Annotated in this window: 53 protein-coding genes (1 of these 53 running past the window's edge); 26 read left to right on the top strand and 27 right to left on the bottom strand. The window is 72.6% G+C overall.

All coding sequences use genetic code 11. The features are described from left to right. Positions 1–906: the 3' portion of a chorismate-binding protein gene (locus PT931_RS18190; RefSeq protein ID WP_456246921.1), read on the top strand. The gene continues 264 nt to the left of window position 1, outside the view; 906 of the gene's 1,170 nt are visible here — the last part of the coding sequence; its start codon lies off the left edge, out of view; the stop codon is at positions 904–906. Positions 907–948: 42 nt separating this feature from the next. On the opposite strand, the gene PT931_RS18185 is transcribed toward PT931_RS18190, so the two are convergent. After that, positions 949–2,742, bottom strand: coding sequence for a substrate-binding and VWA domain-containing protein (locus tag PT931_RS18185; RefSeq protein ID WP_363722561.1), 1,794 nt, complete (start codon positions 2,740–2,742; stop codon positions 949–951). Positions 2,743–3,030: 288 nt separating this feature from the next. Here PT931_RS18185 and PT931_RS18180 point away from each other — a divergent pair, with 288 nt between their 5' ends. Continuing rightward, positions 3,031–3,540 carry a peptide deformylase gene (locus tag PT931_RS18180; protein ID WP_456246920.1) on the top strand — a complete coding sequence of 170 codons (510 nt, stop codon included), beginning with the start codon at positions 3,031–3,033 and terminating at the stop codon, positions 3,538–3,540. Between the two features lie 9 nt (positions 3,541–3,549). Then, a complete protein-coding gene (locus PT931_RS18175; protein WP_456246919.1) occupies positions 3,550–4,599 on the top strand; it encodes a zinc-binding dehydrogenase in 1,050 nt (349 codons plus the stop codon). Here PT931_RS18175 and PT931_RS18170 read toward each other — a convergent pair. From PT931_RS18170 to PT931_RS18160, 3 genes are read right to left on the bottom strand one after another with little or no spacing between them, the layout of a single operon-like run. Beyond that, a complete protein-coding gene (locus PT931_RS18170) occupies positions 4,586–5,692 on the bottom strand; it encodes an alanine racemase (RefSeq protein ID WP_456246918.1) in 1,107 nt (368 codons plus the stop codon). The genes PT931_RS18175 and PT931_RS18170 overlap by 14 nt on opposite strands. Continuing rightward, a complete protein-coding gene (locus tag PT931_RS18165) occupies positions 5,689–7,383 on the bottom strand; it encodes an IucA/IucC family protein (RefSeq protein WP_456246917.1) in 1,695 nt (564 codons plus the stop codon). The genes PT931_RS18170 and PT931_RS18165 overlap by 4 nt, the downstream gene beginning before the upstream one ends. Further along, complete coding sequence (locus PT931_RS18160) at positions 7,380–8,990, bottom strand: IucA/IucC family protein (RefSeq protein WP_456246916.1); 1,611 nt, start codon at positions 8,988–8,990, stop codon at positions 7,380–7,382. The genes PT931_RS18165 and PT931_RS18160 overlap by 4 nt, the downstream gene beginning before the upstream one ends. 106 nt (positions 8,991–9,096) lie before the next feature. On the opposite strand from PT931_RS18160, the gene PT931_RS18155 reads away from it, so the two are divergent. Then, positions 9,097–9,933 (top strand): DUF3152 domain-containing protein, encoded by an 837-nt coding sequence (locus PT931_RS18155; RefSeq protein WP_456246915.1) that lies wholly within the window; start codon positions 9,097–9,099, stop codon positions 9,931–9,933. Between the two features lie 798 nt (positions 9,934–10,731). On the opposite strand, the gene PT931_RS18150 is transcribed toward PT931_RS18155, so the two are convergent. From PT931_RS18150 to PT931_RS18140, 3 genes are all read right to left on the bottom strand, one after another. Beyond that, positions 10,732–11,160, bottom strand: coding sequence for an NUDIX hydrolase (locus PT931_RS18150; protein WP_456246914.1), 429 nt, complete (start codon positions 11,158–11,160; stop codon positions 10,732–10,734). Between the two features lie 574 nt (positions 11,161–11,734). Beyond that, entirely contained in the window at positions 11,735–12,382 is a 648-nt protein-coding gene (locus PT931_RS18145; RefSeq protein ID WP_456247115.1) for a hypothetical protein, read from the bottom strand. Between the two features lie 76 nt (positions 12,383–12,458). Continuing rightward, a complete protein-coding gene (locus PT931_RS18140; protein ID WP_456246913.1) occupies positions 12,459–13,439 on the bottom strand; it encodes a tyrosine-type recombinase/integrase in 981 nt (326 codons plus the stop codon). A 1,011-nt stretch (positions 13,440–14,450) separates the two neighbouring features. Here PT931_RS18140 and PT931_RS18135 point away from each other — a divergent pair. Further along, positions 14,451–15,113, top strand: a complete 663-nt coding sequence (locus tag PT931_RS18135; RefSeq protein ID WP_456246912.1) for an AMIN-like domain-containing (lipo)protein — start codon at positions 14,451–14,453, stop codon at positions 15,111–15,113. Positions 15,114–15,138: 25 nt separating this feature from the next. Here the strand turns inward: PT931_RS18135 and crcB are convergent, their stop codons facing one another. The 8 genes from crcB to PT931_RS18095 form a co-directional block, all read right to left on the bottom strand. Continuing rightward, complete coding sequence (crcB, locus tag PT931_RS18130) at positions 15,139–15,519, bottom strand: fluoride efflux transporter CrcB (RefSeq protein WP_456246911.1); 381 nt, start codon at positions 15,517–15,519, stop codon at positions 15,139–15,141. Further along, complete coding sequence (locus PT931_RS18125) at positions 15,516–15,857, bottom strand: fluoride efflux transporter FluC (RefSeq protein ID WP_456246910.1); 342 nt, start codon at positions 15,855–15,857, stop codon at positions 15,516–15,518. Before PT931_RS18125 ends, crcB begins: the two co-directional genes overlap by 4 nt. Next, complete coding sequence (cydD, locus tag PT931_RS18120) at positions 15,838–19,080, bottom strand: thiol reductant ABC exporter subunit CydD (protein ID WP_456246909.1); 3,243 nt, start codon at positions 19,078–19,080, stop codon at positions 15,838–15,840. Before cydD ends, PT931_RS18125 begins: the two co-directional genes overlap by 20 nt. Further along, positions 19,077–20,072: a cytochrome d ubiquinol oxidase subunit II gene (gene cydB / locus PT931_RS18115; RefSeq protein WP_456246908.1), complete on the bottom strand. Its 996-nt coding sequence runs from the start codon at positions 20,070–20,072 to the stop codon at positions 19,077–19,079. Before cydB ends, cydD begins: the two co-directional genes overlap by 4 nt. Positions 20,073–20,084: 12 nt before the next feature. After that, positions 20,085–21,482 carry a cytochrome ubiquinol oxidase subunit I gene (locus PT931_RS18110; RefSeq protein WP_456246907.1) on the bottom strand — a complete coding sequence of 466 codons (1,398 nt, stop codon included), beginning with the start codon at positions 21,480–21,482 and terminating at the stop codon, positions 20,085–20,087. A gap of 441 nt (positions 21,483–21,923) precedes the next feature. Further along, the gene (locus PT931_RS18105; RefSeq protein ID WP_456246906.1) at positions 21,924–22,547 is read right to left on the bottom strand and encodes a hypothetical protein; all 624 of its coding nucleotides are present in this window, start codon (positions 22,545–22,547) and stop codon (positions 21,924–21,926) included. 181 nt (positions 22,548–22,728) lie between these two features. Beyond that, complete coding sequence (locus PT931_RS18100; RefSeq protein WP_456246905.1) at positions 22,729–23,238, bottom strand: LuxR family transcriptional regulator; 510 nt, start codon at positions 23,236–23,238, stop codon at positions 22,729–22,731. Beyond that, complete coding sequence (locus PT931_RS18095; protein WP_456246904.1) at positions 23,235–25,457, bottom strand: LuxR C-terminal-related transcriptional regulator; 2,223 nt, start codon at positions 25,455–25,457, stop codon at positions 23,235–23,237. Before PT931_RS18095 ends, PT931_RS18100 begins: the two co-directional genes overlap by 4 nt. Before the next feature lie 202 nt (positions 25,458–25,659). Between PT931_RS18095 and PT931_RS18090 the strand changes: the two genes are divergently transcribed. The 6 genes from PT931_RS18090 to PT931_RS18065 all read left to right on the top strand — a co-directional run bounded on the left by PT931_RS18090 (position 25,660) and on the right by PT931_RS18065 (position 31,874). Continuing rightward, on the top strand, positions 25,660–27,171 hold the full coding sequence (locus PT931_RS18090) for a dynamin family protein (protein WP_456246903.1): 1,512 nt from the start codon (positions 25,660–25,662) through the stop codon (positions 27,169–27,171). 32 nt (positions 27,172–27,203) lie between these two features. Then, positions 27,204–27,818 (top strand): nucleotide exchange factor GrpE, encoded by a 615-nt coding sequence (grpE, locus tag PT931_RS18085; RefSeq protein WP_456246902.1) that lies wholly within the window; start codon positions 27,204–27,206, stop codon positions 27,816–27,818. Then, complete coding sequence (locus PT931_RS18080; RefSeq protein ID WP_456246901.1) at positions 27,815–29,683, top strand: dynamin family protein; 1,869 nt, start codon at positions 27,815–27,817, stop codon at positions 29,681–29,683. Before grpE ends, PT931_RS18080 begins: the two co-directional genes overlap by 4 nt. A 4-nt stretch (positions 29,684–29,687) precedes the next feature. Further along, the gene (locus PT931_RS18075) at positions 29,688–30,125 is read left to right on the top strand and encodes a hypothetical protein (RefSeq protein WP_456246900.1); all 438 of its coding nucleotides are present in this window, start codon (positions 29,688–29,690) and stop codon (positions 30,123–30,125) included. A 408-nt stretch (positions 30,126–30,533) separates the two neighbouring features. Beyond that, a complete protein-coding gene (locus PT931_RS18070; protein ID WP_456246899.1) occupies positions 30,534–31,037 on the top strand; it encodes a cupin domain-containing protein in 504 nt (167 codons plus the stop codon). Between the two features lie 54 nt (positions 31,038–31,091). Beyond that, the gene (locus PT931_RS18065; protein ID WP_456246898.1) at positions 31,092–31,874 is read left to right on the top strand and encodes an SDR family NAD(P)-dependent oxidoreductase; all 783 of its coding nucleotides are present in this window, start codon (positions 31,092–31,094) and stop codon (positions 31,872–31,874) included. 349 nt (positions 31,875–32,223) lie between these two features. Here PT931_RS18065 and PT931_RS18060 read toward each other — a convergent pair whose 3' ends face one another. After that, positions 32,224–32,529, bottom strand: a complete 306-nt coding sequence (locus PT931_RS18060) for a hypothetical protein (RefSeq protein ID WP_456246897.1) — start codon at positions 32,527–32,529, stop codon at positions 32,224–32,226. Between the two features lie 10 nt (positions 32,530–32,539). Beyond that, the gene (locus tag PT931_RS18055) at positions 32,540–34,108 is read right to left on the bottom strand and encodes an Hsp70 family protein (protein WP_456246896.1); all 1,569 of its coding nucleotides are present in this window, start codon (positions 34,106–34,108) and stop codon (positions 32,540–32,542) included. Between the two features lie 76 nt (positions 34,109–34,184). Here PT931_RS18055 and PT931_RS18050 point away from each other — a divergent pair, with 76 nt between their 5' ends. The 4 genes from PT931_RS18050 (at position 34,185) to PT931_RS18035 (ending at position 38,085) form a co-directional block, all read left to right on the top strand. After that, the gene (locus PT931_RS18050) at positions 34,185–34,925 is read left to right on the top strand and encodes a glycerophosphodiester phosphodiesterase family protein (protein ID WP_456246895.1); all 741 of its coding nucleotides are present in this window, start codon (positions 34,185–34,187) and stop codon (positions 34,923–34,925) included. Continuing rightward, positions 34,925–36,253: an MFS transporter gene (locus PT931_RS18045; RefSeq protein ID WP_456246894.1), complete on the top strand. Its 1,329-nt coding sequence runs from the start codon at positions 34,925–34,927 to the stop codon at positions 36,251–36,253. Before PT931_RS18050 ends, PT931_RS18045 begins: the two co-directional genes overlap by 1 nt. 5 nt (positions 36,254–36,258) lie before the next feature. Continuing rightward, positions 36,259–37,398: an amidohydrolase gene (locus PT931_RS18040; protein ID WP_456246893.1), complete on the top strand. Its 1,140-nt coding sequence runs from the start codon at positions 36,259–36,261 to the stop codon at positions 37,396–37,398. Between the two features lie 108 nt (positions 37,399–37,506). Then, complete coding sequence (locus tag PT931_RS18035) at positions 37,507–38,085, top strand: hypothetical protein (RefSeq protein ID WP_456246892.1); 579 nt, start codon at positions 37,507–37,509, stop codon at positions 38,083–38,085. A 4-nt stretch (positions 38,086–38,089) separates the two neighbouring features. Here the strand turns inward: PT931_RS18035 and PT931_RS18030 are convergent, their stop codons facing one another. Next, positions 38,090–38,770 (bottom strand): thymidine kinase, encoded by a 681-nt coding sequence (locus PT931_RS18030; RefSeq protein WP_456246891.1) that lies wholly within the window; start codon positions 38,768–38,770, stop codon positions 38,090–38,092. A gap of 36 nt (positions 38,771–38,806) precedes the next feature. Further along, on the bottom strand, positions 38,807–39,415 hold the full coding sequence (gene rpsD, locus PT931_RS18025) for a 30S ribosomal protein S4 (RefSeq protein WP_363722505.1): 609 nt from the start codon (positions 39,413–39,415) through the stop codon (positions 38,807–38,809). A gap of 67 nt (positions 39,416–39,482) precedes the next feature. Between rpsD and PT931_RS18020 the strand changes: the two genes are divergently transcribed. Continuing rightward, positions 39,483–39,935 carry a hypothetical protein gene (locus PT931_RS18020; protein WP_363722503.1) on the top strand — a complete coding sequence of 151 codons (453 nt, stop codon included), beginning with the start codon at positions 39,483–39,485 and terminating at the stop codon, positions 39,933–39,935. A 27-nt stretch (positions 39,936–39,962) separates the two neighbouring features. On the opposite strand, the gene PT931_RS18015 is transcribed toward PT931_RS18020, so the two are convergent. From PT931_RS18015 to PT931_RS17995, 5 genes are all read right to left on the bottom strand, one after another. Then, positions 39,963–40,826 carry a GNAT family N-acetyltransferase gene (locus tag PT931_RS18015; RefSeq protein ID WP_456246890.1) on the bottom strand — a complete coding sequence of 288 codons (864 nt, stop codon included), beginning with the start codon at positions 40,824–40,826 and terminating at the stop codon, positions 39,963–39,965. 251 nt (positions 40,827–41,077) lie between these two features. Beyond that, on the bottom strand, positions 41,078–41,983 hold the full coding sequence (locus tag PT931_RS18010) for a tyrosine-type recombinase/integrase (RefSeq protein ID WP_456246889.1): 906 nt from the start codon (positions 41,981–41,983) through the stop codon (positions 41,078–41,080). Positions 41,984–42,032: 49 nt separating this feature from the next. Then, positions 42,033–42,440 carry a hypothetical protein gene (locus PT931_RS18005; protein WP_456246888.1) on the bottom strand — a complete coding sequence of 136 codons (408 nt, stop codon included), beginning with the start codon at positions 42,438–42,440 and terminating at the stop codon, positions 42,033–42,035. A gap of 90 nt (positions 42,441–42,530) precedes the next feature. Next, complete coding sequence (locus tag PT931_RS18000; RefSeq protein WP_456246887.1) at positions 42,531–42,866, bottom strand: hypothetical protein; 336 nt, start codon at positions 42,864–42,866, stop codon at positions 42,531–42,533. Between the two features lie 98 nt (positions 42,867–42,964). After that, complete coding sequence (locus PT931_RS17995) at positions 42,965–43,855, bottom strand: LysR family transcriptional regulator (protein WP_456246886.1); 891 nt, start codon at positions 43,853–43,855, stop codon at positions 42,965–42,967. 81 nt (positions 43,856–43,936) lie between these two features. Here PT931_RS17995 and PT931_RS17990 point away from each other — a divergent pair, with 81 nt between their 5' ends. From PT931_RS17990 to PT931_RS17975, 4 genes are all read left to right on the top strand, one after another. Then, positions 43,937–44,620: a succinate dehydrogenase cytochrome b subunit gene (locus PT931_RS17990; protein WP_456246885.1), complete on the top strand. Its 684-nt coding sequence runs from the start codon at positions 43,937–43,939 to the stop codon at positions 44,618–44,620. 1 nt (position 44,621) lies between these two features. Beyond that, the gene (locus tag PT931_RS17985; protein WP_456246884.1) at positions 44,622–46,550 is read left to right on the top strand and encodes a fumarate reductase/succinate dehydrogenase flavoprotein subunit; all 1,929 of its coding nucleotides are present in this window, start codon (positions 44,622–44,624) and stop codon (positions 46,548–46,550) included. Next, positions 46,550–47,290 carry a succinate dehydrogenase/fumarate reductase iron-sulfur subunit gene (locus PT931_RS17980; protein ID WP_456246883.1) on the top strand — a complete coding sequence of 247 codons (741 nt, stop codon included), beginning with the start codon at positions 46,550–46,552 and terminating at the stop codon, positions 47,288–47,290. Before PT931_RS17985 ends, PT931_RS17980 begins: the two co-directional genes overlap by 1 nt. Before the next feature lie 457 nt (positions 47,291–47,747). Beyond that, a complete protein-coding gene (locus tag PT931_RS17975; protein WP_456246882.1) occupies positions 47,748–48,851 on the top strand; it encodes a hypothetical protein in 1,104 nt (367 codons plus the stop codon). A 105-nt stretch (positions 48,852–48,956) separates the two neighbouring features. Here the strand turns inward: PT931_RS17975 and PT931_RS17970 are convergent, their stop codons facing one another. Beyond that, on the bottom strand, positions 48,957–49,556 hold the full coding sequence (locus PT931_RS17970; protein ID WP_456246881.1) for a TetR/AcrR family transcriptional regulator: 600 nt from the start codon (positions 49,554–49,556) through the stop codon (positions 48,957–48,959). A gap of 80 nt (positions 49,557–49,636) precedes the next feature. Here PT931_RS17970 and PT931_RS17965 point away from each other — a divergent pair, with 80 nt between their 5' ends. Beyond that, on the top strand, positions 49,637–50,476 hold the full coding sequence (locus PT931_RS17965) for an alpha/beta fold hydrolase (protein ID WP_456246880.1): 840 nt from the start codon (positions 49,637–49,639) through the stop codon (positions 50,474–50,476). A 232-nt stretch (positions 50,477–50,708) separates the two neighbouring features. Here PT931_RS17965 and PT931_RS17960 read toward each other — a convergent pair whose 3' ends face one another. Then, positions 50,709–50,918, bottom strand: a complete 210-nt coding sequence (locus tag PT931_RS17960) for a hypothetical protein (RefSeq protein WP_363722479.1) — start codon at positions 50,916–50,918, stop codon at positions 50,709–50,711. A 245-nt stretch (positions 50,919–51,163) separates the two neighbouring features. Here PT931_RS17960 and PT931_RS17955 point away from each other — a divergent pair, with 245 nt between their 5' ends. Next, the gene (locus PT931_RS17955; protein WP_456246879.1) at positions 51,164–51,571 is read left to right on the top strand and encodes a YciI family protein; all 408 of its coding nucleotides are present in this window, start codon (positions 51,164–51,166) and stop codon (positions 51,569–51,571) included. Positions 51,572–51,579: 8 nt separating this feature from the next. Then, on the top strand, positions 51,580–52,725 hold the full coding sequence (locus tag PT931_RS17950) for an RNA polymerase sigma factor (RefSeq protein ID WP_456247114.1): 1,146 nt from the start codon (positions 51,580–51,582) through the stop codon (positions 52,723–52,725). A 106-nt stretch (positions 52,726–52,831) separates the two neighbouring features. Here the strand turns inward: PT931_RS17950 and coaA are convergent, their stop codons facing one another. Further along, positions 52,832–53,800: a type I pantothenate kinase gene (gene coaA, locus PT931_RS17945; RefSeq protein WP_456246878.1), complete on the bottom strand. Its 969-nt coding sequence runs from the start codon at positions 53,798–53,800 to the stop codon at positions 52,832–52,834. 323 nt (positions 53,801–54,123) lie between these two features. Between coaA and PT931_RS17940 the strand changes: the two genes are divergently transcribed. The 3 genes from PT931_RS17940 (at position 54,124) to PT931_RS17930 (ending at position 56,761) form a co-directional block, all read left to right on the top strand. Further along, positions 54,124–54,468: a YciI family protein gene (locus PT931_RS17940; RefSeq protein ID WP_456246877.1), complete on the top strand. Its 345-nt coding sequence runs from the start codon at positions 54,124–54,126 to the stop codon at positions 54,466–54,468. A gap of 5 nt (positions 54,469–54,473) precedes the next feature. Beyond that, on the top strand, positions 54,474–55,745 hold the full coding sequence (locus PT931_RS17935) for an RNA polymerase sigma factor (RefSeq protein ID WP_456246876.1): 1,272 nt from the start codon (positions 54,474–54,476) through the stop codon (positions 55,743–55,745). A 149-nt stretch (positions 55,746–55,894) separates the two neighbouring features. Further along, complete coding sequence (locus PT931_RS17930) at positions 55,895–56,761, top strand: effector binding domain-containing protein (protein WP_456246875.1); 867 nt, start codon at positions 55,895–55,897, stop codon at positions 56,759–56,761. Positions 56,762–56,846: the final 85 nt, after the last annotated feature.

Genomic DNA, 56,846 nt, shown 5'->3' with positions numbered 1-56,846 from the left:
GCCCCGACGGGCGCGCCGTCCCCGTCGCCCGCGGTGCCGGATCTGGCCGTGGTGGTCTACGAACACTGCCCGCCGGTCGCGCCCGGGGAGCCGGGGAGTTGGCGGCTGGGGGCGTGGGCCCCGTCGTGGAGTACCCGTCAGCACGCTGAGGCGGTCGCCAGCGTCCGTGCGGCCATCGGGCGGGGTGACGTGTACCAGGTGAACGTGGTGGGCCACTGGTCGGCCTCGTACGTGGGGGACCCGTCGGCGGCCCTGGCGCGGGTGGCCGCGATCGAGGGCGCCGTGTACGGGGGTGTGCTGTCCGGTGACGGGTGGGCGGTGGCGTGCGCGTCGCCGGAGACCCTGGTGTCGGTGGCCGGCGGCCGGGTGGAGTCCCGGCCGATCAAGGGCACCCGGCCGGCGACGGAGCAGGGCCGGCGGGAGTTGCTGGCGTCGGCGAAGGAACGCGCCGAGCACATCATGATCGTGGACCTGGTCCGCAACGACCTGGCGCTGGTGGCCCGGACGGGTTCGGTGCGGGTGGAGGAGCTGTTCGCGTTGCGCCGCTGGGTGGGGCTGTGGCAGGCCGAGTCGGTCGTGGCCGCCGAACTGGCCCGGGGGGTGGGGCTGGCCGGGCTGCTGCGGGCCGTGGCGCCCGGGGGTTCGGTGACCGGCGCCCCGAAGCGGGCGGCCCTGGCGCAGGTCGCGCGCCTGGAGCGGGTGGGCCGGGGGCCGTCGATGGGGGCGGTGGGGTTCGTGTCGCCGTACCGGCTGGATCTGGGGTTGACGATCCGGACGGTGGCCGCCGACGCCGGGCGGGTGCACGTGTGGGCCGGCGGCGGGATCACGTGGGGCAGTGAGCCGGCGGCGGAGGTGGCGGAGGCGGCGGCGAAGGCGGGCCCGATCTTCGGAGCGCTACGGGGATAGCGAAAGGGGGGAGCCGGTCGGCTCCCCCCTTCTTCGCGTGGTCTAGCTGAACAGCGCGTCGAGCATGACGGGGCCGATGTCGCGGGCCGTCTTGGACTGCAGGGCCCGGCCGCCGGAGGCGAGCGCGACCTTCTGCAGGGCGCCGAAGTCGGGGTTGGGTCCGTAGCCGATGGTGACGACCTGGACCTTCTTCTTCCCGTCCTCCTTGCCGTTGGAGTCCTTGAGCTTGGTGACGAGCGCGTCGAGGCTCAGGCCACCGGCGACGGTCTCCTCGGAGCCGTCGGTGATGACGACGACCACGTTGGCGGCCCCGTCGAGGTAGTGGCCCTGGACCTCCTGGTGCGCGGCCCAGGTGGTGTTGAACAGGGCCGTGTTGCCGACGGCGGCCAGGCCGTTGATCTGGCCGACGAGGTTGTCGCGGTGTTCGGGGTCCAGGGTCTTGATGGGGGCGACGGGCCGGTAGTCGGGGCCGCCGGGCGTCGGGGTGGAGAACGCCCACAGGCCGACGTGGGCCTGGGTGCCGAACATGCCGACCGCGTTGGTGGCGGCCTCCTTGGCCAGGTCGAGCTTGGTGCGCCCGCCGGTGCCGGGGACGACCTCGTTCATGGAGCCGGTGACGTCCATGACGAGGAGCAGGTTCACGGGCCGGGCCAGGGCCTGCCAGGTCTTGCGGGTGACCTTGACCGAGTCGGGCAGGAGCACGGCGCGCGGCAGGGTCTGGACCTGGGGCTGGATGCCGGTGGCGGAGGCGAGGTTCGCGCCGCCGATGCGGTTGGGGTCGCGGTAGCCCTCGGCCTGGAACGCGGCGCGCCCGTGGTCGCCGCGCAGGTAGGTGAGGAAGTTCTTCGCGACGGCCTGGCGGTCCTTGGTGGTCCAGGACGCGTTGAGGACCAGGAGGGGGATGTCGGCGTCGGCGCTGCCGCCCTCGGGGTACACGGCGACGAGGGGCACCTTGGGCTTGGTGGCGTTGTAGTTGATGATGTCGCGTTCCAGCGCGGGGAAGCCGGACACGTACTTGAGGGCGGCCTCGGCGCTCTGGGCGTCGGCCTTGGCGAGGCCGGCGAACAGCTGCTCGGTGCTCTCCTTGTACATGTCGGACTTGGAGACGGCCTGCTTGAAGTTCCAGACGGTCTGGCGTTCCTTGCTGTCGACCTCGCCGTCGTCGTTGGCGTCGGTGACGGCCATGAGGGCGTGCAGGCCGGCGGTGGACTTCGCCGGGTCGGTCATGCCGACCTTCAGGGCGCCCCATTCGGGCTTGCCGTAGCTCTCCCAGCTGGCGCCGCTGCCCAGGGCCGCGATGAGCGTCTCCCAGGTGGGCTTGTGGTCCTTCCACACGGTGGCGGACAGGGCCTTGACCATGGGTTCGGGCATGGCGATGACGGTGGGGGTGCGGGCGAGGCTGGGTTGCAGCTCGGGGAGGATGCGCTCGGCGTCGGCGTCGGCGGAGGCCTCACGGACCCAGGCGGTGGACGCGGGGATCCACACGTCGGGGGCGGGGCCGGTCAGGCGCGCGTCCCACTCGTTGCCGAGGGCGAGGGCGACGTCGGCGGAGTCCTTGGCCAGGACCTCGACCTCGACGCAGCGTTCCTCGCCCTTGGCGTCGGTGATGGTGGGTTCGGTCTCCTGCCATTCCCGGGCGAGTTTGTCGAGGATCGACTTCACGGACGGGTCGGCGAGGATCTCGGCGCGGACCGGGTCGCCGGAGCAGCCGCTGTTGGCGAGGTAGACGTACCCGCCGGTCATGCCGGACAGGACCAGCGTGGAGACGCTGGCGATGACGATCCACGGCGCGACGGTGAGGCGGCGGCGGGGCCCGCCCCGTCGGTGGGACCGCACGTTGGCATGACGGCCATGCGGTGCCATGGGGGTTCCTCCGTACACGTAGATCAAGCCTGGGACCGGCATAGTGTAGGGCGTCTACGGGCCGGTGTTGAGGGGTGGAACACGAGGCGTGACCTGGCACTTCAAGCCGTATCGGGCTCATTACACTCGGCTACGATTTTCGTCCGAATTTAATAGGACGTGCCTTGTATGGATAGATAAAGTTTGACCGAACGGTGTAGTCGAGTTGTTAACTAACCTCCCCACAGAGGGGTACCGGGACCGGACGCTACGGTGTCAGACATGACCATGCGACCCATCCGGATCATCGGCGACCCCGTGCTGCGCACCCCCTGCGACGAGGTCACCACCTTCGACGCCGGCCTGCGCGCCCTCGTCACCGACCTGATGGACACCCTCCTCGGCGCGCCCGGCCGCGCCGGCGTCGCCGCCCCCCAGATCGGGGTCGGGGCCAGGGTGTTCGTCTACGACGCGGGCGGCGCGCGCGGCCACATGGTCAACCCGACCCTGGAACTGTCCGCCGAACTGCAGGGCGGCGACGAGGGCTGCCTGTCGGTGCCGGGCCTGTGGTACGAGACGCCGCGCGCCCAGCGGGCCGTGTGCCGGGGCTTCGACCAGCACGGCGAGCCCCTCGTGGTGGAGGGTTCGGGGTTCCTGGCCCGGGCGTTGCAGCACGAGACGGACCATCTGTCGGGCAGGCTGTACGTGGACACGTTGACCGGGGACACCCGCAGGCAGGCCCTGCGCGCCATCCGGGCCGCGAACTGGCCGCGGACGACCGCCAGCGCCTGAGGGGGAGTCATGCGCGCCACGACCATCCACGCCCCGTTCGACATCCGGGTCACGGAGGTGCCCGACGCGGCGCTGCGCGACCCAGGGGACGCGGTGGTGCGGGTGACGCACGCGTGCGTGTGCGGCAGTGACCTGTGGGCGTACCGGGGCGTGTCGAAACGGAAACCGGGGCAGCGCATCGGGCACGAGTTCGTGGGCGTGGTGGACTCCGTCGGCCCGGACGTGGTGACGGTGCGGCCGGGGGACACCGTCATCGCCCCGTTCGTGTGGTCGGACGGGGTGTGTGACTTCTGTACCGAGGGCCTGCACACGTCGTGTCCGCACGGCGGGTTCTGGGGCTCGCCCGGTTCCGACGGCGGGCAGGGCGAGGCCGTGCGCGTCCCCTACGCCGACGGGACGCTGGTGAAGGTCCCCGAGGGCACCGACCCGGCGCTGACCCCGGCCCTGCTGTCCCTGTCCGATGTCATGTCCACCGGCCACCATGCCGTGATCCGGGCCCTCGCCGGCCCCGGCCCGGGCCCCGACGGGTGGGTCGCGGTCGTCGGTGACGGCGCCGTCGGCCTGTGCGCGGTGCTGGCGTTCCGCCGCCTGGGGGCGCGCAACATCATCGCCCTGGGCCGCCACCCCGGCCGCACCGCCATCGCCGCCGCGTTCGGGGCCACCCACATCGTCGCCGAACGCGGCGAGGCCGCCGTCGCCGCCGTGCGTGAACTCACCGGCGGGCACGGCGCGCACCACGTCGTGGAGGCCGTCGGCACCGAGGAGTCGATGCGCACCGCCCTGGCCGCCACCCGCGACGGCTGCACCGTCGGCTACGTGGGTGTCCCGCACGGCGGCAGCGCCGGGGTCGACATCGCCGACATGTTCAACCGCAACGTGTCCCTGCGCGGCGGGGTCGCCCCCGCCCGGGCCTACATCCCCGAACTCCTCACCGACGTCCTCGCCGGCACCCTGGACCCGTCACCGGTGTTCGACATGACCGTGCCGTTGAAGGACACCCCCGACGGGTACGCGGCCATGCACGAACGGCGCGCCCTGAAGGTCCTCATCGAGATCTGAGCAGCACCTGCGGTTTCGGGTGTGACAGGAAGTCGTGGTGGGACACCTCGTAGCCGTAGGCGCCCGCCAGGTCGAACACGAGCACGTCCCCGACGCGCAGCACGTCCACCGGCTGCTCGCGGCACAGGATGTCGCGGGGCGTGCACAGCTCCCCGGCGGCGGTGACCGGCACCCCGCGCACCTCCGGCCGGGGCAGCCCGTACGGCCACCCGTCGACCGGGTGCACCGTGAACGGATGGTCGTAGCCCCACGCGGCCGGCAACCGGAAATGGTGCGTGCCGCCCCGCAGGAGCGCGAACCAGTGCCCGTGGCTGCGTTTGAGGTCCAGGACCTCCGCCGCGTACCGCCCGGCAGGGGCGGCCACGTACCGGCCCACCTCCACGACCAGGCGCGGATCGACCGGCACCCGGGCGGCGAACACCCCCAGGTCGAACGCGTCGTCGCCCGTGTAGTCCACGCCCAGGCCGCCGCCGATGTTGACGACCTCCGCGCCCGGCAGCACCGTGTCGGTGTAGGCCACACAGTCCGCGGCGAACCGGGCGTGCGCCGCCGCGTCCAGGTTGTTGGACACCGCGTGCAGGTGCAGACCCCGCAGCCGCAACCGCCGGGCCCGCCGCGCCGCCCCCAGCACCCCCGGCAGGGCCTCCTCGTCGATCCCGAACGCGGTCGGCGCGCCCGTCATCCGGTGCGACCCCGACAGGGGGGAGGTGGCCCGGTTGACGCGCAGGCAGATGTCCACCGGCCGGTCGGCGAGCCGGTCGAGGCGGGCCAGTTCCCACGCCGACTCCACGTTCACCATCGCCCCCGCAGCCACCGCGGCGAGGAGCTCCGCGTCGGTCTTCGCCGGGCCGCCGAACACGATCCGCCGCGCCCCCGCCGCCACCGCCTTCACCAGCTCACCGCCCGACGCCACCTCCAGGCCGTCGGCCACCGCCACGGCCGCCTCCAGCAGCGCCGGATGCGAGTTCGCCTTCACCGCGTAGAACAGGCCCGCACCCGCCGGCAAAGACGCCCGCACCGCCGACAACCGGTCGGCCAGCACACCCGGGTCGTACAGGTACGCGCACACCGGGCGCGCCGCGTCGCCGATCACGCCGCGAGGGGATTGTCGACCGGCACGTACACGTCACCGCCGTCTTCGATGCGCATCCGCACCAGGGCCTTGTGCGCCCACGGCTCCGTCGTGAACACCGCCAGGTCCCTGGCCGCCGCCGCACCCACCAGCGGATCGTCGACCAGCGGCCCGTACACCTCCCGCAGCACCCGGCCCACCGCCGCCCAGCCCACCGCCCCCAGCCCCAGGCCGTCGACCACCGCCCCCAGATGGTTACCCAACGCCGTGTACGCCACCTTCGCCCGCAACGAGTCCACATCATCGGTGCCCGTCACCGAACCCGGCCACAACGTCAACGGATGCCCCGCCGCCCGCAACCGCGGCCCGTGCAGCCGCACCCCACCCAGGTCCCGGAACACCATCCGCGCGCACTCCCCGCCCCGGAACAGGGGCACACAGTTCTGCAGATGCGCCTCCAGGCCCACCCCGTGCGCCAACAACCGCAGCACCGGCCCCAACAGGGCACCCGCGTACCCCGACAGCCACGCCACCGGACCGCCCGGATGCGCCGCGGCGAGGAGCTCCAGGACGGTGGAACCCGTCACCGGGCACACCGCCGGCAACGCGTTGGCCGGCACCGCCAACTCACCCCCGGCCACCACCCCGGCGAGGGGATGGCGCACCACCGCCGTCACATCCCGCTCCGACTCGGGCAGCAGCGCCCCCGCGCCCGCGAACTCGCCCAACAACACCCCGCCCGTACCCGCCAACAGGGTCTCCACCAACGCCGACACCGGCGGACCGTTACGGGCCGTGGCCACCGAGATCGACCGGCGCGTCGACGTGATCTGCACATCCAACGACACCTTCACCAACTGCCCCGAAGACGTCAGCACCGTGCGCAGGGACGCCGTCGGCGCCGCCGGCACCCGCACCCCCTCCACCAGCCGCCACAAACCCGCACGACCCGCCCCGGCGTGCCGCTTGCGGAGGACCTCCGTCAACTGCCACGGATGCACCGGCTGCGACACGTACCCCTCCGGCGCCGCCGGCAGGCCCAACGCCGCCCCCACATCGTCACCCACGTGCACATCCGACCGCAGCGCCACCACCGCCAGGTCCAGCCCCGGACCCTCCAGGTCATAGGCCAACACGTCCGCCACACTCATCCCCAGCCGCGTCCGGCCGCACGGATGCAGATTGTGCCCCTCCGTCGCCAGGCGCTCCAGGAACAACACCCCCTCATCCGGCCCCAGCCGCCCCGCCACCGACACCGCGTCCGGGCCGTCCACCACCGGACGGCGCGCCGTCCCGATCGCCAGGTTCACCACCGCGTCCACCAGCTCCGCCGGCAACGAACCCACCTCCCGACCCACCAGCAACGTCAACAACGCCGCCGGGTCCGTCACCGCGACCCGCGCACACCCCGCCTCATGCCACACCGGCCCCACCAGCGACAACGTCGACCCGGCCCCCACCTCGCCGGCGAACGTCACCACCCCACCCGACAACGCCGGCCACACCCACACATCACCCAGAGCCCGCAAACCACCCCGCAGACCCGCCACATCCTCCGTGTACAGGGCACCCGCCAGACGCGCGCACACATGCGCCGCCGCCCGCGGCAACGCCGCCCGGAACCCGCCCACCAACCCGTGCGGCAACTGCGGCACCGCCCGCGCCGCGGCCGCCGCCAACAACGCCGGCAACGTCGACGGAGCGACCGTCACAACGCCCCCACCGGACTCGGCACCCACGCCCACACATCCTCCAACGGATCAGCGGCCAACCGCATCGTCATCAACGCCTTCACCGGCCACGGCCCCCGCACCAGAGCCCCGTGCCCCGACAGCGCCTGCGCCACCGGCCACCACAACAACCGCGGCGACACCCCCGTACCCCGCGCCAGGACCGCCACCACCTCCCCGAACAACGTCGACAACGCCGAAGACGCGAACTTCGCCCGCAACACCGCCGGATCATCCGTCGCCACATCCCCGAACAACGGCGGACAGTCGATCCGGTGCCGCGCCAACAACGCGGGGGACACCCGCACCCCGCCGAAATCGCGGTACACCCCCCGCACCGGCAGACCATCACGCAACACCACCATCGTGTTCTGCCCGTGCGCCTCCAACGCCACCCCCACCGTCAACAACGCCAACAACGGCGGCAGGACCGCGTCCACCAACGCCGACACCCACCCCACCGGATCGGCCCCCGCCAACCCCACCACCAACGGCTCCGGCCCCGCACACAACGCCGACACCGCCGACACCCACTCACCCGCACCCAGCACCGGACCCGCCCGCAACACCGCCGCCCGCTCCCGGTCACCACCCACCGACCCCGCCGCCGGCTCGCCCAACACCTCCAGGCCCGTCAACGACGCCACCAACGCCGACAACGCCGGACCATTACGCACCGACGCCGCCGACACCGTCCGCACCGCCGACGTCATCTGCACACTCACCGCCGTCTTCACATGCCACCCGTCGGCCAGAACCAGAGTCCGCAACGACATCAACGGCCGCCCCCGCACCGTGCCCGCCACCACCGCGCCGCCCGCCCACACATGCTCCCGCTGCCACGGATGCACCGGCAACAGGAAGTCCGCACCATCCCGCCACGGCCAGTCACCCACCCCCACCCAGTCCGCCGCCCGCACCCGCACCAGATCCACATCCACCACCGGACGGAACTCCGGAGCGAAACGCACCTGCTCCGCCGCCGACATGCCCGTGCGCGTCCGGCACAACGGATGCAACGGATGACCGTCCACCACCCGGGCCTCCACATCCGCCAGATCCCACGGAACCCAGGAACCACCCGACGGGTACCGGGGGACAGGGGAGCCCCCGGACGTCCCCGTGAGGTGGGCAGACCCCGCGCCGCCGGGGGAGAGAGGCGCGCCCGGTGAGCCCGGGGCCCGCCCGCCAGCGCCCACCGCGCCCCGATCCGCCCCCGTCGCCGGCCCGGGGCCCGCCGCACCCGGGGCGTGTCCGGGGGCCGTCCGCGACAGGGCCAGGTTCGCCACACTGTCCGCCAACTCCGCCCGCACCCGCGCCGGCCAACCCAACCCCGCCGCCAGCCGCTCCGGATCGTTGTACCCGACCCCGCCCAACGTCACCGTCAACCCCGCCGGACACACCGCGAACGGCACCCCCGCCTCCGCCGGCCCCACCAACCGGCGCCCGTCAGCCAGCGTCACCACCGTCTCGCCCGCCACCGACTCCCGGGACACCACCCCCGGCAACGGCTCCCTGCACAACGCCCCCCACACCCTGCCCAGCACCGCGGCCCGGGCACCCGGAAGTTCCACCAACGGGGTCGACACGAACCCAAACACCCCAATCCGAAAAGTAAGGGCAACCTTACAGGCGGTTCACCTCAGCCGTTAGGCCAGTGGTCACCCACCCCGCACCGTGGCAGGCTACGCCCCGATGAGCACGCCCGAGCAGCACCGACACGACGCCGGCGAACCCCGCCACGCCCGGCGCCCCGGCCGGGCGGCCCCCATCACCGCCAGCATCGTCCTGGCCCTCGCAGCCCTCACCGCCGGCACCGCCCTCGCGTTCCGCACCCTCGAGGACACCCCCGCCCGGGCCACCACCACACCCCCCGCCGGCCCCGCGAACACCGCACCCGCCCCCAGCGCCGCACCCACCACCGGCCCGGCCCCCCTCACCTACCCCGCCGACGGCCCCGGCACCTACACCACCATCGGCGACACCGGACCCGTCCGCGGCACCACCGGCACCCTCCTGCGCTACCACATCGCCATCGAGAACGGCCTCACCCAACTCGACCCCACCACCGTGGCCACCCTCATCGACAACACCTACAACGACCCCCGCGGCTGGACCTCCGCCGGCGCCTGGCGCTTCCAACGCGTCGCCGCCGCCCAACCCGCCGACATGACCATCTACCTCGTCACCCCCGGCACCCGCGCCAAACTCTGCGGCGACCCCGCCGACCGGTACACCAACTGCCGCACCGGCGACAAGATCATCCTCAACGTCGCCCGCTGGGCCCGCTCCGTACCCGACTACGGCGCCCCCCTCGACGCCTACCGCCAATACGCCCTCAACCACGAGACCGGCCACCGCCTCGGCTACGACCACGAACTGTGCCCCGCCACCGGCAACGCCGCCCCCGTCATGCAACAACAGACCCTCGGCCTGCACGGCTGCGCCGCCAGCGCCTGGCCCTACCCCGTCAAGGGCATCCGCAACGCCGGCAACCCCGGCCAGTACCCCGACCCCATCCCCACCGACTAGAACCCCACCTGCGGAGATCCGCACACAGGGGGAGCGGGACATAGGGGGAATGGGACGTCGGCCGGGACATGAGCCGTCGGCTCCGCATCGGCGCGCCAGACGATGAATCCCTAGCGCATCCGGACTGGTAGCCGTGCGCGGAGCCGGTAGCCGTGCCCGGACACAGCCGGCGGCGCGCCCAGGCCCGGCCACAGACCCGAACATCCCCGGTCGCAGGGAACGAGACGCTGGCCGAGGCGCAGACCGGAACCAACCACGACCGGCGCCCGGAACGCCACCCGCTTCCCGCAGCATCGGGGGAGGAGGCGCGCCCCGACATGGCCGGTCACCACAGCCAGCGCCGGGGATACCCGGAGGTCACGGGGATGCGTAACCGAGCAGCCCCACCGCCCCGCCACTCTCCGATGGTCGCCTCGCAGGGGAGTGCGAGGGGGAACCCAGTTGGCCGAACGATCCGGCAAGCGGACCACGGCTACGCCCACCCCTCGGCACCGTCCACAGCCCTGACCAAACACTCGACGAAGACTGGAACATGTCCCCGACACATCACAGTCCGAGGTCAGCGAAGCTCACATGCGACAGCAGAGGGAAAGCCTCGGTCCGGTGACCGAAGCCCCCGCCGTCCGCCACGTACTCCGCACTGATGACCACGACATGTAGGGGACTCTCGCAGGCACTCACCGCCCGGCGAGGCCCGCCACCTGACCCGGCGGCGCGCCGCAGCCGCACAGGACGAGCCGAGACGGACACCCGGCGGTCGGGCACGCCACAGGTCGCCGGCCGCAGCCGGCAACCCGCCTAGCCGCCAGCCAGAACCCGGTCCAGCATCGTCCGACTCGTCGAATGCATCACCGGCAGATCCTCCAGGTCGAACCACGTGGGAGTACCCATCGTGCCGTCGAGCTCGGCACGGGGCTGCCCACCGGTCACCGCGACCAGGTACACCAGGTACACGCAGTGCCAGTCCACCGAGAGCCCGGGAAGCTCCAACCGGCGATGATCCGACCCCACATGCGAGAGCCCGTCCACCCGCACCGCGTACCCGGTCTCCTCGGCCAGCTCCCGGACCACCGCCTCCTCCGGATGCTCACCGTGTTCGACTCCACCACCGGGCAGCATCCACAGACCCACCTCGCCCGAAACCTCCGTCCGCGCGATCGGGACCAGCAACACCCGACCATCGCGAACCACGACCCCGTAGGCGGACACCCGCTGACGCTTCTCCATGCGCGCCATCATGGCCGAACAGCACGACGAACGTCAGCCCCGTCCCGCCACAGCCACCCGGCACGGCCCGGTCCACGTCACCCGGGCACGCCAGCGCCACCAGCTGACCCAAAGACCACCGACCAGGGCCGCCACACAGAGTTGAGCGCGGGCGCAGGGGGGACGAGGAGACGGTCACCTCGGCGAATTGTCGGACGGCGACGCACACGACGCACCAGGGGCCGTCGGACGTCCAGCCGCGAGGAAGCACCAAGAGTCATGGGAGGTCCAGCCGCAGGGAAGCCCAGGAACCACGGAAGTCCGGCGTCAGGAAAGCGCAAGGAGACGGCGAAGGTCCAACCGCACGGGATCGTCGGACAGGCCGCGGACCACAGAGTGCGGACACCGGGGGAGCCGCAGCTTCCAGAACACCGGAGGAACCCGCAACGCCCCGGACACCGGGGGAAACCCCGGCCGTGCGCGGGGCGCGGGCCGCCGGAGCTCGCAACGCCCCGAACACCGGAGGAGCCCCCCAACGCGAAGACCGCCGCCCGGGACACCCCGGCACGACGGCCACCACACCACAACAACCAACCTACGACTGTGGCAACTCCGCCAACCTGGCCTCCACCTCAGCCAACTGCCGCCGCAACCGGTCAGCCTCCTCCTCAGCAGCCGCGCGCGCCGCCGACACCAGATCCTCCACAGCCTCCCGCACCGCCGGAGCATCCAACAACGCCACCATCGCCAACGCGTCCGGAGCCCGCACTGGCGTCGGCTTCGCCACCACCTTCACACCCCGCGCCGCCTGCACCGACCACACACCCTCCTGACACGTCAACGTCACCGTCAACTCCGCCGGAGCCTTCACCTTCGCCGGCTTACGAGGCGCGACAACCTTCTCCACAGCACCAGTCTCCATAGTCGTAATTGTCGGCTTCGGAGCCGGCGGCAACAACGGCGGCCCCGCCAGAACAGGCTCCGCCACCACCTCAGGCTCCGGCTCCGGCGCGCGCGGAGCCGGCATCTTCTTCGGCGGCACCAGCAGATCAGCGGGGGAGAACCCCAACTCATCCTTACCGAACCGCACCGTCACGAACTCCGGACCATCCGACGGATCATCCAACCGGACCACCTGACCCAGCTGACCCGCCATCTGCCCAGCCGACGGCGCGAACATCACCCGCGGCCGCTTGCCGGACTCCAAGACAGCCCGCAGACCCTCCACTTCCTCAGTGGACAACACGATTGACCTCCCAGAGTCACAACGTCCCGGCAATTTTTAGCACACCGGTACGACAAAGCCGCACTCCGACGCCCTACGACTCCTGCAACCGCTCCAACAACCGGTACGACGGATTCGAGCGCGCCGCGTCCCGCAACTCCCGCGCCGTCGTCTTCAGATACCCCTGACTCGCCGACAACGACCGATGCCCCAACAACTCCATGATCTCCATCGCCGACGCCCCCGACTGCCCCAACCGCGTCGCGAACGTGTGCCGCAACGCGTGCACCAACGCCCCCCGCTCCACCCGGTCCGACACCCCCGAGTACCGGTAACACTGCCGCACCAGATACTGCAACTGGTTGCGCGTCAACCGCTCACCCCGCCCGTCCACGAACAACGCCGCCATCGTCGGCAACGGACGACGCTCCTGCGGCAACCGCGCCCGCCGCGACAACACGTACCCCTCGATCAGGTTCTCCAACGCCGGCTCCACCGGCAACGACCGGTCCGCGTCACCCTTACCCGCCCGCACCGACAACCGCCGCTCACCCACCGGCCCCGCCAGATCCCCGACCGTCAACGCCAACAACTCCGCACTGCGCAACCCCGTCAACAACAACGTCGCGATCACCGTCAGATCCCGCTCCGGCCACGGGTCGCGCGCCTTGCGGGCCCCACTGGCCAACGCCACCAGCAGGTCGTCGGGGGTGTCCTCGCCCCGCAACGGCTTCGGCTGGCGCGACGGCGGCTGCGGCCGGGCCACCCCGGCCATCGGATTGCCCTCCAGGACGCCCTCGGAGACGAGGAAACCGCAGAACGTGTTCCACGTCGACCAGCACCGGGCGATCGACGACTTCGCCCGGCCGTCCGCGAACGCCGCGAACGCCTTCCGCAAGGGGGACAGGGCCAGCGCCGAGCAGGGGAGGGCCTCCACCGGCACCCCGGCACGCTCGGCCAGGAGAGCGGACACGAACATCAGATCCCGCCGGTACGCCGCCACGGTGTGGGGGGAGTCCTTCCGCGGGGCGCGCGCGGTGAAAAAGCCGTCTATCGCGTCGATGATCCGGATCACGCGTTCAGTATGGCCTCCGGGTGTGACACTACCCGAATAGGTGTTTTGTCCGCATAACGCCACTTATGCTTAATTCATGGGAGGGGTACCGGGCGGGCGCGCGGCCGGGGGTGGGGCAACCGGGCGGGGTGGCGCGGACTTCCGCTCGCGCCCGCGGGGCTGACGGTCGACAGGGAGGTGCGATGGGGTGTGCCGGGAAGGTGGACGCGTGTTGGGGCCCGCCCGGCGCGTCGAGACGGCTCCAGGCTGGTCACGGACCGGCTCGCCGGCATCCTGGGCGCGGCCGGGTGGCGCGGCGGATCTGGTGTGTGCGGAGGCCCCGTTTCGCGTGCCAGGCCGTGGTGGGTGCGGCGGGTCGAATGTGTGTTCGGGATGTCCCCGCGCCCGGGCTGGGCGGCGGGGCGAACGCCCTGGGCAGTGCCTCCAGGGCCCGGGTCGGCTATCTCCGTAACCATAAAAAGGTCTTGGATCTTGATTTGGTGTTTCGGGCTCGACTCGGCTGAATCTTCCCGTAAGCACCTGCTTCCGTCACGGTGACGAAACAACGGGTCAGTGTCCGGGGCCGGAGTCGGGGAGGCTGGTGACTCGGGGCGTCGCCGAGGGCCTTCGTGGCAGACCGCCTCTGTCGGCGTCCATCGGCGGGCAATGTGGGGACCCGCCGCCGTCCGGAACTCGCTCCCGCCGGAACACTCCGCCCGCCCGGGCCCGCGCCTCAAGCCGAGCCATGCCGCTCACGCGCAGATCCAGACGGACGAACACGCGCGCGAACCTCGGGATGGACGCCAGGCCCGCACCGTGCCGGCCACGTCGGACAACCCCGTTCCAGCGCCTTCCCGCACCCACTCATCCTGTGGCGATAATCGACATTATGTTAAGTAAGCCGAATGGAGGCCCTCCCCGGGGCGACGAGAACCACTCGCTCCCGGTTGCGAACACTCCCCGAATCGTGCGGTACACAATCTGTCACATTGCGTGATGGTGCTGCCCGCGCCGCGAGCGCACCATGACGGTATGAACAGGCGTGCAACTGTGGGGGCCGTGTGCCTCGTGCTGTTGGTGGCCGCGCCGGGGTGCACCCGGTCCGAGCCGCGTCCCGCTCCCCCGTCGTCGTCGGCGACCCCGACCACGGCCCGGACGGGCACCCCGACTCCCCCGGTGAACACGCCGACCGCCGCCGGTCCGTCGGAGAACTACCGCACCTACACCACGAAGTGTGACTGGATGTGGCCCGGCGGTGGCGCGGCGTGCACGGTCACGCACCAGAACCCGGTGCCGCCGCTGTCGGGGGTCACGTCGATCGCGGCCGGGCAGCACTCCGGGTTCAACCGGTTGACGTTCGTGTTCACCCACGCCGTCCCGACGTACGACGTGCGCTTCGTCCGCGAGCTCCTCGACGGCGGTCGGGGTGTGCCCGTGCCGTTGGAGAACACCGGCGGGGTCGTCCAGATCCGCTTCGACGGGGCGCAGGCCAACGCGGTGACGTCGCAGCCGCCGCCGAAGGTGGCACTGAGCAGGATCGTGAGCTTCGCGAAGGGCGAGGACTTCGAGGGCGTCGTGCGGTACGGGATCGGGCTGGCCGGACCGGTCGGCGCGGACGAGCGGGTCCGGGTCCGGGTCGCCGAGGGGCAGCGGGCCGACGGGGCGTTCGTGGTGGTCGTCGACGTGGAGGGCTAGCAGCCCCCGGCCCCGGTCCCGGCCGCTAGCCGCTCCCCCACAGCAGCCAGGCAGCGCCGGCTCCCAGGTACGCGGCCGCGAGTCCGGCGCCGATGCTGGCGGTGGCGTAGCCGAGGGCGTGGTGGCCCCGTCGCTGTTCGATGAGGGCCATCATGTCGTAGCTGAACGTGGAGTACGTGGTCAGCGCCCCGCACAGTCCGGTGCCGAGGAGGTTCCACAGGCCGTCGCCGACGGCGCCGAGGAGGACGCCGGCGGCGAGGAAGCCCAGGAGCAGGGAGCCGGCGGTGTTGACGGCGAGGATGCCCCAGGGGAACGGGCGGCCGTGGCGGCGTTGGATCCACTGGTCGGTGACGTAGCGCAGGGGTGCTCCGACGGCGGCGCCCAGGGCGACGAGGAGCCAGGTCACGCGCGCCGCCCCAGCAGTGTCCCGAGCGTGACGGCGGCCAGTGCGGCGACGGGTGTCACGGTCAGGTACAGCAGTGCCATCCCCGGCCGGTGGGCGTCGAGGAGTTGCTGGGCTTCGAGGATGTAGGTGGAGAAGGTGGTGTACCCGCCGAGGTAGCCGACGCCGAGGAACAGGCGGTGCCGGGGCCAGCGGGCGAGGAGTACGCCGATGAGCAGGCAGCCGGTGATGTTGACGGCGAGGATGCCCCACAGGTCGGGCCAGGCGGTGGCCAGGGCGTGGCGGGTGAGGGCGCCGAGGGTGCCGCCCGCGGCGATGACGCTAAGCGTGCGCCAGTTCATGGCTGGTGATGGTAGTGGTGACGGGGATGCCGGCGGGTGGTGGCTGGTGGGTGATGAGCAGGACGGTGCGGCCGGTGGTGGCGGCGAGCAGGTCGTGTTGGAGCGCGGTGGCGGTGGCGGGGTCGAGGTGTTCGGTGGGTTCGTCGAAGACGAGGACGGGGAAGTCGGCGAGGAGGGCGCGGGCGAGGGTGAGGCGTTGGCGTTGGCCGCCGGAGAGGTGGGTGCCGTGTTCGCCGACGTGGGTGTGCAGGCCTTCGGGGAGGGTGCGGACCCAGTCGTCGAGGCGGGCGGCGGCGAGGGCGGTGTGCAGGTCGTCGTCGGTGGCGTCGGGGCGGGCGAGGCGCAGGTTGGCGGCGATGGTGCTGTCGAAGAGGTGGGCGTCCTGGGCGCACAGGCCGATGGTGCGGCGCAGGGTGTCGGGGTCGAGGGTGGCGATGTCGACGCCGCCGAGGAGTACCCGGCCGGCTGTGGGGTCGCAGAAGCGGGTGGTGACGGCGGCGAGGGTGGATTTTCCGCTGCCGGAGGGGCCGGTGAGGACGTGGGCGGTGCCGGCGGGGATGTGCAGGTCGGGGAGGGTGCGGCCGCGGGCGGTGAGTCCTTCGACGTGCAGGTCGTGGCGGCCGGAGGGGGTGGCGGTGGCGGGGCGGGTGGTTCCGGGGTCCAGGGCGGTGACGCGGTCCTGGGCGGCGCGGATCCGGGGCCAGGTGGCGGCGGCGGGGACGAGGGTGGCGAACAGTTCGTGCAGGGCGAGGGGTAGCAGGACGAGGACGGCGAGGTGGACGCGGTCGACGCCGGGGTCGGGGGCGGCGAGGGCGAGGGCGGCCAGCACCGCTCCCCCGGCGGCGGCCGCGGTGAGGGCGAGGGCGGTGCCGCGTCCGGTGGCGGCGCGGCGTTCGGCGGCGGTGAGGCGGGTGTCGGCGGTGGCGAGGTCGGCGAGGGCCCGGTCGGTCCGGTCGTGGGCGGTGAGTTCGGCGGCGGTGGTGAGGGTGGTGTGGATGTGGGTGGCGAGGTGGCCGTGCAGGGGTGCGAGGTGGGCTTCGGCGCGGCGGGCGTGCCGGCCGGCGAGCCAGGGTGCGGCGACGGCGACGGTGAGCAGGCTCAGGGCGAGGGCGGGGCCGGTGGCGGGCAGCAGGAGGGTGCTGAGGGTGATGCCGGCGGCGCCGACGGTGGCGGCGGTGGCGTAGGGCAGGGCGACGCGGAGCCAGCGGTCGGCGAGGGTGTCGATGTCGTCGACGAAGCGGGTGGCGAGGTCTCCGGAGCGGCGGGTGAGGTCGGCGTCGGAGCGTTCGAGGCGGTTCCAGGTGGTGACGCGGAGTTTCGCGAGGATGCGCAGGGCGGCGTCGTGGCCGGTGAGGCGTTCGACGTAGCGGAGGACGCCTCTGCCGATGCCGAAGGCGCGGACGGCGACGACGGCGACCATGAGGTAGAGGACGGGTGGGTGTTGGGCGGCGCGGGAGATGAGCCAGGCGGCGGTGGCGGTGAGGCCGACGGCGCAGGTGGCGGCGAGGGTGCCGGTCCCCCAGGCGAGAGCCAGACGACGACGGAGAACCTTTCGACGGGTACCGGCGGGGGCCGGCCGGTCGAGGGTCGGGGTCGCGGCGCGAGCGGTGACCGGTGCGCCCGGCCCGGCGGTGGGCTGCGGCTGTGCCGGTCGCGGTGCGGCGGGTTCGGGTGGTTCCGCCACGTCGAGGGTGATGACCCGGTCGGCGGCGGCGATGACGGCGGGCCGGTGGGTGGCGACGAGTACGGCGGCTCCCCGGGCGGCGTGTGCGCGCAGTACGTCGGTGATGAGGTGTTCGCGGTGCGGGTCGACTCCGGCGGTGGGTTCGTCGAGGAGCAGGAGGGCGGGTTGCCGGTCGAGGGCGCGGGCGAGGGCGAGTCGGCGTCGTTGGCCGGCGGACAGTCCGGTGCCGTGTTCGCCGATGGGTTGGGCGGGGTCGAGGTCGTCGAGGTAGGGGTGGGCGGTGGTGTCGACGAGGTCGGCGACGGTGCCGGGTGCGAGGTGGGGTTCCTGGGGTACCCAGCCGATGGTGCGTCGCCAGGCCCGCGGGTCGAGGTCGGACAGTGCGGTGCCGTCGACGGTGACGGCGTCGGTGGGTGTGAAGCCGAGGAGCGTGTTGAGGAGGGTGGTCTTGCCGGTGCCGGAGGGTCCGGTGACGGCGACGTACTCCCCCGGGTTGAGGGTGAACGTCAGGCCGGCGGGTGCGGGGGTGGGCCGGTCGGAGTGGCCGACGGTGAGGTCGGTGACCGTGAGGCGGGGCGGGGGCGCGGGCAGGGTGCCGGTGGGCGGGAGCGGGGTGTCGAGTACCTCGAAGGCGGTTTTCGCGGCCTCGAGTCCGTCGGCGCTGGCGTGGTAGTGGGTGCCGACGGCGCGCAGCGGCAGGTAGGCCTCGGGGGCGAGGAGGAGGACGAGGAGGGCGGTGGCGAGGGTGAGGTGGCCGTCGACGAGGCGCAGGCCGATGCCGACGGCGACGAGGGCGACCGAGAGGGTGGCGAGGAGTTCCAGGACGAGGGAGGACAGGAACGCCAGGCGCAGGGTGGCCAGCGTGGCGGTGCGGTAGTTGTCGGTGATCTTCGCGATCTGGGCGGCCTGGGCTTTGGCGCGGCCGAAGACCTTGAGGGTGGGCAGGCCGGTGACGACGTCGAGGAAGTGGTGGCTGAGGCGGTGCAGGGCGAGCCAGCGGCGGCGGGTGTGGGCGGCGGTGGCCATGCCGACGAGGGCCATGAAGATCGGGATGAGGGGCAGGGTGACGACGATGATGGCGGCGGAGGCCCAGTCGGCGGGTGCGAGGACGGCGAGGACGGCGGCGGGGACGAGGACGGCGAGGAAGAGCTGTGGGAGGTACCTGGCGAAGTAGCCGTCGAGGGCGTCGACGCCGCGGGTGGCGAGGCTGGTGAGGTCGGCGGTGCGTTGGCCGGTGAGCCAGGCGGGTCCGAGGCGCAGGGCGTGGGTGACGATGCGGGTGCGCAGGGCGGATTTGACGGCGGCGGAGGCGCGGTGGGCGGCGGCCTCGCTGGCCCATGCGACGGCGGCGCGGCCTCCTATGACGAGGGTGAGCAGGGCGAGGGCGCGGGGCAGGCCGGTGGTGTCTCCGGTGAACGCGGCGGCGAGGGCTGTGGACAGGATGAGGGCTTGGGCGATGACGAGGGCGGCGGTGGTGGCGCCGAGGGCGATGACGGCGGCGACGGCGGGGCCGGCGAGGCGCAGGAGGCGGGGGTTCACGCGGGAATGTCCTTGACGCTGATCCGCTTGCGGAACACCCAGTAGGTCCAGGCCTGGTAGCAGCCGACGATGGGGGTGAAGATGACGGCGACCCAGGTCATGATCTTCAGGGTGTACGGGGTGGACGCGGCGTTGGTGACGGTCAGGGAGTACGCGGCGTCGGTGGTGGAGGGCATGACGTTCGGGTAGAGGCCGAGGAACAGGGTGGCGACGGCGAGGGCGATGGTGGCGGCGGTGCCGGCGAACGCCCAGCCTTCGCGGCCGGCCCGGTGGGCGCCGAGGGCGGCCAGGAGCGCGACGGCGGCGAGGATCGCGGTGGCGAGGGCGGCGGGGTCGTAGCGCAGGCCGAGGGTCCAGGCGAGGAACGCGACGGCGAGCAGGGCGGTGACTCCCCCGGCGCGGGCGGCCAGGGCGTTGGCGCGGACCCGGATGTCGCCGCCGGTCTTGAGGGCGAGGAAGAAGGCCCCGTGGGTGACGAACAGGCCGACGAAGGTGAGGCCGCCGAGCAGGGCGTACGGGTTGAGCAGGCTCAGGACGGTGCCGGTGAACTCCTTGTCGGCGTCGATGGGTACGCCGCGGTAGATGTTGGCGAACGCGACTCCCCACAGGAGGGCGGGGACGGTCGAGCCGACGATGATGGCGAGGTCCCAGCGTTGTTTCCACTGCTTGTCGGGGCGCTGGTGGCGGTATTCGAAGGCGACGCCGCGGATGATGAGGGCGACGAGGATGGCCAGCAGCGGCAGGTAGAAGCCGGAGAAGAGGGTGGCGTACCAGTGCGGGAAGGCGGCGAAGGTGGCGCCGCCGGCGACGATGACCCAGACCTCGTTGCCGTCCCAGACGGGTCCGATGGTGTTGATGAGGACGCGGCGTTCGGTGTTGTCGCGGCCGAGGACCGGCAGGAGCATGCCGACGCCGAAGTCGAAGCCTTCGAGGACGAAGTAGCCGGTCCAGAGGACGGCGATGAGGATGAACCAGAGGGTGGTGAGTTCCACGGCCGTGCCTCTCTAGTACGCGAAGGCGAGTTGGTCGTCGTCGGTTTTGCGTTCGGGTGGGGTGACGTCGGGCAGGCCGGTGCGGGCGGCGCGGATCAGGAGGCGGGTCTCGATGACGGCGAGGATGCCGTAGAGGACGGTGAAGACGACGAGGGAGGTGACGACCTCGCCGGTGGAGACGGACGGTGAGACGGCGTCGGCGGTTTTGAGGAGTCCGAACACGGCCCAGGGTTGCCGGCCCATCTCGGTGAAGATCCAGCCGGCGGAGTTGGCGGCCAGGGGCAGCAGGGGCAGGAGGAGGCCGGCGCGCATCAGCCACTTCGAGGTGGGGGTGCGTCCTCTGCGCAGTGTCCACAGGGCCAGGAGGGCGATGCCGGTGCCGGCGGCCCCGAAGCCGATCATGAATCGGAAGCCCCAGTAGGTGACGGGGATGACGGGTGCGTAGTCGCCGGGGCCGTAGGTGCCGCGGTACTCGGCCTGGAGGTTGTTGATGCCCTTGACCTCGCCGTCGAAGCTGCCGGTGCCGAGGAAGGACAGCAGGTTGGGGACGGTGATGGCCCAGACCTCCTCGGTGCCGTCGAGGGTGCCGATGGTGACGATGGAGAAGCTGGCGGGTTTCTCGGTCTGGTAGAGGGCTTCGGCGGCGGCCATCTTCATGGGTTGGGTCTCGGTCATGACCTTGCCGAGCTGGTCGCCGGTGAGGGCGACGGCGGCGAAGGCGACGATCATGGTCCAGGCGCCCAGTTTCGCGGCGCTGCGGAACGCGGCCCGGTCGTCGTCGCGGCCGCGGACGAGGTGGAAGAGGGCGACGCCGAGGACGAGGGCCCCGCCGGTGAGCATGCAGGCGGCGAGGGTGTGCGGGACGGTGGCGAGGACGACCTTGTTGGTGAGGACGGCGCCGAAGTCGGTGAGTTCGGCGCGTTTCGTCTCGGGGTTGAAGGTGAATCCGACGGGCCACTGCATGAAGGAGTTGGCGGCGAGGATGAAGTAGGCCGACAGGGCGGTGCCGATGGCGGCGGCCCAGATGGCGGCGAGGTGCAGGCGGGCGGGGAGCCGGTCCCAGCCGAAGATCCACAGTCCGAGGAAGGTGGATTCGAGGAAGAAGGCGACGAGGCCCTCGATGGCCAGGGGCGCGCCGAACACGTCGCCGACGAAGCGGGAGTAGTCCGACCAGTTCATGCCGAACTGGAATTCCTGCACGATGCCGGTGACGATGCCCATCGCGAAGTTGATCAGGAAGAGTTTCCCGTAGAACTTGGTGAGTTTGAGCCATTTCTCGTTGCCGGTGCGGTGCCAGGCGGTCTGCAGGCCGGCGACGAGGAAGATCAGGCCGATCGTGATGGGTACGAACAGGAAGTGGTAGACGGTGGTGATGCCGAACTGCCACCGCGCGAGGTCGAGCGTGTCCATGTGGGTCCCCCATCCGCGAGGTCCCCCACGGAACCTCTACGCGTCGTAGAAGATTCTACGACGCGTAGAAGATGGGTCAGTCCCGCGGGGTCACCCACAGACGATCAAGCTCCCCCGCGGCGGCCTTGACCTGCTCCAACACTCCCCGTAGCTCCGCCGCCGACGCTGATTCACCGAGAACCACTGTCGCATCGGAAACGGCGCACCGCAGGGCGAACAGGCGATCCTGGAGATGATCGAGCTCCGCGCGGCTGACCACGACCGCGTCAGGCGGAAGCCCGGCCCTGGCCGCCAGCGTGCGTTGTTCATAGGCACGCTGGCGGCAGGACTGGGCGCAGTACAGGCGGGGGCGGCCGAGGCCGGCCCGGGACGGTAACGGGCTTCCGCACCACGTGCACCGGGCTCTACTGGCCATAGCGGTCACCACGACCACAGACCGTATCAGGCGCGCAGAGCGGTCACGATCTGGCGCGCGAGGTCCTCGTGCTTGGCGTACGCCTCGGGGAACGCCGAGATCTGCACGGCCTGGATGGCGTACGTCAGCGGCATGGCCCACCAGTTGGTGACCGTCATCAGGACCTTGTAGAAGGCCCGGGCGGCGTACTCGCGGTCCAGCAGCTGGGGCACGGTGCCCCAGTTGGGGCGCTGCTGGAACAGGCCGACGGAGTCGTGGTCCCAGCCGACGCCCTCGTTGGGCAGGGCGAGGGACTCCGGGAGCCGTCCGCTGGCGAGGTTGAGCAGCCGGGTCTCCTGCAGGGCGCACATGACGGCTGCGATCTTGGCCTGGGCCGGCAGGTACATCTTCCCGCCGACGGCCACGATCACCGCCGCGTTGTCCATCTGCGCCTGGCTGAGTCCGCCGACCGGCGGCACGTGCAGGAGGGGGCCCTCGGGTGCGGCGGCCGCGGGGGCGGGGTTCGACGCGCCCGGCTGGGGCCGGGCCTGTCCGCGGGAGGCTGCCTGGGGGATGTCGCGGGTGCCGTCCTCGGCGGCGGCCGCTGCCTGGGCGGACGGTACGGAAGTCTTCTGCAGGTTTCCCGTGGGGAGGAAGAGGCCACCGGCCACTGACAGAACACAGGCTCCCACGACAATGCGGGGGCCGAAGGTTTCGACGAGCCGACGGTGACGGCCCGACGACGCGGGGGGTTGTCTATGTCGCATCGGGCAACCATAGACAGCGATAGGTAACGGCTTCTACCTGCGGGAACGTGGGTTTGACAACAACTAGATAACTGAAAACAGGACACTATCTGCGTCTGCGGCGGATGTATGCCAAAACCGCTTCGCGGGTGGTGGCGACCCCGAGGGCGTCGCGGGCCTGGGCGATTCTCCTGTTGGCAGTGCGTAACGACAGGTACTCGGCGGCCGCCGCGGCGGCGATGGTTTCGCCGTTGGCCAACCTTTCGAGCAGTTGGCACTGCTCTTCGGACAGAGGTAGCGCGTCGGAAGTACCGTCCTCGACACCGCGGACGACAGGCCCCACCCGCGACAGATCGGCCAGGAGGGCACGACCCAGGTCGGACTCGCACTCGATGACCGCGACGACGCCCGCGCCCCGGGCGGCGGCCAGCACGGCCAGGCGGACGGTCTCCACGTCGACGATCCGGCCGAACAGCACCAGGCGCGCGTCGGAGACGTCCCAGGCGGCCTCCGGCAACGCGAAACTCTCCCGGGTGCGCCAGCCCTCCCGCGCGAGACGACGCAGGACCGTCGTCGCGTCCGCACCGGTGCCGACGACGTACCGAGGTCGGTTCACAGCACCTCCAGACAGCGTGCCGCGGCCTCGGTGCGAGTCCGGGCACCCAACTTACGCATCCCCGCACGGATGTGGGTCTCTACTGTCTCGCGTGAGACACCCAGAACGCTAGCTATCCGCCTGGTCGGTTCACCCTGGGCGACGAGCTCCAGCACCTGGCGTTCGCGCTGGGTGAGTGACCCGTCACTCTGCGGTCCCCGTCGGTCCCTGCGGACCGCGTGTTTGCGCAGTCCGACCCGGGCCCGCCCGGCCAGCAGCACCATGCCTGAGGAGGTCGCGAGCGCCTCGGCGGCCAGCAGCGGGGGTACCGCCACGGCGGGGTCGGTGCTGAGCAGCCCCAGGGCCAGCAGGCAGCGCACCTCCTCACGCACCGCCACCGCCCGCCAGGCCTCGGCGGCCCCGGCGAACCGGTCCGGGCGGCCGGCCCACGCCGCCAGGGTCTCGGCGACGGGGGCCGGCCCGGACTCGCCGCCCGCCTTCGGGCCGCCGGCCGCGCCGTCGAGGTGCGCCCAGTGCGCGGTGATCCGGCGCAGTCCCGGCAGGAGGGGCCCGAGGGTGTCCCCCGCCGCCAGGGCGAGTTCCGGTTGGCCGTCGAGCCAGGCGGCCTCGGCGGCGACCCAGTCCACAGGAGAGTCCGGTACGGACACGCCGTCCAGTCGCGACCGGGCCGAGCGGGTCAGGCCGGCGTCGGCCTCGGCGAGCGCGGCGGCGGACAGGGCGTAGCCGCGCGCCACGGCCGGCAGGGTGCGGTCGGCGAGTTCGACGGCGCGGCGGGCGACGTCGTCGAGGCCGGTGCCGGACAGGGCGGCGCACCACAGTTCGACGGCGACGAAGCGGGCCTGCCAGGAGTAGGCGACCTCGGCGGCGCAGGCGGCGGCGGCGGAGCGGGCGGCGTCGCGGGCCTCGGCGAGCCGGCCGTCGGCGACGAGGGTGCACACGAGTTGCCAGGCGCACCAGCGGGCGGACAGGGCGTCGTCGTCGGCTCCGGCGGCGGTGGCGGCCGACGCCAGCGCGTACTCCCAGCCGGGGTCGCGGCGGTGCGCGGCGACGGCGGCGACGGCGGCGCGCAGTCCGGTGTCGTCGGGGACGGCCGGCAGGGCGGTGACCAGCGCCGCGGCGTTGTCCGGGTCGGCGGCGAGGGTGGCCAGGATCCGGACCCGGAGGGCGTCGGGGTCGGCCGTGTCCTCCAGGGCCGCGAGGGCGGCGACGTGGTCCCCGGACTGCAGCAGGGCCTCGGCGCGCAGGGCGGCGGCGTCGTCGGGGGCCACGGCCAGGGCGGCGGCGGGGCGGCCCACGGTGAGGGCGGCGCGGGCGGCGTCCCGGCGCACGGTGTCGTCGTCGGTGAGGGACGCGGCCAGGAGCAGGGCCTCGGCGCGGGCGGCGGCGGAGTCGGCGAACTCGGCGGCCAGTTGCGCGCGTTCGCAGGCGGCGTCGCGGTCGCCGGCGGCGGCGAGGTGCCGGGCGGCCTCCAGGCCGGTGGTGAGCTCGGCGAGGCGCTGGTGCAGGGCGCGGCGTTCGGTCGGGTCGAGGGCGCCGGCGGCGATCTCCGCCACGTACGGGGAGGTGGGGGTGGCGGTGCCGTCGCGGACGGTGACGAGGTCGGCGGCGGCGAGTTCGGTCAGGCCGCCGCCGAGGAGGTCGGGTTCGGCGGGGCGGCCGAGCAGGCCCAGGGCGGCCAGGGCGGTGCGGGCGGGGCGGGTCAGGTCGGCGACGGCCTCGGCGACCAGGTAGGCCATGTCGTCGCGTTCCCCGCCGGTGCCGGCGCGCCGGGCGAGGGCCTTGACCGCGAGGGGTACGCCGCCGGAGCGGGTCACGACCTCGGCGACGGCCGCCGACGACAGGCCGGGGGTGGTGGCCAGGGCCAGGTCGGCGGCCTCGGCCCCCGTCAGGGTGGGCACGGTCAGCCAGGCTGTGGCTGCGGAGCGTAGTCGAGCCTCGGTGTCGGCGGGTAGCCGGTGCGGGGTGCGCAGCGCGACGAGGACCCGGACGTGCGCGGCGATCAGCGGCAACGCCTCCAGGGTCACGGCGTCCGCCCACTGCAGATCGTCGAGAACCAGCAGGCCACCGGCCACCCGGGAGCGCACCGCCTCGGCGAGCAGAGCCGGGTCGTCGGCGGGCAGGCGCGCGCGGACGGCACGGGTGAGGGGCAGCGCCGGCGTACCGCATAGGATCGCCAGGCCACCACCGGACAGCACGGGCCCGGCGAAACCAGCGCTCACGCGACCCAGCGTCGTGCTGCGACCACTGCCCGGAACGCCGGTGAGCACGACGAGGCCCGGCTCGACAAGATGGGTCAGGATGTCGGGCGGGGCGAGCACTGCGGGGTTACCTCCCGGGGTGGCACGAACATGTGATCCTGCCAAGGCAGAGTATTCGTAGTGTGGCCTGTGGTGTCCAGGCCAACGGAGGAAGGGGCGGTACATGACGTCGGGACCATTGAGCGCGAGAGTGGCGGGCATCTGCGTGGACGCCGCCGCACGCATCGGAGGTCCGACCCGCGCGCAGCTCCTCGACGTGCAGCGACGTCTCGGTGAACCCCTGCGGGTGGCCATCGCCGGCCGGCTCAAGGCGGGCAAGTCCACCCTGGTCAACTCCCTGATCGGCCGTCGGGTCGCCCAGACCGAGGTCGGCGAGTGCACGAGGGTCGTCACCCAGTTCCGCTACGGCACCTCCGACCGGGTGGACGTGGTGCGCCGCGACGGCAGCCGCGCGAGCCTGCCGCTGGACGACCTGGGCATGATCCCCCAGCGTCTCGGGGTGCCGTCGCACGACATCGCCTACGTCGACGTGACGCTGACCAGCGACCGGCTGCGGGACCTGACCGTCGTGGACACCCCCGGCCTGTCGTCGACGAACACGTCCGTGTCGGCCGGCACCCGGCGGTTCCTGTTCAACGAGGCCCCGATCGACGACGACATCGACCCCGACTCCGCGGGCGCCCTGTCGGGGGCCGAGGCGATCATCTACGTGTTCACCCAGAGTGTGCGCGAGGACGACGTGCAGGCGCTGGAGTCGTTCCGGTCCATGTCCTCGCGGTTGTCGAGCAACCCGATCAACTCCGTGGGCCTGTTCAACAAGGTCGACAAGCTCGCCGGCGCCGGCACGGACCCGTGGGGGGTGGCCGCCGCCCTGGCCACCGACCAGCGCCGGGTGCTGCGCCGGGTCGTCTCCGACGTCGTACCCGTCATCGGGTTGCTCGCCGAGACCACCGAGGCCGGCCGGCTCACCGCCGCCGACTGCGAGGCCCTGCGCGAACTGGCCCGGCTGCCGGAGTCCGAGCGGCTCGTGCTCCTGGCGTCGGTGGACCTGTTCGCCAACCGCGAGTGCTCCGTCGACGCCGAGCAGCGCCAACGGCTCCTGCGCCTGCTGGACCTCTACGGCATCGGGTACGCGATCGCGGCCCTGACCGCCCAGCCGCAGCTCGCCACCGGGGAACTGCTGCGCATGCTCCTGGCCGCCTCCGGCATCGCCCGGCTGCGTCAGACCCTGGAGGAGACGTTCCGCTGGCGCACCGACGCCATCAAGGCCGGCTGGGCCCTGTCGAGCCTGGAGAAGATCGCCAGCCACGCCCCCCAGCCGCGGGACCGCGAGATGCTCCGCGACGCCATCGAACGGGTCCTGCAGGAACCGGAGTACCACCGGCTGCGGTTGCTGGAGGTCGCCCAGCTCGTCACCACCGGCGCCGTGGACCTGCCCGACCAGATGGAGGGCGAGTTGACCCGCCTGGCGCTGTCGACCGACCCGGGTTGGATCCTCAACCTGCCCGGCGCCCCCCAGCAGCACCTCGCCGACGCCGCGTTGCAGGCCGCCAGCCGGTGGCGCGCCTTCGCCGTCGCCGGTGCCAGCCCCGCCCAGTCCCGCGTCGCGCTCGTCGCGCACCGCGGCTTCCACCTGCTGTCGCAGCGCGTGCGCGGCCAGGCCGCCTACAGCTAGTGAACCGACCCACCCCCTTTCCAGGAGAAGCGATGTCCCCCAGCAGTCTCCGCGCCATCGCCGCCGGCGTCGCCGCGTTCGTGGCCGTACTCACCGGCATCCTGGCCGGCCTCACCGGCGGTGGAGAGACGTGCACGACGATCATGTCGGCCGAGAAGCGCCCCGGTGAGATCGGCCCCCTCAAGCCCGAGGACACCAGCTGCGAGAAGGAGACGTTCAACGTCGTCCCCGCCGCCGCGGGGTTCGTGGGCGCGGCCGTCGCCGGCGGGGTCGTCCTCGTCGTCACCGCGTTCGTCCGCCCGCCCACCCCCGTGTCGGTGCCCACCGTGGCCGTCGACAACGGCCGGGTCGCGGCCCTGGAGGTCGAACGCGACACCCTCGTCAAGACCGCCGTGTACGTCCGCGACCGGGCCAACAGCAAGGCCATCGCCGACCGGCTCGGCTGGGCCCTGTCGGAGGTGGGCGTCGCCACCGTGTCGCCTGTCGGGGTGAAGTTCGACCCCGCCCAGCACGAGGCCGGCGGGTCCGCCGCCGCGCCCGACCCGGCCCAGGCCGGCCTGATCGCCGCCGTCGAGGTTCCCGGCTACACCGACCGCGGCACCGTCCTGCGCGCCCCGGTCGTCACCGTCTACCGGGACGGCAAGTGACCGCCCCCGCGGGGGCGCCCGCCAAGCCCGACATGGGCAAGATGCTCAAGACCACCATCGACGGCGGCCTGGCGTTCCTGCGCAAGGTCGACCCCGACGCCGCCGCCGACATGGACGCCGTCCGCCGCCGCGAACTCGGCCGGCCCACCATCGTCGTCGTCGGCGAGACCAAACGCGGCAAGAGTTCCCTGACCAACGCCCTCGTCGGGGTGCCGAACCTCTCGCCCGTCGACGCGGCCGTGGCCACCTCGTCGTACCTGGAGTTCTCGCACGCCGAACGCGCCGCCGTCCGCGCGCACGTCCCCGGCCACGAGATGCCCATCACCCTGTCCGTCGGGGACCTGCGCGACTGGGGCACCGTGCTGGGCAACCTGCCCGACGGCATGCGCCCGCCCCGGCGGATCGAGGTCACCCACCCGGCGCCGCTGCTGAAGTACCTGACGCTGGTCGACACCCCCGGCGTCGGCGGCCTGGACTCCCTGCACGCCGAGATCGCCCTCGACGCCGTCGAGCGGGCCACCGCCCTGCTGTTCGTCGTCGACGCGTCCTCGCCGTTCTCCAAGCCCGAACTCGACTTCCTCCTCGAGGCCAGCAAGCGGATCAACTTCGTGATCTTCGCGCTGACCAAGGTGGACGCCTACCCGGGCTGGCGCACCATCCTCGACGACAACCGCGCCCACCTGCAGGCCCACGCCCCCCGGTTCGGCAACGCCCCGTTCTACCCGGTGTCCGCGCGCCTGGCCGAGCTGGCCATGACGCTCAAGGGCGACGCCGGCAAGGAACTCGTCAAGGAGTCCCGGGTCGGCGAACTGCAGCACGCCCTCGTCGAGCTGGCCGGCAAGGGCCACCTGCTCCAGCAGACGAACATCCTGCGCACCCTGCGCAGCGAACTCGTCCGCCTCGACATCGGCATCGGCGACAAGCTCAAGTCCACCGACCCCGACCCGGCCGACGCGCAGCGCGCCAAGGAGGAACGCACCAAGATCGCGTCCCGGAAGCGCTCGGAGTCCAAGCAGTGGTCGCTGGCCCTGAACACCGAGACGTCCCGGGCCCGGGTCGACGCCACCGGCCTGCTGCGCACGTACGTGTCGAAGACGCAGGAGGAGTACCTCACCAAGATCGAGAAGGGGAACGCGGCCACGGTCAAGGCGCTGCCCGCCGACATCGACAAGGCCCTGCAGGCGCTGTCGATCCGGCTGTCGCAGGACCTGGAGTTCCGGTTCCGCAAGATCGGCGAGCGGATCCTCGCGCAGGTGTTCACCCCCCAGGAGCTCGGCCAGGTCCTGCGCCGCCTCAACGCCCGGCTGCGGCACGCCATCGCCAGCAAGCCCCGCCGCGAGGGCAACCAGGACAACCTGATGATGATCACGTCCACGGCGGGCATGGCCATGATGGCCGGCCGGGGCGCCATGGCCGGCGTCGGCGCGATGGGCATCGGCGGCGTCGTGGGTGGCGGGCTCATCATCCCCGGCGTCGGCATCGCCCTCGGTCTGGCGGCCGGCGCGTTCATGCTGTACCGCAAGAAGGTCGCCGGCGACAAGACCCAGGCCAAGGTGTGGCTGCGCGAGGTCCTCGGCGAGGCGCGCGCCGCCCTGTCCGACGAGATCATGCACCGGTTCACCGACCTGCAGTACGCGCTGACCCTGGCCCTGGACGACGCCATCGAACGCCGGCTCAAGCAGCTCGACGACCACATCGCCGACATCGACAAGTCCATGGCCGAGGACAAGGCCAGCCGCGCCAAGCGCCGCACCACCCTCACCGGCGAACGCGAGGCCCTGCGCGCCCGGCTCAAGCAGCTCGACGAGGTCCTCGTGCGGATGCGGTCCATCACGCCCGCGGGCCCCGCCGAGGTCAAGGAGTAGCACGATGGAACACGAGGAGTGGCCCGACGGGGGCGAACACGGCCCCGAGGGGTACGAGCCCGCCTACGAGCCCCACCTGGACGGCACCTGGGACGCCCACGACGACCCGCACGCCCACGACGAGGAACCCGACACCGCCGAGCTGCCGGTCGACGACCTCGGGTACCCCGACGACGTGGCGTCCGACGGCGGGCCCTCCGACGTGTTCCCGCCCGCCCTGGACTTCGACACCCCCGAACCGGTCGACGGCTTCCCGTGGACCGACCCGACGAGCCTGGGCACCACCGGCGACTACGAACCGGCCGTGGAGACCCCGCCCGTGTCCGAACTCCTCGCCTACGACGGCCTCGACGCCACCGACGCCGACCCGTGGACGACCCTGGAGAACTCCGAGGACCCGGCGACCAGCTCCCTGGCCCGCTTCTGGCGCCCGGAGAACTGACCCGACCGTGCGCGACGGGGCCGGTGTGGGGCCCGGGCCGCCGGATGGTGCCGTTCCACAGAGCCGACCACCCAGCCGGGTAGGGGGCGGCCGGGTCGTCGGAGGCGTTGGACCAGCTGGTCGGTGATGTGCGGCCGCCCTACCCTGGAGCGGTCGACGGGAGACGGTGAGGCCGGCCCGGCGGCCACAGTCCCGCGCCCGGTTCACGGCTCCGCACCGGGTGCCACGTGCCCGGGTGCGGCCCGACAGACCCACGGCGCCGACGTCGTCGCGGTCATCGGGTGCGGGCCGACCTGAGGTCCCCTGTGCCAGGGTCCGGAGTCGCCGGTTCTCCGACCGACCCGGGCGCGCCTACCCCGCCCGCCTGGCGCGCCCCCGCTATAGTCCTGCCGTCGACGGGAGGAACCCATGGACCCCGAAGCCCGCGCCGTCGCGGCCCGCCACGACCTGCGACCCCTGCCCGTCGAGGGCGGCCTGTACCGCAGAACCTGGTCCGGCCCGCCCGACCCCACCGGCCGGCCCGCCGGCTCGGCCATCCTGGTGCTGCTCGCCGGGGACGACTTCTCCGCCCTGCACCGGCTGCCCATCGACGAGATCTGGCACTTCCACGAGGGCGACCCGCTCGAACTGCTCCTGCTGCACCCCGACGGCACCGACGAGCTGCGGATCCTGGCCCCCGGCGGGGACGTGCAGGTCGTGGTGCCCGCGGGTACCTGGATGGGTGCCCGGGTCGCGCCCGGCGGACGCTGGTCGCTGTGCGGCACCACGATGGCCCCCGGGTTCGTGCCCGCCGACTACGAGGGCGGCGACCGTGCGGCCCTCACCGCCGCCCACCCGGCCCGCGCCGCACTCATCGGCGCCCTGACCCGCGCGGACGCCCCCACCAGAATGGAGTCGGACCCCGATGCGTGACCAGGCCGCACCCGCCCGATCCCGCCAGGGTTTTTGTGGCCCGGCGAGGTGCCGGTGACGGCCGGCGCGCGCGACCCGCTCCTGCCCGACCTCACCGGCGAGGTCGTCCTCGTCACCGGGGCCAGCGGCGGCATCGGGGCCGGGATCGCCAGCCAGTTCGCGTGGGCCGGCGCGCACGTCGTCGTGCACCACCACACGGGCGCGGACGCCGCCCGGGCCGTGGTCGACGAGATCACCGAGATGGGCGGGTCCTCCGTCGCGCTCCAGGCGGACCTGACCAGCGAGGGCGCCTGCCGCGACCTCGTCCGCCGCGCGTTCGCCTGGCGCGGCCGGCTCGACAACCTCGTCACCAGCGCCGGGATCCAACCCGTCCAGGACCTGGCCACGATGACGGCCGAGGACTGGCGGCGTGTCCACGAGGCGAACCTGACCAGCGCGTTCTCCTGCACCCAGGCCGCCGCCGAGGTGATGGCCGTCCACGGTGGGACGATCACCCACATCGCGTCCATCGAGGGCCGCCAGCCCGCGCCGGGGCACGCGCACTACAGCGCCGCGAAAGCCGCCCTGATCATGTTCGCCCGGGCGGCGGCGGTGGAGTACGGGCCGCTCGGCATCCGGGTCAACACCGTCTCCCCGGGACTCGTCGAACGCCCCGGGCTCGCCGAGGACTGGCCCGACGGGGTCCGCCGGTGGACCGGGGCCGTCCCGCTCGGCAGGCTCGGCCGGCCCGACGACATCGGCAGCGCCTGCGTGTTCCTGGCCAGCGCCGCCGCGTCCTGGATCACGGGCAACGACCTGGTCGTCGACGGCGGGATGAGCGCCCGCCCGACCTGGTGACCACACGCGGACAACCCCGCGAGACCTCGACGGGTACCGGCTGGCGCGCCGGCCGCGGCGGTGCGCCCGGGGTTGGCTGCCCGGTGGCGAACCTGGGGCCGTCCTCCGACGCGAACGCTCCACGGACCGGGGTGGTGGCCACCTCGGCACGCCGGTACTGACGAACGGGAACAGCGCCGTCCGCCCGGTTCGGGAGCTTCGACGGCGACAACTGGGGCACCTGCGGCCAGGGGCGTTCGGACCAACGTGTGACGCCACCCCGTCGGATGAGGTCCGAGCGTCCTGGCCACCCTGGGTCGCCGCCCACCGTGGGGAGCCCCGGCCGCGTACCCGTCGAGGGGGTGTCGATCTAGGGGAGGCGGTCCAGGGCCGCCGTCGCGAACCGGACGAACCGGTCGGCGTGCGCGGCGGGGACGACCACCCAGTCCTGCATCGCCCGCCCCGAGCCGCCCGGGTCGAACAGTTCCGCCCCGGCCAGCCCCAGCGCCTCCGCGTGCTCACGCGTGCCCGCGACCAGCCGGAACACGACCGCGTCGCCGAACAGGCTGGCCAGGGCCTTGCCGTTGGCGTTCTTCAGGGTCGGCTTGCCGAACAGCTGGCCGGCCACGACACCGCGGCCGGCCAGCTCGTCGACGAGCTCGTCGAAAGCGTCCACCCCACCGACCCTAGTCCAGGGTCAGGACCATGATCACGATAAAGCTGATCAGGACCAGCACCGCCACCACGATCATGACCATCGGCCCGGTCTGCTTGTACCAGCTGGTCTCCTCGACCTGCTGCGGCACCTGCATCGGCCGGGTCTGCGGCGCCATCATCGGCGGCCGGGGCGGGGACACCGGACGCGGCGGCTGGGGCATCGGCGCGGCCGGGCGGGCCTGCGGCATCGGCGGGCGCGGCGGCTGGGGCTGCGGGGCCATCATCGGCGGCCGGGGCTGCTGCTGCATCGGCTGCGGACGCGGGGCCATCACCGGCGGACGCGGCGGGGCCACGGGACGCTGCGGGGCCGGGGCCGGCATCGGCGGGCGCGGCCCCTGCTGGGGCTGCATCGGCCGCTGCTGCTGCGGGCCCTGCGGACCCGGGGGGCCCTGGTTCGGGCGCTGCGGGGCGATCCGCTGCGCCTGCGGGGCGACCTGACGCGGCGCGCCCGACTGCGGCCGGAACCCGGTGGTCGGCGCGCCGCCCACACACAGGGCACCCTCGACCACGACGGTCTCGGGCTGCTCCAGGGTCGTCGGGGCCACGGACAGCTCGCTGTGGATCAGGTGCGCGGCCAGCGGGATGCGGCTGGAACCGCCGACCAGGAAGATGCCGACCAGGTCCTTCGGGGCCAGCCGCGCGTTGGTGACCGTGCGCTCCAGACACGTGACGGTCCGCTCCAGGTACGGGCGGATCAGCGCCTCCAGCTCCTCACGGGTGAGGTGCGCGTCGACCTCCAGGGCCGGGAGGTGGATGTCGGCCGCGGAGGTACGCGACAGCATCTCCTTCGCGCCCCGCACGTCCTCGTAGAGCATCCGGCGGTGCCGGCGGTCCCCGGCGTCCTGCGGGTTGATCAGACGCTTCCACAGCTCGCTGTGGCTGGCCTCGTACGTGTTGCCGAGGTGCTCGATGATCGCGTGGTCGAAGTCGACACCGCCGATGTCGCCCAGGCCCTCCTCGGCGAGCACCTCGAACCCGGTCTGGGTCCGGCGCACCACCGTGGCGTCGAACGTGCCGCCACCGAGGTCGTAGATCGCCAGGGACCGGCCCACGGGCACCCCGGAACCGAGGACGGCGGTGAAGTACGACGCGGCGCCGACCGGCTCGGGGATCAGCTGCGGCTGCTTCATGCCGGCGATCCGCGCGGCCTCCAGCAGCAGCCGGCGGCGCTGCTCGCCCCACCGGGCCGGGTGCGTCATCCGGACCTGCTCCGGGTCCCCGCCGAGCTGGCGGCGGGTCTCGGCCATCACCTGCTCCAGGACGTAGGCCATCACCCGGGGCACCGGGATCTCCTGGTCGCCGAGGAAGATCGTGCCGTCGTCGATCCGGCGCTTCGGGTTCGGCTCGAACCGGCTCGGGTCCAGCCGCGCACTGCGCTCGGCGTCCTTGCCGATGGTGATCCGGCCGTCGGGCTGCAGATACACCGCCGAGGGCAGCAGGGGGGAACCGTCGAACAGCAGCGGTCGGACCCGCCCGTCGGGGGTCCGCAACATGGCGACGGTGTTGGAGGTGCCGAAGTCGATGGCAAGGGCGCGCATGGGAGCACCTTACTGCCTCGTCACCACCGGCCGGTCGGGTGCCACAACCACCGCAGGTGGACACCATAATGGCCCGGTGCATCCTTACCTGACGGGCCAGTCCGCCCCGATCGCGTTCGCCCACCGGGGCGGGGCGGCGGCGGGCGCCGAGAACACCATGGCGGCCTTCGAGCGGGCGGTGACGCTCGGCTACCGGTACCTGGAGACCGACGTGCACGCCACCTCCGACGGGGTGGCCGTCGTCTTCCACGACGCCGACACCCGCCGGCTCACCGGCCGGCCCGGCACCATCGCCGGCCGCACCTGGGAACAGGTCCGCGAGCTGCGGGTCGACGGCGAACCCGTGCCCAGCCTCGACGAGCTGCTGGCCGCGTGGCCGGACGCCCGGCTCAACATCGACGTGAAGTCCGAGGCCGCGATCAGCGCCACGGTGGCCGCGATCGACCGGGCGAAGGCGCGCGACCGGGTCCTGCTGGCCACGTTCAACGGGGCGCGCCTGCTGCGGATCCGGGCCGCCGCCCCCGGGGTCGCCACGTCCCTGACCCCGCGCGAGGTGGCCGGTCTGCGGTTCCGGGGAAAAAAGCCCGTCGCGGGGATCGCGGCCCAGGTTCCGGTGCGCTACGGTCCGGTGACCGTGGTCAACAGGCGGTTCGTCGAAGCGGCGCACGGGTGTGGGATCCGGGTGCACGTCTGGACGGTCGACGACGCCACCACGATCAACGCGCTTATCGATCTCGGTGTGGACGGGATCATGACCGACCGCGTCGACGTGCTGCGCGACGTGTACCGCAACCGTGGCCTCTGGACGGAGCACTGATGGAAAGCACGCGCCGCGAACGGGTCGGCTGGTACTTCTACGGCTGGGCGGACCACGCGTTCTACACGACCGTGACGGCCGTGGTCATCGCGCCGTACCTGACGGGCATCGCCAAGGCCGCCGCCGGGTGCGCCTCCGACGACAAGTGCGCCGACGGGTACGTGCACCCCCTCGGGCTCAACATCGCGGTCGGCTCGTTCTACCCGTACCTCGTCACGCTCGCCGTGATCCTGTCCGTGGTGACACTGCCCGTGGTGGGCGCGATCGCCGACCGGTCCCGGCGCAAGCGCACGCTGCTCGGCGCGTTCGCCGGGGTCGGGATCGCCGCGACGTCCGGGTTCTGGTTCGTCACCGGAGACCGGTACCTGCTGGGCGGGGTGCTGTTCATCATCGCCACCATGTCACTGTCGGCCGGGGCGGTGGTGTACAACTCGTTCCTGCCGCAGCTGGCCACGCCCGAGAAACGCGACATGGTCTCCAGCATCGGCTGGTCGCTCGGCTACATCGGCGGCGGCCTGCACCTGGCGCTGTGCCTGGTGGCGTTCGCGGTGTTCGGCACGGGCGAGTCCATCCGGTACGTGCTGGTGTCCGCCGGCGTGTGGTGGGGCGTGTTCACCATCGTGTCGCTGGTGCGGCTCCGCGACCGCGAACCCGTCGAGGTCAACGCGGTCGGGGGCAACCGGGTCACGGCAGGGTTCCGCCAGCTCGGGCACACGCTGCGCGACCTGCGCAAGTACCCTCTGACGCTCGCTTTCCTCGGTGCCTACCTGATCTACAACGACGGCATCCAGACGGTCATCTCCCAGGCCAGCCTGTACGCCACGGAGGAACTGGGCCTGGAGACCGGCACCCTGGCCACCACGATCCTGGTGATCCAGTTCGTCGCGTTCGGCGGGGCGCTGACCCTGGGCCGGCTCGCCAAGAGCATCGGTGCGTGGAAGACGGTGCTGCTGTCCCTGGTGCTGTGGATCGGCGTCGTGCTCACCGCGTTCTGGCTGCCGGCGCACAACCCGGGCGCGTTCATGCTGCTCGGCGCGGCGCTCGGCCTGGTGCTCGGCGGCAGCCAGGCGCTGAGCCGGTCGCTGTTCAGCCAGCTGATCCCGCGCGGCAAGGAGGGCGAGTACTTCGGCTTCTACGCCCTCGCCGACAAGGGCATGAGCTGGCTCGGCCCGCTGGTGTTCGGCCTGACGTACCAGGCCACGCACAGCTACCGCGCCGGCATCGTCATGCTGCTGGCGTTCTTCGTCGTCGGGTTCTTCGCCCTGCTCGCCGTGCCGATGCGCCGCGCGATCGTCGCCTCGGGCAACGTGCCCCCGCGGGTACTTTAGGCAGCATGGATCTCGAGGCGGTCTACCGCGACCTGCACGCCCACCCCGAACTGTCCTTCGCGGAGCACCGCACCGCCGCGGTCGCCGCCGCGCACCTGCGCGCCCTCGGCCTGGAGGTCACCGAGGGGGTCGCCGGCACCGGGGTCGTGGGGCTGCTGCGCAACGGCGACGGGCCGACGGTGCTGCTGCGCGCCGACATGGACGCGCTGCCGGTCACCGAGGACACCGGGCTGGAGTACGCGAGCACGGAGCCCGGGGTCATGCACGCCTGCGGGCACGACGTGCACGTCACCTGCCTGATGGGCGCGGTCGAGGAACTCGTCCGGGACCGCGACGCGTGGCGGGGCACCCTGATGGCCGTGTTCCAGCCGGCCGAGGAGGGCGCGGGCGGCGCGGCGGCCATGCTCGCCGACGGCCTGTTCGAACGGTTCGGCACCCCGGACGTGTGCCTCGGGCAGCATGTCGCGCCCCTGCCGGCCGGCGTGCTGGCCTACTGCCCCGGGATCGCGTTCGCCGCCTCCGACAGCATCCGGATCGTCCTGCACGGCCGGGGCGGGCACGGCTCGCGCCCGGAGACCACGGTGGACCCGGTGCTGATGGCCGCGTCCCTCGTGCTGCGGCTCCAGACGATCGTGTCCCGCGAGGTGGCCGCCACCGAGTCGGCGGTCGTCACCGTCGGCGCCCTGCACGCCGGCACCCGGGGCAACATCATCCCGGACGACGCCGAGCTGCTGCTGAGCGTGCGCAGCTTCGACGCGGGGGTCCGCGACCGGGTGCACGCCGCCATCGACCGGCTGGCCCGGGGCGAGGCCGCGGCGGCCGGGGCGGACCGCGCGCCGGAACTCACGGTGCAGCACGCGTTCCCGCTGACGGTGAACGAGCCGGAGGCCACCGAGCGGGTCGCCGAGGGGTTCCGGGCCGCAGGGCTGACCGTGGTGCCGATCGGCCCGGCGTCGGGCAGCGAGGACTTCGGCCTGTTCGGCGCCGCGGCCGGCGTGCCGTCGGTGTTCTGGCTGCTCGGTGGCGGCGAAGGCGACTCGAACCACTCGCCCAGATTCGCGCCGGACATCCACCCTACGCTGGAAATCGGGGTCGCCGCGTTGGCCAACGCCGCGAAAACGTACTTTTTTCAGATAACGAGATAATTCCGAATCGCCCTCTTTTTTCCGAGCGCATCAACTACGGTGCGTAACTATCGGTTGCTGCCCGTATGCGGTCGCCGACAGGATTCTCCCAGTTGGGACGGAGGAAAGATGATCGGCACCAGGAAGATCAAGATTCTCGGGGTGTCACTCGCCGCGTTGGCCGCCCTCGCCGTGTTACCGGCGTCGGGGGTCTCGGCGGCCACCGACAAACCCGAGGGGGCGGCCGCGTGCGCCGACCTCACCAGCGATCTGACCAAGGCGTTGACCGATGTCACCGGCGCGCTCGGGGCCCTGCCGCCCGACCTGGGCAAGGTGACCGGGATCGTCGGCAAGCTCACCAGCACCGCGACCAACCTGGTCACCCTGAACTGCCTGCCGAACCCGGCGACGGCCGTGCCGCTGCCCGTACCCGTGCCCGCGGCCGACGAGGCCGAGGCGCTGCCGATCCCGCCGCTGCCGGGCACCCCGGCCGTACCCGCGTGCGCCGCACCCGCCGCCGGCCTGCTCAGCCAGGTCTTCGCCCTGCTGCAGAACCTGCTCAAGGCGCTCGGCGGCGGCCTACCCGACGTGACCGGGCTGCTCGGCCAGGTCACCGGGCTGACCACCACCGTCACCGGACTCACGTCGAGTGTGGGCGGCGCGGCCTCCTGCCTGCCGGTGCCCGTACCGGTGCCGGCGAACCGGTAGCCGCTCAGGCCAGACGCAACTGGCCGGCGTTCGGCGCTACCGGACCGAGGTCACCGGTCCGGTAGTGTCGCCGGCACATCACCTGGTAGCGCACACAGTCCCCGGCGGTGTCACCGATCACCACCTGCGCGCCGTGCCGGATCACCGCGTCGCCGACGATCCGGGCGTTGAAGTTGCCCTCCCGGCCGCACCAGCACAGCACCTCCACCTGCAACCGCGACACCGAGTCGGCCAGCTCCAGCAGCCGGCGCGCGGCCGGGAACAGCTCGGAGCGGAAGTCGGTGGCCAGCCCGAAGGCGTAGACGTCCACGTCGGAGCAGTCCACCAGGTCCGCGAGCTGCTCGATCTGCTCCACGGTGTAGAACTGGGCCTCGTCGCAGATCAGGTAGTCCACCCGCTCGCCGCCCGCCCAGTGCGCGCGGACCAGGTCGCGCAGGTCCACATCGTCGCGGAGTTCCAGGGCGTCGCTGCCCAGGCCGATCCGGCTGGTGATCTGCGCGCTGCCGGACCGGTCCAGCTTCGTGAGCAGCAGCCCGCGGCGGCCCTGCCGGGCGTGGTTGTGGTTCATCTGCAGCGCCAGGGTGGACTTGCCGCAGTCCATCGGGCCGTAGAAGAACTTGAGGGAGGCCCCGTGGCGGAGCCTCCCGTCACCGGCGGCCGGCACCGCGAGAGCGTCAGAGGTCACGGGGAGCCACCATACCGGCACGGCTCCCCGCGCCGGCTATCGGCTGTAGAACTCCACGATCATCTGCACGTCACAGATCACCGGGATGACCGCGCGCGGCGGCACGGCCAGCAGCGTCACCCGCAGCGCGCTGATCGTCACGTCCAGGTACGGCGCGGGCTGTCCCCCGACGTGCGCGCCGGCGGCGGAGACCAGGAACGGGTCCATGGCCTTGCTCTTCTCGGCCACCTCGACGGTGTCGCCGGGCCGCAGCCGGTAGGACGGCTTGTCGACGCGGCGGCCGTTCACCAGGATGTGACGGTGCGTGACGAACTGGCGGGCCTGGTAGATGGTGCGGGCGATGCCGGAGCGCAGGACCACCGCGTCGAGCCGCTGCTCGAGGAGGGCGATCAGATTGTCGCCGGTCTTGCCCGTCATCCGCACCGCCTCGTCGAAGGCGCGCCGCAACTGCTTCTCGCTCACGTTGTACTGGTGACGCAGCCGCTGCTTCTCCAGCAGCCGGGTGCCGTAGTCGGTGACCTTCTTGCGGCTGCGACCGTGCACACCAGGCGGGTACGGCCGCCGCTCGAAGTACTTCACGCACTTGGGCGTCAGCGGGATGCCGAGCGCGCGGGAGAGCCGCACCTTGGGTCGGGCCTGGTTCACACCGTCTCCTTTATAGGTTAGCCTGCACTAAGTTAGGTAAGGCTAACATGCATCGGAGGACGGTCATATGTACCCCAGCCCAGCAGCGGTCGCCCGGACCCTGGCCACCGGCCGCCTCCTCGGCACCGCCCACGTCCGCGGCTACCGGTGCCCGCTGCGGGTCCGCCACGCCACCGGGGCCGACGGCCAGCCCCTGCTCCTCGTCCACGACCACAGCCACCTCGCCACCGCGCTGCGCCCCGAACCGGGCGACACCGACACCGGGGTGATCCTGTCCGTCGACCACTGCGAGCACGGCCGGCTGTGGCTGTCGGGCTGGGCCACCCGCCTCGACGGGGACGAGGCCCGGTCGGCGGCGTGCGAGTTCGCCGACGTCAACCCGCTGCCCGACCTGCTCGGGATCGGCGAGGAGCACACCCTCTACCGTCTCGACGTCGCCGAGGTCCGTCTCGCGCACGGCGACAGCCTCGTCGACGTGGACGTGGACGAGTACCTGGCGGCGGCGCCGATCCTGACGTAGGGACCGGGCCGCCGCCCCCATGGGCCGCTACCGCGTGTAGGTCACGGTGCGGGCGTAACCCTCGAAGCCCAGGTCCGTGTACAGGGCCAGGGCCTGCGGATAGTCGTCGTCGCCCCGGCAGTGCACGATCGCCGTCTCCGCGCCCGCCGCCCGGAACGCGTGCAGCACCGACGCGCACACCGCCCGGGCCAGCCCCCGACGGCGGAAATCCGGATGGGTACCGACCGGCTCGAACTCCCCCACCCGGTTCGCCTCGTCGTACCAGCCCAGGCAGTACGCGGCGAACCGGCCGTCCGGGGCCACCACCACGTGGTCGAACCCGGCCCGGTACGGCCACGCGGCCGTCACGTTCAGGTAGCTCTCGGCGGTCACCCGCGACGGATGGAACGCGGCCTGGTGCACCTCGGCCCACCGGGCGGCGTCGGCGGCGCCGCGCACCGGGCGGACCGTGAAGCCCTCCGGCAGCACCGGAGTCGGCAGGTCGAGCAGGTCACGGCCCGTGTGCAGGAAGAACGGTCCGTCCGTGGCGGCCGTGAACCCGGCCCGCAGCAGCCCGGCGGCCAGGTGCTCCTCCGCGTCGAGGATCTGCGCCTCGTACCGGGCGAGGTCGAGCGCGGCCAGGCCCCAGGCGAGCACCTCGTCCACGAGGTCGGCGTGCGCCGGGTCCACGCACAGGTCCAGGTCGCCGCCCTCGCGGACCCAGCACCAGGCGACCACCTCGCCGTCGTGCTCCCACAGCGAGGTGGCCCACTCGGACTCGCGGCCCACGTGCAGGTAACGGTTCCAGGCCAGGTCACCGACGGTCCACTGGGACCGGCGGGACCACAGGCGGGCGGTCAGGGCCTGCATCGCGCGCAGGTCGGCCGGACCGGAGTAGTCGAGGCGTGTCATGCGACAGAGCGTCGCAGCGACACGCCCGGGGGGCCACCGGATTTCCGGGCGGGTCCGGGGAGGCGGCGGCCCCGATCGCGGGCCGTGCCCGGTGGCGTTCGCGCCGGGAGCCGGGCGACCGGTCCGGGGGCCACCGTGGCGGCCGCGGGGCCCGGCCGCCGGAAGTCGGCGCGAGCGCGCGAGTAGGGCCGGAGGCACCGCGCGGACCAGCCCGGGAGCGGAGCCGCCCACCCGGTGGCACGGCCCCGGGGTCAGCCCAGCAGCACGGCCAACTGGTGGCTCGGCGAGCGGTCCAGGCTGAACCGGGCCCGGTCGTACCGCCGGGTGGTGCGCGGGTCGGCGTGCCCCAGGAGGTCCTGCACGTCGCGGAGCGCCGCCCCGGCGTCCAGGGCCAGCGTGGCGCACGTGTGCCGCAGGTCGTGCGGGTGCAGCCGGTCGGCGAGGTGCGGGACGGCCACGGCGGCGAGCCTGCGGATCAGGCGCCACAGGGCGTGCCGGTCGAGGGGCTTGCCGGTCGCCGTACACAGGATGGGGCCTTCGCGGCGGTCGCCCAGGTAGTCGTCGATCGCGGCGGCGGCCCGGGGCGGCACAGCCATGGTCTGGCGTTTGCCGCCCTTGCGGGTCACGGTGAGCACCCGGTGGCCGCGCTGGTAGCTGAGGTCGGCGACGGTGGCCGTGCACAGCTCGCTGACCCGCAGGCCCAGGAGCAGGGACAACAGGACGATGACGGCGGCGCGGGGCGAGTGCGCCTCGGCGGCGGCGATCAGCTCGCCGGCCTCGGCGACCGTCAGGCCGGTGGACTGCACGTTGTCCCCGGCGGCGGGCCGACGGACCCGGGTCGCGGGGCTGCGGGTGATCAGGCCCTCGTCGACGGCGTAGGCGTAGAAGCCGGCGACGGCCGACATCCGGCGGCGGATCGTGGTCGCGGCGGCGCCGTCGCGGGTCTGCTGCTCGACGTAGGCGTCGAGGTGGGCGCGGGAACAGGCCAGCACGTCCACGTCGAGGGTCGCGCACCACCGGCCGAAGTGGGTCAGGTCCGCCGCGTACGCGGCGCGGGTGTTGCCCCGGTAGGCCAGCAGGAACGCGGCGGCGATCCGGGCGGCGGACGGGGTCTGGAAACCTACGGGCAGTGCTGCGGCGGCGGGGGCCAGCTCCATGGTGTCAAGACAACCACACCGCTGGGCCGGCCTCCCACCGCCCGCGCCGTCAGGAGCCGTCGACCGCGCTCAGGATCGCACTGCCACAGCAGCACAGCACGATGAGCGCCAGCGGGACGACCATCAGCAGGATGCCGGCGAGCTTGCCGGGCACCTCGACGGGCTGGGTGCCGATGGCGCCCTTCATGAACGTGATCGCCGGAGCGGCGTAGAACACGGGGACGCTGCCACCCGGGTGGACGGTCACCTGGATGACGGCCTGGCCGATCTTCCAGAGGTAGGGGACCCAGACCTCGATGGTGTGCGTGCCCGGCGGGACCGGGATGGGGTTGTCACCCCAGACGAGGTTGACCTGGTGGCCGTTGATCAAGGCCTTCGGCTTGAACATGGCCAACATGAAGGCCATCCACGTGTACTTGGTGTTGATCGTGATGCCCTGAGGCTGTTGAGGATGCACGAGGGTGGATGGTAGTGGATCCGCGCCACCCCGCTGGGCCGGGTGAGGTTGCCTCCCTTCGGCCTGCTTTGTCCACTCGGTCCGGACGGGTCAGCCGGTCGGCAGGGCCGCGGCGAGGTCCCGCAGGTCGGCGAGGGTCTGGTCCAGCCAGCCCTCCCCGAGTGACTCCGTGCCGCGCCACCGGGGCTTGGTGACCAGGTGGAACCGCAGGCCCGCGAGGACCTCCACGGCGTCGAGCCACGGTTCGGCCCCCAGGTCCTCCGGCGCGAGCGGCCGGACCTCGGCGTACCCGGAGAGGAAGTGTTCCCAGTGGGGAGAGCCGAAGGGGAAGTCCGCGACCGCGTACCCGTCGCCGGCCAGGTCGAAGTCGAACACGACGAGCTCGGGCTCGGCGTCGGTGCCGCCCACGATCGCGACGTTGTCCATCGTCGCGTCGCGGCCAGTATCCGGAGGCGGGCAACGGGATAAACCCTCAACCTCACGTTGAGCTTGACGTCAAGTACACGTTGAGGGTTGGGGTCTTTTCAGCGCGGCCGGCCTTCCAGGTATCCGACGAGGATGTCCTGGAAGGCCTTCGCCGCGTGCGAGGGTTCGACGTCGCGGCGGCGGGCGAGCGCGACGGTGCGGGGCACGCCGGGTGCGGCCAGGGGCGTGGCGTGCAGCCGGGGCCGGCCCGCGAGGACCATCCGGGGCACCAGGGCCACCCCGAGGCCGACCTCCACGAAGCCGAGTACCGCGTCCATCTCGCCGCCCTCGACCGCGAACGTCGGGGTGAAGCCGGCCTTCGCGCACGCCTCCAGGGTCGCGTCGCGCAGGTCGTAGCCGGGGCGGAACATCACCAGGTCCTGGTGCCGCAGGTCGGTGATCTCCAGTTCGCGGTGGTGCAGCGGCGACGCCGAGGCGACCACCAGGCTCTCGGTGAGCAGCGGCTCGGTGTGCAGGGTCGGGTCCGTGCCCGACTCCGGCAGGATGATCAGGGCGAGATCCAGGTCGCCGCCGGTCAGCGCGCGGACCAGATCCTGGGAGCCGCCCTCCTCGACCTGGAGCCGGATGTCCGGGTGGCGGTCCCGGAACAGCTTGAGGGTCTCGGCGGCCAGGGACGTGCACAGGCTCGGGGTGGCCCCCAGCCGCAGCCGGCCGGTCCGCAGGCCGATCAGGTCGCCGATCTCGTGCCGGGCGGTCTCGGCGTCGGCGACGATCCGCTGGGCCAGGGGCAGCAGCGCCTCGCCGGCCTCGGTGAGCGTGATCGCGCCCCGGTTGCGGTGGAACAGCGCCGCCCCGAGATCCTCCTCCAGAGTGTGAATCTGCTTACTCAGCGTGGGTTGAGTCACACCCACCGCCTCGGCCGCCTGGGTGAAATGCCGGGAATCTGCGACCGCGAGGAAGTACCGGAGCTGTTGGAGCTGCATGTCCATAGCCTAGAGGAATGGACCATGGACCCGCGATGCATTAGACGACTGACCGTTACGGCCCTAGCGTCAGACGATGTGGCAGTTATGACGAGGTCCAGGTCGTTGACGAGGTCGACGGTCGGCAAAAAAGCCGTGATGGCGGTGACGGGCGTACTGCTCGTCGGGTTCCTGTTCTTCCATGCGCTCGGGAACATGAAGGTGTTCCTCGGCGAGGAGTCCTTCGACCACTACTCGCACTGGCTGCGCACCCTCCTGACGCCGATCCTGCCGCACGAGGGCTTCCTGTGGCTGGCCAGGATCGGCCTGCTCGCCGCCGTCGGGCTGCACATCTGGTCGGCCACCTCCCTGGCGATCCGGGCGAGGAAGGCCCGGCCGGTGAAGTACGCGCACCGCAAGCCCGTGCAGGGCTCCTACGCCGCGCGCACCATGCGCTGGGGCGGCGTGATCGTCGTGCTGTTCGTGATCTACCACATCCTCGACCTCACCACCGGGCACCTGAACCCGGTCGGGGCGGCCGGCAAGCCCTACGGCAACGTGACCGCCGACTTCGCCCCGTCGCGCTGGTACGTGACCGCGTTCTACGTCCTGTCGATCGTCACGATCGGCTTCCACCTGCGCCACGGCCTCTGGAGCGCCCTCCAGACGCTCGGACGCAGCAACGCGCGGCGGGAGAAGTTCCTCAAGGGCGTCGCCCTCGGGTTCTCCGTCCTGCTGTGCGCGATGTTCCTGTCCGTGCCGTTCGCGGTCCTCACCGGATTGGTGAAATGACATGAACTTCTCTCTGGGTGAGCCGATCAAGGACACCAAGGCCCCCGAGGGGCCCGTCGAGACCCGCTGGGACAAGCGCCGGTTCGGCGCCAAGCTGGTCAACCCGGCCAACAAGCGCAAGCTGAAGGTCATCGTCGTCGGTACCGGCCTGGCCGGCGGGGCGGCGGCGGCGACCCTGGGCGAGCTCGGCTACCAGGTCGAGTCGTTCTGCTACCAGGACTCCCCCCGCCGGGCGCACTCCATCGCCGCGCAGGGCGGGATCAACGCCGCGAAGAACTACCGCAACGACGGCGACTCGATCCACCGGCTGTTCTACGACACGGTCAAGGGCGGCGACTTCCGGTCCCGCGAGTCGAACGTGCACCGCCTCGCGCAGATCTCCGTGGAGATCATCGACCAGTGCGTGGCGCAGGGCGTGCCGTTCGCGCGCGAGTACGGCGGCCTGCTCGACACCCGCTCCTTCGGCGGCGCGCAGGTGTCGCGCACGTTCTACGCCCGGGGGCAGACGGGCCAGCAGCTGCTGCTCGGCGCGTACCAGGCCCTCGAACGCCAGATCGCGGCCGGCACGGTGAAGATGCACTCCCGGCACGAGATGCTCGACCTGATCGTCATCGACGGCCGGGCCCGGGGCATCGTGGTCCGTGACCTGGTCACCGGCGAGGTCGGCACCCACTACGCCGACGCCGTGGTGCTGGCCTCCGGCGGGTACGGCAACGTGTTCTTCCTGTCCACCAACGCCAAGGGCTGCAACGTCACGGCCACCTGGCGGGCGCACCGGCGCGGCGCGTACTTCGCCAACCCGTGCTACACCCAGATCCACCCGACCTGCATCCCGGTGAGCGGCGAGCACCAGTCGAAGCTGACCCTGATGAGCGAGTCGCTCCGCAACGACGGCCGGGTCTGGGTGCCGCTGAAGGGCGGCGACCCCCGGCCCGCGAAGGACATCCCCGAGGCCGAGCGCGACTACTACCTCGAGCGGATCTACCCGGCGTTCGGCAACCTCGTGCCCCGCGACATCGCCTCGCGCGCCGCGAAGAACGTGTGCGACGAGGGCCGCGGCGTCGGCCCCGGCGGGCTCGGCGTCTACCTGGACTTCGCCTCCGCCATCGAGCGGCTCGGCCAGCCGGCCGTGGAGGCCAAGTACGGCAACCTGTTCGAGATGTACGCGCAGATCACCGGCGAGGACCCGTACAGCACGCCGATGCGGATCTACCCGGCCGTGCACTACACGATGGGCGGCCTGTGGGTCGACTACGACCTGCAGTCCACGATCCCGGGCCTGTTCGTCGCCGGTGAGGCCAACTTCTCCGACCACGGGGCCAACCGGCTCGGCGCGTCGGCGCTGATGCAGGGCCTGGCCGACGGGTACTTCGTCCTGCCGAACACGATCGGCGACTACCTGGCGGCGGGGCCGTTCGCTCCCGTCTCGGACGAGGCCCCGGAGGCGGCCGAGGCCCTGGCCAGGGTGCACGGCCAGATCGAGCGCCTGGTGAACAACGACGGCGACCGCACCGCCGACTCCTTCCACCGCGAGCTGGGCCAGCTCATGTGGGAGTACTGCGGCATGGAGCGCTCCGAGGCCGGCCTGCGCAAGGCGCTGGAACGCATCCCCGAGCTGCGCGCGGAGTTTTGGAAGCGCGTCAAGGTCTCCGGCACCGGCGAGGGCCTCAACCAGGCCCTGGAGCGCGCCGGGCGGGTCGTGGACTTCTTCGACCTGGCCGAGCTGATGTGCCTCGACGCGCTGGTGCGCACCGAGAGCTGCGGCGGGCACTTCCGCGCCGAGAGCCAGACCCCCGACGGGGAGGCCCAGCGCGACGACGAGAACTTCAGCTACGTCGCCGCCTGGGAGCACACCGGTACCGCGCCGGTGCTGCACAAGGAGGAGCTCGTGTTCGAGTACGTCAAGCCGTCGCAGAGGAGCTACAAGTAATGAACCTGACTCTGCGCATCTGGCGGCAGGCGGACTCCGACGCCAAGGGGAAGATGGTCAGCTACCAGGTGGCCGACGTGTCCCCGGACATGTCCTTCCTGGAGATGCTCGACGTCCTCAACGAGCAGCTGATCCTGGCCGGTGACGAGCCGGTCGCCTTCGACCACGACTGCCGCGAGGGCATCTGCGGCGCGTGCAGCCTGGTGATCAACGGGACGCCGCACGGCCCGAAGAAGGCCACGACGACCTGCCAGCTGCACATGCGGTCGTACAAGGACGGCGACACGATCGACATCGAGCCGTGGCGCGCCAAGCCGTTCCCGGTGATCAAGGACCTGGTCGTCGACCGCTCCGCCTTCGACAAGATCATCCAGGCGGGTGGCTTCATCTCGGCCCCCACCGGGTCGGCCCCCGACGCGCACGCCGCGCCGGTCGCCAAGCCCGACGCCGACGCCGCGTTCGAGGCCGCGACCTGCATCGGCTGCGGCGCGTGCGTGGCCGCGTGCCCGAACGGCTCCGGCATGCTGTTCACCGCCGCGAAGATCACCCACCTGGGGCTGCTCCCCCAGGGCCAGCCCGAGCGCGACGCCCGGGTGCTCGGCATGGTCGCCGCGCACGACGACCTGGACTTCGGCGGCTGCACCAACACCGGCGAGTGCACGGCCGTGTGCCCCAAGGGCATCCCGCTGGAGACGATCTCCCGACTGAACCGGGACTTCCTGAAGGCCAGCAAGGCATAACACCCTTCGACGGGTACTGACGTGGCGGGGGCCTCCGGGTCCCCGCCACGCGTGTGTCCGGCCCTGGCTGGCACTCCACCACGGTCGCGTTCCGCATCGGTCGGATGGGTGTCCGGTCAACCTGGTCCCTGCCATCCGCCTGCCCCGACCCAGGCGGGTGCCTGCCACCAGGGCGTTCGGTCTGGGTCGACTCCGCGCCACGCGGAATACCCGGCGTTGACTCACCACCACCCGGATACTTCGCCCTGGCACGACGGGGCCGAAGGCGTTGCCGGATCGCCGTCAAGCCCGTCGCCTGGGTGTGACCTGGCTGATCCGGGACACGCCCCCGGGCAGGTCCTGCCGATCATGGCGGCCGCGCAGGCCCCGGACCATGACCGGCAGGACCTGCCCGGGTTGAAGATCGACAGCGCGCTATAGCCTGGAGCCTCGGTTCGCGCGGTGGGAGGTTCGGGTAATGCGTGGAGGTCGGGCCGCCCTGAGTCTGGGCGCGGTGGTCGCGACCACCGCGATCGGCGCCGTCACCAATCTGCTCACCGGCCTGGCCGAGCAGGAGTGGGTCGGCCGCTTCGCGGTGCCGCTGGCGATCGGCGGGGTGATCGCTGTCGTGCTCGCCGTGGTGACCGGCCTGCGCCCGGGCGGTGCGCGGCGCGGTACCCGGTCCGGGTTCCAGGCGGTCGCGACCGCCTGCCCGGGCAGCGGCGTGATGCACCTCCTGGCCGTCACCCAGGCGGGCGGCCTCCTGGCCGCCACCTATCAGGAACCCGGGCGGTGGTCCGCCTGGCAGGACCTGCGGCCGCCGACCCCGGTGAAGGACGTCGCCGCCTCGGTGCCAGCCGCAGACCAGCTCGAAGTGGCGTGCGCGGACGTCGACGGGCAGGTCTGGACGGCGGTCCTGCAACTGTCGGGCGGCGCGCCGAGCTGGTCCAGGCTGCCCGGCAGCACGCGGAACGGCCGAATCGCGCGCCTCGCCGCGCTCAGCATGAGCCCGGGACACGGCGAGATCTTCGCGGTCGACGAGTACGGCGGCGTCGTGCACAACTGGCACCACCGGGACGGGGCCTGGCAGGCCGAGTGGACGAGAATGCGGCCGACCAGCGAATGCCGGGATATCGCGGCGTCGGTCCCGACGTCTAGCCTGATGGAGATCTTCGCGGTCGGCACGGGGCAGCGGATCCTGAACCACTGGTATGTGGCGGGCAGCGGCTGGCAGGAGTGGGCAGAGGGCTTCGAAGCCGGGCTCGGTCGGGCCTGCGTGGCCATGGACGTGCTGAACGGCTGGGACGAGCACCAGGAGGTGTTCGTCGTGCGCGCGGACGGCGGGATCAGCCATCGCGACCACTGGCAGGGGCACCCGAAGCCGGGTTGGCGGGACCTGGACGCCCCGGCGGAAATGCGGGACGTCGCCTGCGGCACTACCAGCACCGGCCACCTCGAGGTGATCGGCGTGAGCCGGGCCGGCGAACTGTGGCAGAAGTCCTACCCGAACGGGGCCGACTGGAGCGGGTGGCGCCCGGTGGGAATCAGGCGCGCCCCGGGCGAGCTGGCCTCAGCCGAGTAGCCGTGCCGGCCGCCGACGTGGACCGTCGGCGGGCGGGTCGGGTCCGCCCTCGGCCCGGAGGATCTACCGGTCCACCGGCGCCGGGTCGCCCGGGCCACGCTGGGCTCAGGGCGCGAAGATCCGGTCGAGGGCCCCGTCGAGGAGCCCCACGGCCTCCTCCGGCGTGAACGTCCCGATCAGCAGCGGTCCGACGAGCCCCTGGGTCAGCACGTACAGCGAGGTGGCCTCGGTCGCGGCGTCGATCCCGGCCCGCAGTTCACCGGCGGCCTCCGCCTCGGTGAACCAGCCGCGCAGGACGGCGAGGATCCGGGTGTAGCTGTCGTGCAGCAGCCGGGCGTAGGCCGGGTCGACGGTCGCGTAGGAGAAGAAGGCGATGGTGACCACGGCCTCGTGGCGGCTCGGGCCGTCGATCGGCATGGTGGCGCGCAGCGTGTGTCGGACCGTGGCGCGCCGCGTCGCGGGCTGCGGCAACAGGGCCATCTCGGCGGCGAGCCGGCGGCCGATCCGGTCGCGCAGGTGGCCGAGCGCGAACAGCAGCATCTCGTGCTTGGTGGCGAAGTAGTGCTGGACCGTCCCCAGCGACACGTCGGCCTGCCGGGCGACGTCGCGCAGGCTGACGGCCTCGATGCCCCGGTCGCCGATCACGGCGAAGACGGCCTCGGCGAGCGCTCGGCGCCGTTCCTCGTGGTCGACCTTCTTGGGCATCGGAGCTCCTTTCGCAATACGAGTGTATGATAAAAACGCGGTCATGGTGTGACCGCATCGCGAAACTCGGGAGGGACGCCATGACCGTGCGGTACGCGGCCAACAAAGACGTGAAGATCGCCTACGAGGTACTGGGCGACCCGACCACCGGCATCCCGCTACTGATGATCATGGGGCTCGACTACCAGATGGTGTGGTGGCCCGACGACTTCTGCGAGCGGCTGGTCGCCGCCGGGTTCGCCGTCGCCCGGTTCGACAACCGCGACACCGGGCTGTCCACGCACTTCGCCAAGGGCGACTCCTACACCGGCAACGACATGGTCGACGACGCGCTCGCCGTACTCGACGCCGTCGGCTGGTCCGACGCCAACGTGTTCGGCGCGTCCCTGGGCGCGGCCATCGGCCAGGCCCTGACCCTGCTGCACCCCGAACGCGTCCGTTCCCTGGTCAGCGTCATGGGCACCCCCGTCACGGCCGGCACCCTGCGGACCCTGCGCTACGTCCGGTTCGGCACCGTGGCCAAGCTCGCCCGGCTGCCCAGGGCCAGCACCCGCGAGCAGGAGATCGACAACCTCGTCTCCGTGTACCGCACCGTCGCCTCGCCCGGCTACCCGTTCCCCGAGGCCTGGGCCCGGAAGGTCGCCACGCTCAGCCACGACCGGCACCCCCGCGACCCCGGCACCACGGTGCGCCAGAACGCCGCGAGCCGCCGGTTCACGGTCCCGCCGCTGAGTACCGTCACCCGCCCGACCGTCGTCATCGCCGGGGCCGAGGATCCGCTGGTCCGGCCTGCGGCCGGGCGCGACACCGCCCGCCAGATCCCCGGCGCGTCCTTCGTCAGCTACCCCGGCATGGGGCACAACCTGCCCGAGGAGCTCTGGCCCGACATCATCGAGCGGACCCGGGCCGTCGCCCGCTAGAACGGGGCCGACCCGCGTGCGGACGCGGCTGATCCCGGTTCTCGGGGAACTGCCTCAGACGCACGAGGCCGACCCGCGCGTGGCCGCGGCCCGGAGCGCCGCTGCGCGCCGCGAACTGACCCCGCGCCACGAAGAACGACGCGCCGCCCGGGATCTCGGCTGGCGACACCGGCGGTCGGTCAAGGTGGGCGGTCGAGCCCCCGCCACGGACGCGGCGAGGGCCCCGAGGCGACTAGTGCCGGTAGCCGTAGCGGCCGCCGTGCCGGTAACCGTGCCCACCGTGCCGGTAGCCGTGGCCGTAGCCCGGGCCGTGGCCGTAGTGCGGCGGGGGCGGCGGGTAGCCGTGGTGGCCGTAGTGGCCGTGTCCGCCGTAGTGCTTGCCGAATATCTTCCGCATGATGCGGTACTTGATCGATCGTTTGATGTGCTTGAACAGACCCATGCAGCCAACTATGACCGGCGTCCGCCACCCCGCAAAGTCGTCGATCGGGCAGCGGTCCCGGGCCCCGGGACACGTCACCAGACACCGTGGCAAAGCATCGCCGACCCGGACACCGCGGGACGGCTCACCCCTCCGACGACGGCTTCGAAAAAAGTTCCGGCGCGGATGTCGAGAACCCGTGGCCGGCTCCGTCCCTGCTGTGAGAGCGACGAGAATGGGTCGCGACAGTGCGAAGGAGAACCACAATGGCGAAGTACCTGCTGCTCAAGCACTACCGGGGTGCCCCGGCCGCCGTGAACGACGTGGCCATGGACCAGTGGACGCCGGAGGAGATCACGGACCACATCCAGTACATGCGCGACTTCGCGGCACGGCTGGAGGGGACCGGCGAGTACGTCGACGGCCAGGCCCTGGCCCCCGAGGGCCTGTGGGTCCGGTACGACGGCGAGGGCCGCCCGCCGGTCACCGACGGCCCGTTCGCCGAGACCAAGGACCTCATCGCCGGCTGGATGATCATCGACGTCGACAGCCAGGAGCGCGCCGTCGAGCTCGCCGGGGAACTGTCGGCGGCCCCCGGCGCGGGCGGCAAGCCGATCCACGAGTGGCTCGAGGTGCGCCCGTTCTACGGCGAGTCCCCCACCATCACCGAATGAGTACCGAGGTGGACGGGATTCTTCTCCGGAGCCTCACCCCCAGCGTGCTCGCGATCCTCGTCCGCCGCGGAGCCGACTTCGCGGCGGCCGAGGACGCGGTGCAGGACGCGCTGGTCGAGGCCCTCCGGGTCTGGCCGGCCGACCCGCCCCGGGATCCGAAGGGCTGGCTGGTCACCGCCGCCTGGCGCAAGTTCCTCGACGCGACCCGCGCGGACACCGCCCGCCGCCGGCGGGAGGACCTCGTCGACGAGGAACCGGCGCCCGGGCCCACGCCGGCGGTCGACGACACGCTCCAGCTGTACTTCCTGTGCGCCCATCCGTCGCTGACCCCGTCGTCGGCGGTCGCGCTCACCCTGCGCGCCGTCGGTGGGCTGACCACCCGCCAGATCGCGGACGCGTACCTGGTGCCCGAGGCGACCATGGCGCAGCGGATCAGCCGGGCCAAGCGCACGGTCTCGGGCGTGCGGTTCGACCAGCCCGGCGACGTCGCCACCGTGCTGCGGGTCCTCTACCTGGTCTTCAACGAGGGCTACTCCGGGGACGTGGACCTCGCCGCCGAGGCGGTCCGCCTCACCCGGCAGCTCGCGGCGGCGATCGACCATCCCGAGGTGGCGGGGCTGCTGGCCCTGATGCTCCTGCACCACGCCCGGCGCGCCGCCCGGACCACGCCCGACGGCAGCCTGGTGCCGCTCGCCGAGCAGGACCGCGGCCGGTGGGACACCGCGGTGATCAGCGAGGGGGTCGAGGTCCTCCAGGCGGCGCTCGCCCGGGACCGGCTGGGCGAGTACCAGGCCCAGGCGGCCATCGCGGCACTGCACGCCGACGCGCCGACCGCCGGGGAGACCGACTGGGTGCAGATCGTCGAGTGGTACGACGAGCTCGCGCGCCTCACCGGCAGCCCGGTCGTCCGGCTCAACCGCGCGGTCGCCGTGGGCGAGGCGGACGGGCCGCGCGCCGGTCTGGCGGCACTCGCGGCGCTGGACGGATCGTTGCCCCGGCACACGGCGGTGGAGGCGTACCTGCGGGAGCGCGACGGGGACCTGACGGCGGCGGCCCGGCTGTACGCGGAGGCGGCCCGGAAGGCGGCCAACCTCGCCGAACGCGAGCATCTGACCCGCCAGGCGGCCCGGCTCAACGCCCGCCGGATGCCCTGACGGAAGCGGCGGCCGTGGTCAGGGGCGAGGGGCGAAGGGGGCACCCGGGTGGCGGGCCGCGCCGCAGGAGGACTGGACTGTCGGCCTGTCTACGGACGGCGGGCGGTCAGTGCCGGACCAGCACCCGCTCCACCGCGTGGTCCGCGCCCTTCCGCAGCACCAGGTTCGCCCGGCTGCGGGTCGGCTGGATGTTCTCCACCAGGTTGACCTCGTTGATCTCCCGGAAGATCCGCTGCGCGGTGGCCTCGGCGTCGGTGTCGCTGAGGGAGGCGTACCGGTGGAAGAACGACGCCGGGTCGGCGAACGCGGTCCGGCGCAGGGTCAGGAACCGTTCCATGTACCAGCGGCGGACGTGCTCCAGGCGCGCGTCCACGTAGATGGAGAAGTCAAAGAAGTCGGACACGGCGAGCTGGCTGCGCTTGTTCGGGCCGGTCCGGGGCGGCTGGAGCACGTTGATGCCCTCGACGATCAGCACGTCGGGGCGGGCGATGACGACCCGCTCGTCGGGGAGCACGTCGTAGGCCAGGTGCGAGTACACCGGGGCGGAGACCTTGTCCGCGCCGCCCTTGACGGCCGCGAGGAACCGGCGCAACGCGCGGGCGTTGTACGACTCGGGGAACCCCTTGCGGCTCATCAGCCCCCGGCGCTCCAGCTCCGCGTTGGGCAGCAGGAAACCGTCGGTGGTGATCAGCTCGACGTTGGGGTGGCCGGGGCCGCGGGACAGCAGTTCGCGGAGCACCCGGGCGACCGTGGACTTGCCGACCGCCACCCCGCCGGCGATGCCGATCACGAACGGGGCGTGCGGCGGGCCGGGGGTGTCGACGCTGGCCAGGAGCGTGTCGAGGGCGTTCTGCCGGGCCTGGGTGCCCGTCGCGTACGCCTCCACGAGCAGCGCCACGGGCAGCAGCACCTGGGCGAGCTCGGCGGCGTCGAGGCGGTCCCCGAGGCTGCGCAGCGGTTCGAGCTCGGCCGGGGTGAGCCGCGACGACCAGCCGGCCGCGAGCCGGGCGAGAGCCGATCGTTCCAGCTCCCACCAGGGCGCGGGCGGCGCCGCCGTCTCGGCGAGGAAGGTCATGGCCCCCATCGTGTCACCGGAGGACACCGCCGTGAACAAAGTGTGAATTACCTCGCCTCCGGGCGTTGCGGCGTGTCGCGCGCCACACCGGGCGGCGGCCGTGCGGGGGCGCCCGGACGGCCCGGGGGCCCGTGGACCGGTGCGGGACGGCCAGGGAGCGCGCGGACGCCACCGGAGCGCGCGGGGAAGCTCGGTCGGACCGTGTGGGGACGCGTACCCGGCGAATTTTTTGCCTGGGTGTCGATCTGTGCGGTCGTCGTTCGTCGTCATGCTGTGAGGCGACCCCGCCCCGCGAGGACCACAGGAGTGACACCGTGAAGTACATGATGTTGATCTACGCCGCCGCGCAGCCCGAGGACGCGAGCCTGTGCACCCCGCCGGTGTTCGAGGACTGGATGGCCTACGACAAGGAGGTCCAGGAGGCGGGCATCTTCGTCGCCGGACACTCCCTGGCGGACCTGACCACGGCCACGACCGTCCGGGTCGGCGACGCCGGGGACCGCACGGTCACCGACGGGCCGTTCGCCGAGACCCGGGAGGTGCTCGGCGGCTACTACGTCATCGACGTCGCGGACCTCGACGCCGCGCTGGACTGGGCCGCCCGCTGCCCGGGGTCGCGCGGCGGCGGCACGATCGAGGTCCGGCCGGTCGCCGACTTCGAGGGCTGACGGCGATGGACGAGCGGGCGGCCGCATCCGTCGAGGCGGTGTTCCGCGAGGAACGCGGCCGGCTGCTGGCCGCCCTCGTCCACCGCTTCGGCGACCTGGACCTGGCCGAGGAGGTGGCCTCGGAGGCGATCGAGGCGGCGCTGACGCACTGGCCGGTCGACGGCGTGCCCACCCGGCCGGGGGCCTGGCTGCTGACCACGGCGCGGCGCAAGGCCGTCGACCGGCTCCGCCGGGACAAGGCGTACGCCGCCCGGTTGGCGATCCTGCAGGCCGAGGCCGACCGGGCCGATCCGGCACCGCCCGCCGACGCCGACGGGGAGCTGCCCGACGAGCGCCTGCGGCTGTTCTTCACCTGCGCGCACCCGGCGCTGCCCGCCGAGGACAGGGCCGCGCTGACGTTGCGCTGTCTGGCGGACCTGACCACCGTCGAGGTGGCGCGGGCGTTCCTGGTGCCGGCCGCGACCATGGCGCAGCGGATCGTGCGGGCCAAGAAGAAGATCCGCGACACCCGGATCCCGTTCCGGGTGCCCGGCGCCGACGAGCTGCCCGAACGCCTGCCCGGCGTGCTCCAGGTGGTCTATTCGATCTTCACCGAGGGGTACGCGGCCAGCTCCGGCCCCACCCTGCAACGCCTGGACCTCGCCGAGGAGGCCGTCCGCCTCGCCCGGATCCTCCGCCGCCTGCTGCCCGCCGAACGCGAGGTCGCCGGCCTGCTCGGCCTGCTGCTGCTCGTGCACGCCCGCCGCGCCGCCCGGACCGGCCCGGACGGCGCCCCCGTGCTCCTCGCCGACCAGGACCGGGCGCTGTGGGACCGCCCGATGATCGAGGAGGGCGGCGCCCTGGTGTTCGCGGCGCTGACCGGCGGCCCGCCCGGCCCGTACGGGGTGCAGGCCGCCATCGCCGCCCTGCACGACGAGGCCCCCGACGTGGCGGGCACGGACTGGCCGCAGATCGTCGCGCTCTACGACGTGCTCCTCGGCCTCACCCCGTCGCCGGTCGTCGCGCTGAACCGGGCGGCGGCGGTGGCGATGCGCGACGGGCCGCAGGCGGGGCTGGCCCTGCTCGACGCGCTGGCCGACGAGCCGAAGCTGCGCGGGTACCACCTGTACCCGGCGACCCGGGCCGACCTGCTCCGCCAGCTGGGGCGGGGGCCCGAGGCCGCGGCGGCGTACCGGGAGGCGCTGGAGCTGGCCGGGACGGAGCCCGAGCGGGAGCATCTGCGGCGCAGACTGGCGTCGGTGGAGGAGCCGGCGACCGACGACCACGTGGCCGACTGATCCGGCCCCGGTTCCGCGAGGCGGGTCTCCGCAGGTCCGAGCACCTGAGTGGCGTCCGGGGCGGGACCCGACCGGACCGGGCACAGGATGTCGGGTCCGCCCGGGTGCGGTCCTCCTAGGCTCGGTGGCACAAGGAAGGGAGGCCGGGAGTGCTGGAACCGCTGAACCGGGCCATGGACCACCTCGAGGCCCATCTCGACCAGCCGGTCGACACGGCCGAGCTGGCCCGGATCGCCGTCACGTCCGAGTACCACCTGCGGCGGTTGTTCGCGGCCCTGGCGGGCGTCGGCCTGGCCGAGTACGTGCGGCGCCGGCGGCTCACCGTCGCCGGGGCCGAGGTGCTCGCCGGGGACCGGACCCTGCTGGACATCGCCGTGCGGTACGGCTACGGGTCGGGCGAGGCGTTCGCGCGCGCGTTCCGCGCCCTGCACGGCGTCGGCCCCGGGGAGGCCCGCCGCACGGGCGCGGCCCTGTACTCCCAGCCCCGGATGACCTTCCGTCTCGTCGTCGAAGGGAGCAGTGGCATGCGGTACCGGATCGTGGAGCGGGAGGCGTTCACCGTGGTCGGCAGGAGGGCGCGGGTGCCGCTCGTGCACGAGGGCATGAACCCGGCGATCGTCGCGTTCATCCGCGGCCTCGGGAGGGACACCCTCGACCGGATCGCCGCCCTGGCCGACGGGGAGCCCGCCGGGATCGTCGCGGTCACCGACAACCTGGCCGAGGGGCGCGCCGAGGGCACCGAACTCGACTACTGGCACGGGGCGGTGACGTCGGCCGCCGCGCCGGAGGACATGGAGACGCTGACCGTGCCGGCCGGCACGTGGGCCGTGTTCGACAGTTCCGGGGAGTTCCCGCGCGCGTTGCAGTACCTGTGGCGGGACGTGTACACCCAGTGGTTCCCGTCGAACCCGTACCGGAGCGTGCCCGGCCCGGAGGTGCTGTCGACCCGGCTGTCGCAGGACGGCGCGCACGCCGACGCGCAGTTGTGGATCCCGGTGGAGCGGGTGACGGACTGACAGCCCCGACGCGGACCGACGGGCCCCGGAGCAGTCACATGCTCCGGGGCCCGTCGGTCGGGGCGGGGCCCCGGCCCCCGCCCCC

It is taken from the genome of Longispora urticae (assembly GCF_053902585.1).
This window is presented reverse-complemented; position numbering and strand designations above follow the sequence as displayed.

Bases quoted from the DNA above. Each gene is read 5' to 3' on its own strand.
- PT931_RS18180 (WP_456246920.1), top strand. From the start codon at position 3,031: ATGACCATGCGACCCATCCGGATCATCGGCGACCCCGTGCTGCGCACC.
- PT931_RS18175 (WP_456246919.1), top strand. From the start codon at position 3,550: ATGCGCGCCACGACCATCCACGCCCCGTTCGACATCCGGGTCACGGAG.
- PT931_RS18155 (WP_456246915.1), top strand. From the start codon at position 9,097: ATGAGCACGCCCGAGCAGCACCGACACGACGCCGGCGAACCCCGCCAC.
- PT931_RS18150 (WP_456246914.1), bottom strand. From the start codon at position 11,160: ATGGAGAAGCGTCAGCGGGTGTCCGCCTACGGGGTCGTGGTTCGCGAT.
- PT931_RS18135 (WP_456246912.1), top strand. From the start codon at position 14,451: ATGAACAGGCGTGCAACTGTGGGGGCCGTGTGCCTCGTGCTGTTGGTG.
- PT931_RS18125 (WP_456246910.1), bottom strand. From the start codon at position 15,857: ATGAACTGGCGCACGCTTAGCGTCATCGCCGCGGGCGGCACCCTCGGC.
- PT931_RS18110 (WP_456246907.1), bottom strand. From the start codon at position 21,482: ATGGACACGCTCGACCTCGCGCGGTGGCAGTTCGGCATCACCACCGTC.
- PT931_RS18090 (WP_456246903.1), top strand. From the start codon at position 25,660: ATGACGTCGGGACCATTGAGCGCGAGAGTGGCGGGCATCTGCGTGGAC.
- grpE (WP_456246902.1), top strand. From the start codon at position 27,204: ATGTCCCCCAGCAGTCTCCGCGCCATCGCCGCCGGCGTCGCCGCGTTC.
- PT931_RS18075 (WP_456246900.1), top strand. From the start codon at position 29,688: ATGGAACACGAGGAGTGGCCCGACGGGGGCGAACACGGCCCCGAGGGG.
- PT931_RS18070 (WP_456246899.1), top strand. From the start codon at position 30,534: ATGGACCCCGAAGCCCGCGCCGTCGCGGCCCGCCACGACCTGCGACCC.
- PT931_RS18055 (WP_456246896.1), bottom strand. From the start codon at position 34,108: ATGCGCGCCCTTGCCATCGACTTCGGCACCTCCAACACCGTCGCCATG.
- PT931_RS18045 (WP_456246894.1), top strand. From the start codon at position 34,925: ATGGAAAGCACGCGCCGCGAACGGGTCGGCTGGTACTTCTACGGCTGG.
- PT931_RS18040 (WP_456246893.1), top strand. From the start codon at position 36,259: ATGGATCTCGAGGCGGTCTACCGCGACCTGCACGCCCACCCCGAACTG.
- PT931_RS18035 (WP_456246892.1), top strand. From the start codon at position 37,507: ATGATCGGCACCAGGAAGATCAAGATTCTCGGGGTGTCACTCGCCGCG.
- PT931_RS18020 (WP_363722503.1), top strand. From the start codon at position 39,483: ATGTACCCCAGCCCAGCAGCGGTCGCCCGGACCCTGGCCACCGGCCGC.
- PT931_RS18015 (WP_456246890.1), bottom strand. From the start codon at position 40,826: ATGACACGCCTCGACTACTCCGGTCCGGCCGACCTGCGCGCGATGCAG.
- PT931_RS18010 (WP_456246889.1), bottom strand. From the start codon at position 41,983: ATGGAGCTGGCCCCCGCCGCCGCAGCACTGCCCGTAGGTTTCCAGACC.
- PT931_RS18000 (WP_456246887.1), bottom strand. From the start codon at position 42,866: ATGGACAACGTCGCGATCGTGGGCGGCACCGACGCCGAGCCCGAGCTC.
- PT931_RS17995 (WP_456246886.1), bottom strand. From the start codon at position 43,855: ATGGACATGCAGCTCCAACAGCTCCGGTACTTCCTCGCGGTCGCAGAT.
- PT931_RS17990 (WP_456246885.1), top strand. From the start codon at position 43,937: ATGACGAGGTCCAGGTCGTTGACGAGGTCGACGGTCGGCAAAAAAGCC.
- PT931_RS17985 (WP_456246884.1), top strand. From the start codon at position 44,622: ATGAACTTCTCTCTGGGTGAGCCGATCAAGGACACCAAGGCCCCCGAG.
- PT931_RS17980 (WP_456246883.1), top strand. From the start codon at position 46,550: ATGAACCTGACTCTGCGCATCTGGCGGCAGGCGGACTCCGACGCCAAG.
- PT931_RS17975 (WP_456246882.1), top strand. From the start codon at position 47,748: ATGCGTGGAGGTCGGGCCGCCCTGAGTCTGGGCGCGGTGGTCGCGACC.
- PT931_RS17970 (WP_456246881.1), bottom strand. From the start codon at position 49,556: ATGCCCAAGAAGGTCGACCACGAGGAACGGCGCCGAGCGCTCGCCGAG.
- PT931_RS17965 (WP_456246880.1), top strand. From the start codon at position 49,637: ATGACCGTGCGGTACGCGGCCAACAAAGACGTGAAGATCGCCTACGAG.
- PT931_RS17960 (WP_363722479.1), bottom strand. From the start codon at position 50,918: ATGGGTCTGTTCAAGCACATCAAACGATCGATCAAGTACCGCATCATG.
- PT931_RS17955 (WP_456246879.1), top strand. From the start codon at position 51,164: ATGGCGAAGTACCTGCTGCTCAAGCACTACCGGGGTGCCCCGGCCGCC.
- coaA (WP_456246878.1), bottom strand. From the start codon at position 53,800: ATGACCTTCCTCGCCGAGACGGCGGCGCCGCCCGCGCCCTGGTGGGAG.
- PT931_RS17940 (WP_456246877.1), top strand. From the start codon at position 54,124: ATGATGTTGATCTACGCCGCCGCGCAGCCCGAGGACGCGAGCCTGTGC.
- PT931_RS17935 (WP_456246876.1), top strand. From the start codon at position 54,474: ATGGACGAGCGGGCGGCCGCATCCGTCGAGGCGGTGTTCCGCGAGGAA.